The 57,671-nt window shown below is 40.8% G+C and carries 43 protein-coding genes and 3 pseudogenes (2 of these 46 running past the window's edge); 36 read left to right on the forward strand and 10 right to left on the reverse strand.

Translation table 11 applies throughout. The features are described from left to right. From C427_RS09010 to C427_RS09025, 4 genes are all read right to left on the reverse strand, one after another. On the reverse strand, window positions 1-853 hold the 5' portion of the coding sequence (locus C427_RS09010; RefSeq protein ID WP_007639654.1) for a methionine synthase. It extends 182 nt beyond the left edge of the window; the window shows 853 of its 1,035 coding nt (coding positions 1-853); the start codon lies at window positions 851-853; its stop codon lies off the left edge, out of view. 27 nt (window positions 854-880) lie between these two features. Then, entirely contained in the window at window positions 881-1,858 is a 978-nt protein-coding gene (locus C427_RS09015; protein WP_007639655.1) for a DUF1852 domain-containing protein, read from the reverse strand. 711 nt (window positions 1,859-2,569) lie between these two features. Next, complete coding sequence (locus C427_RS09020) at window positions 2,570-2,893, reverse strand: hypothetical protein (protein WP_015430712.1); 324 nt, start codon at window positions 2,891-2,893, stop codon at window positions 2,570-2,572. 147 nt (window positions 2,894-3,040) lie between these two features. Then, window positions 3,041-3,454, reverse strand: a complete 414-nt coding sequence (locus C427_RS09025) for a hypothetical protein (protein WP_007639659.1) — start codon at window positions 3,452-3,454, stop codon at window positions 3,041-3,043. A gap of 614 nt (window positions 3,455-4,068) precedes the next feature. Between C427_RS09025 and rpsP the strand changes: the two genes are divergently transcribed. From rpsP to rplS, 4 genes are read left to right on the forward strand one after another with little or no spacing between them, the layout of a single operon-like run. Further along, on the forward strand, window positions 4,069-4,320 hold the full coding sequence (gene rpsP / locus C427_RS09030) for a 30S ribosomal protein S16 (RefSeq protein WP_007639666.1): 252 nt from the start codon (window positions 4,069-4,071) through the stop codon (window positions 4,318-4,320). 27 nt (window positions 4,321-4,347) lie between these two features. Beyond that, the gene (gene rimM / locus C427_RS09035) at window positions 4,348-4,878 is read left to right on the forward strand and encodes a ribosome maturation factor RimM (RefSeq protein WP_007639667.1); all 531 of its coding nucleotides are present in this window, start codon (window positions 4,348-4,350) and stop codon (window positions 4,876-4,878) included. Then, a complete protein-coding gene (trmD, locus tag C427_RS09040; protein WP_007639668.1) occupies window positions 4,878-5,657 on the forward strand; it encodes a tRNA (guanosine(37)-N1)-methyltransferase TrmD in 780 nt (259 codons plus the stop codon). Before rimM ends, trmD begins: the two co-directional genes overlap by 1 nt. 19 nt (window positions 5,658-5,676) lie before the next feature. Further along, window positions 5,677-6,036 carry a 50S ribosomal protein L19 gene (gene rplS / locus C427_RS09045; RefSeq protein WP_007621759.1) on the forward strand — a complete coding sequence of 120 codons (360 nt, stop codon included), beginning with the start codon at window positions 5,677-5,679 and terminating at the stop codon, window positions 6,034-6,036. A gap of 79 nt (window positions 6,037-6,115) precedes the next feature. Here the strand turns inward: rplS and C427_RS09050 are convergent, their stop codons facing one another. Together C427_RS09050 and fdxA are read right to left on the reverse strand one after the other, a co-directional pair. Continuing rightward, complete coding sequence (locus tag C427_RS09050) at window positions 6,116-6,493, reverse strand: VOC family protein (RefSeq protein ID WP_007639669.1); 378 nt, start codon at window positions 6,491-6,493, stop codon at window positions 6,116-6,118. Window positions 6,494-6,633: 140 nt separating this feature from the next. Further along, window positions 6,634-6,957, reverse strand: a complete 324-nt coding sequence (gene fdxA / locus C427_RS09055) for a ferredoxin FdxA (RefSeq protein ID WP_007639670.1) — start codon at window positions 6,955-6,957, stop codon at window positions 6,634-6,636. Between the two features lie 200 nt (window positions 6,958-7,157). Here fdxA and C427_RS09060 point away from each other — a divergent pair. The 9 genes and pseudogenes from C427_RS09060 (at window position 7,158) to C427_RS09100 (ending at window position 16,602) form a co-directional block, all read left to right on the forward strand. After that, window positions 7,158-8,773 (forward strand): annotated as a pseudogene (locus C427_RS09060) (NAD(P)/FAD-dependent oxidoreductase). A gap of 9 nt (window positions 8,774-8,782) precedes the next feature. Beyond that, window positions 8,783-9,694: a 23S rRNA (adenine(1618)-N(6))-methyltransferase RlmF gene (gene rlmF / locus C427_RS09065; protein WP_007639673.1), complete on the forward strand. Its 912-nt coding sequence runs from the start codon at window positions 8,783-8,785 to the stop codon at window positions 9,692-9,694. A gap of 21 nt (window positions 9,695-9,715) precedes the next feature. After that, window positions 9,716-10,279, forward strand: a complete 564-nt coding sequence (locus tag C427_RS09070) for a sugar O-acetyltransferase (RefSeq protein WP_007639675.1) — start codon at window positions 9,716-9,718, stop codon at window positions 10,277-10,279. A gap of 112 nt (window positions 10,280-10,391) precedes the next feature. Next, the gene (locus C427_RS09075; RefSeq protein ID WP_007639676.1) at window positions 10,392-11,921 is read left to right on the forward strand and encodes an AbgT family transporter; all 1,530 of its coding nucleotides are present in this window, start codon (window positions 10,392-10,394) and stop codon (window positions 11,919-11,921) included. A gap of 335 nt (window positions 11,922-12,256) precedes the next feature. Continuing rightward, window positions 12,257-13,351, forward strand: coding sequence for a 3-deoxy-7-phosphoheptulonate synthase (locus C427_RS09080; protein WP_007639677.1), 1,095 nt, complete (start codon window positions 12,257-12,259; stop codon window positions 13,349-13,351). Between the two features lie 8 nt (window positions 13,352-13,359). Continuing rightward, window positions 13,360-14,502 carry a bifunctional chorismate mutase/prephenate dehydrogenase gene (gene tyrA, locus C427_RS09085; RefSeq protein ID WP_007639679.1) on the forward strand — a complete coding sequence of 381 codons (1,143 nt, stop codon included), beginning with the start codon at window positions 13,360-13,362 and terminating at the stop codon, window positions 14,500-14,502. A 486-nt stretch (window positions 14,503-14,988) separates the two neighbouring features. Next, window positions 14,989-15,213 carry a hypothetical protein gene (locus tag C427_RS09090; protein WP_015430715.1) on the forward strand — a complete coding sequence of 75 codons (225 nt, stop codon included), beginning with the start codon at window positions 14,989-14,991 and terminating at the stop codon, window positions 15,211-15,213. Between the two features lie 52 nt (window positions 15,214-15,265). Continuing rightward, the gene (locus tag C427_RS09095; protein ID WP_148285902.1) at window positions 15,266-15,520 is read left to right on the forward strand and encodes a hypothetical protein; all 255 of its coding nucleotides are present in this window, start codon (window positions 15,266-15,268) and stop codon (window positions 15,518-15,520) included. 196 nt (window positions 15,521-15,716) lie between these two features. Continuing rightward, window positions 15,717-16,602: pseudogene (locus C427_RS09100) on the forward strand (IS1595 family transposase). On the opposite strand, the pseudogene C427_RS09105 reads toward C427_RS09100, so the two are convergent. Both C427_RS09105 and C427_RS09110 read right to left on the reverse strand, forming a co-directional pair. Continuing rightward, window positions 16,578-17,450: pseudogene (locus C427_RS09105) on the reverse strand (IS982 family transposase). The pseudogenes C427_RS09100 and C427_RS09105 overlap by 25 nt on opposite strands. A gap of 828 nt (window positions 17,451-18,278) precedes the next feature. Further along, window positions 18,279-19,559, reverse strand: coding sequence for a citrate synthase (locus C427_RS09110; protein WP_007638291.1), 1,281 nt, complete (start codon window positions 19,557-19,559; stop codon window positions 18,279-18,281). A 468-nt stretch (window positions 19,560-20,027) separates the two neighbouring features. On the opposite strand from C427_RS09110, the gene sdhC reads away from it, so the two are divergent. The 17 genes from sdhC (at window position 20,028) to C427_RS09185 (ending at window position 47,956) form a co-directional block, all read left to right on the forward strand. After that, entirely contained in the window at window positions 20,028-20,402 is a 375-nt protein-coding gene (gene sdhC, locus C427_RS09115) for a succinate dehydrogenase, cytochrome b556 subunit (protein WP_007638301.1), read from the forward strand. Beyond that, on the forward strand, window positions 20,396-20,743 hold the full coding sequence (gene sdhD / locus C427_RS09120; protein WP_007638303.1) for a succinate dehydrogenase, hydrophobic membrane anchor protein: 348 nt from the start codon (window positions 20,396-20,398) through the stop codon (window positions 20,741-20,743). The genes sdhC and sdhD overlap by 7 nt, the downstream gene beginning before the upstream one ends. Beyond that, a complete protein-coding gene (sdhA, locus tag C427_RS09125) occupies window positions 20,744-22,513 on the forward strand; it encodes a succinate dehydrogenase flavoprotein subunit (RefSeq protein ID WP_007638304.1) in 1,770 nt (589 codons plus the stop codon). It abuts the gene before it with no gap. A gap of 11 nt (window positions 22,514-22,524) precedes the next feature. Then, window positions 22,525-23,235, forward strand: a complete 711-nt coding sequence (locus C427_RS09130; RefSeq protein WP_007638305.1) for a succinate dehydrogenase iron-sulfur subunit — start codon at window positions 22,525-22,527, stop codon at window positions 23,233-23,235. 73 nt (window positions 23,236-23,308) lie between these two features. Continuing rightward, on the forward strand, window positions 23,309-26,128 hold the full coding sequence (locus C427_RS09135) for a 2-oxoglutarate dehydrogenase E1 component (RefSeq protein WP_007638306.1): 2,820 nt from the start codon (window positions 23,309-23,311) through the stop codon (window positions 26,126-26,128). Between the two features lie 9 nt (window positions 26,129-26,137). Beyond that, window positions 26,138-27,628, forward strand: coding sequence for a 2-oxoglutarate dehydrogenase complex dihydrolipoyllysine-residue succinyltransferase (gene odhB / locus C427_RS09140; protein ID WP_007638307.1), 1,491 nt, complete (start codon window positions 26,138-26,140; stop codon window positions 27,626-27,628). A 123-nt stretch (window positions 27,629-27,751) separates the two neighbouring features. After that, window positions 27,752-28,918, forward strand: coding sequence for an ADP-forming succinate--CoA ligase subunit beta (gene sucC / locus C427_RS09145; RefSeq protein ID WP_007638308.1), 1,167 nt, complete (start codon window positions 27,752-27,754; stop codon window positions 28,916-28,918). Continuing rightward, window positions 28,918-29,790, forward strand: a complete 873-nt coding sequence (gene sucD / locus C427_RS09150; RefSeq protein ID WP_007638309.1) for a succinate--CoA ligase subunit alpha — start codon at window positions 28,918-28,920, stop codon at window positions 29,788-29,790. The genes sucC and sucD overlap by 1 nt, the downstream gene beginning before the upstream one ends. Before the next feature lie 156 nt (window positions 29,791-29,946). Continuing rightward, on the forward strand, window positions 29,947-30,417 hold the full coding sequence (locus C427_RS28170; RefSeq protein WP_015430722.1) for a cupin-like domain-containing protein: 471 nt from the start codon (window positions 29,947-29,949) through the stop codon (window positions 30,415-30,417). Between the two features lie 8 nt (window positions 30,418-30,425). Next, complete coding sequence (locus C427_RS28175; protein ID WP_015430723.1) at window positions 30,426-30,689, forward strand: cupin-like domain-containing protein; 264 nt, start codon at window positions 30,426-30,428, stop codon at window positions 30,687-30,689. Between the two features lie 66 nt (window positions 30,690-30,755). Then, on the forward strand, window positions 30,756-30,962 hold the full coding sequence (locus C427_RS24035) for a hypothetical protein (protein WP_015430724.1): 207 nt from the start codon (window positions 30,756-30,758) through the stop codon (window positions 30,960-30,962). A gap of 567 nt (window positions 30,963-31,529) precedes the next feature. Continuing rightward, complete coding sequence (locus C427_RS09160; protein WP_007638310.1) at window positions 31,530-34,394, forward strand: TonB-dependent receptor; 2,865 nt, start codon at window positions 31,530-31,532, stop codon at window positions 34,392-34,394. Between the two features lie 122 nt (window positions 34,395-34,516). Then, window positions 34,517-36,007: a tryptophan halogenase family protein gene (locus C427_RS09165; RefSeq protein ID WP_007638311.1), complete on the forward strand. Its 1,491-nt coding sequence runs from the start codon at window positions 34,517-34,519 to the stop codon at window positions 36,005-36,007. A gap of 39 nt (window positions 36,008-36,046) precedes the next feature. Then, window positions 36,047-37,063 carry a tryptophan 7-halogenase gene (locus C427_RS09170; RefSeq protein ID WP_081589014.1) on the forward strand — a complete coding sequence of 339 codons (1,017 nt, stop codon included), beginning with the start codon at window positions 36,047-36,049 and terminating at the stop codon, window positions 37,061-37,063. A 501-nt stretch (window positions 37,064-37,564) separates the two neighbouring features. Continuing rightward, window positions 37,565-40,624, forward strand: a complete 3,060-nt coding sequence (locus tag C427_RS09175; protein WP_007638313.1) for a TonB-dependent receptor — start codon at window positions 37,565-37,567, stop codon at window positions 40,622-40,624. Window positions 40,625-40,734: 110 nt separating this feature from the next. Beyond that, window positions 40,735-45,069 carry an alpha-1,6-glucosidase domain-containing protein gene (locus C427_RS09180; RefSeq protein ID WP_007638314.1) on the forward strand — a complete coding sequence of 1,445 codons (4,335 nt, stop codon included), beginning with the start codon at window positions 40,735-40,737 and terminating at the stop codon, window positions 45,067-45,069. Window positions 45,070-45,274: 205 nt separating this feature from the next. Next, window positions 45,275-47,956 (forward strand): alpha-amylase family glycosyl hydrolase, encoded by a 2,682-nt coding sequence (locus tag C427_RS09185; protein WP_007638315.1) that lies wholly within the window; start codon window positions 45,275-45,277, stop codon window positions 47,954-47,956. A gap of 44 nt (window positions 47,957-48,000) precedes the next feature. Here the strand turns inward: C427_RS09185 and C427_RS09190 are convergent, their stop codons facing one another. Then, window positions 48,001-48,759, reverse strand: a complete 759-nt coding sequence (locus C427_RS09190) for an HAD family hydrolase (protein WP_007638316.1) — start codon at window positions 48,757-48,759, stop codon at window positions 48,001-48,003. A 543-nt stretch (window positions 48,760-49,302) separates the two neighbouring features. Further along, window positions 49,303-50,076, reverse strand: a complete 774-nt coding sequence (locus C427_RS09195) for a sulfite exporter TauE/SafE family protein (RefSeq protein WP_007638317.1) — start codon at window positions 50,074-50,076, stop codon at window positions 49,303-49,305. Between the two features lie 1,014 nt (window positions 50,077-51,090). On the opposite strand from C427_RS09195, the gene C427_RS09205 reads away from it, so the two are divergent. From C427_RS09205 to hflC, 6 genes are all read left to right on the forward strand, one after another. Then, window positions 51,091-53,490 (forward strand): PAS domain S-box protein, encoded by a 2,400-nt coding sequence (locus tag C427_RS09205; protein ID WP_007638318.1) that lies wholly within the window; start codon window positions 51,091-51,093, stop codon window positions 53,488-53,490. Further along, the gene (locus C427_RS09210) at window positions 53,480-54,100 is read left to right on the forward strand and encodes a response regulator transcription factor (RefSeq protein WP_007638319.1); all 621 of its coding nucleotides are present in this window, start codon (window positions 53,480-53,482) and stop codon (window positions 54,098-54,100) included. Before C427_RS09205 ends, C427_RS09210 begins: the two co-directional genes overlap by 11 nt. A gap of 456 nt (window positions 54,101-54,556) precedes the next feature. Further along, the gene (locus tag C427_RS27350; RefSeq protein WP_015430725.1) at window positions 54,557-54,799 is read left to right on the forward strand and encodes a ZIP family metal transporter; all 243 of its coding nucleotides are present in this window, start codon (window positions 54,557-54,559) and stop codon (window positions 54,797-54,799) included. Between the two features lie 71 nt (window positions 54,800-54,870). Then, window positions 54,871-55,293 carry a ZIP family metal transporter gene (locus tag C427_RS27355; RefSeq protein ID WP_015430726.1) on the forward strand — a complete coding sequence of 141 codons (423 nt, stop codon included), beginning with the start codon at window positions 54,871-54,873 and terminating at the stop codon, window positions 55,291-55,293. Window positions 55,294-55,692: 399 nt separating this feature from the next. After that, complete coding sequence (hflK, locus tag C427_RS09220; RefSeq protein ID WP_007638321.1) at window positions 55,693-56,781, forward strand: FtsH protease activity modulator HflK; 1,089 nt, start codon at window positions 55,693-55,695, stop codon at window positions 56,779-56,781. Beyond that, window positions 56,778-57,671, forward strand: the 5' portion of a protein-coding gene (hflC, locus tag C427_RS09225; protein WP_007638323.1) for a protease modulator HflC. 90 nt of this gene lie beyond the right edge of the window; 894 of the gene's 984 nt are visible here — the first part of the coding sequence; it begins with the start codon at window positions 56,778-56,780; its stop codon lies off the right edge, out of view. Before hflK ends, hflC begins: the two co-directional genes overlap by 4 nt.

Raw genomic sequence — 57,671 nt, forward strand, 5'->3', positions numbered from 1 at the left:
CGATGGTATCAGTTGCTACGTCTATGGCTCCTACCATCACTTTTTTACCTCGAATGAGTTCAAGTAAATCCATCGGAACATGGGAGTTGTGACATTCTAGTGAGATAATATCGATGTTAGATTTTTGCAGTTTGGGAAACGCTTTTTCATATTGTCTCCACTGGGATCCCAAAGTCTTTTTCCAATCTGTATTGGCTTTGATGCCATAACCATAACAAATATGTACCGCAGTTTCGCATTTAAGTCCTTTAATTGCTCTTTCTAAAGTAGCAATGCCCCAATCATTCACCTCATCAAAAAACACATTAAATGCAGGCTCATCAAATTGGATAATATCAACACCAGCCGCCTCTAATTCTTTGGCTTCTTGATTGAGTATTTTGGCAAATTCCCAAGCTAGCTTTTCGCGACTTTTGTAATGGTCATCATAAAGCGTATCTATCATGGTCATGGGACCAGGCAGAGCCCATTTAATAGGTTGCTTGGTTTGCTGACGTAAAAATTTAGCATCTTCAACAAAAACTGATTTTTGGCGAGAAACAGCACCAACGACCGTCGGTACACTCGCATCATAACGGTCACGAATTTTAACGGTCTTACGTTTCTCAAAATCTACACCGTTGAGGTGCTCAAGAAACGTAGTGACAAAATGTTGGCGGGTTTGCTCGCCATCACCGACAATATCAATGCCTGCTTGTTGTTGCTCTTGTAATGACAAACGTAAAGCATCTTGTTTGCCCTCAATTAATTCCTCATCTTGCAATTTCCAAGGTGACCAAAGCGTCTCAGGTTTTGCAAGCCAAGAAGGTTTGGGTAAACTGCCTGCGGTTGAAGTAGGTAATAATGTTTTCATAATAGATGATGCCGTATAATTGGTTGATTATTGAACGTAACTAGCAGACCATTGCTTAAGAACAGTTTGGTATGGTTTGATGAAGTGTTCCTCAGCAAATTTTCCCTGCTCATTAGCCATTTGACTTCGTTCTTCTCGATCATAAACAATTTGTGTTAATGAGTGATCTGGGTTTTTTAAATTTGGTTGATAGCATTTACCTGCAACAGCATTAGCATTATAAATCTCAGGCCGGTAGATTTTTTGAAACGTTTCCATTGTGCTGACGGTGCTTAACAGTTCAAGGTTAGTGTAATCATTAAGCAAATCACCAAAGAAATGAAAAGCCAAAGGTGCAACACTATTTGGTGGCATAAAATAGCGAACTTGCAACCCCATTTTTTTGAAATATTGCTCAGTCAAAGAAGATTCATTTGGCTGGTATTCAACACCTAATGCGGGATGCTGATTTTCAGTTCTATGATAGGTTTTGTTATCAGAAACACTGAGACATATTACAGGTGGCTTATTAAAGTGATGCTTGTAAGCGCTCGAATTGACAAAATATTTAAATAGCTTCCCATGTAGATCGCCAAAATCATCTGGAATGCTAAATTCGGGTCGATTCTTATTATGTTCCAACAGTAATACGCTAAAATCATAATCTCGCACATAAGAGGAAAAATTATTTCCTACAACGCCTTCAATGCGTTTGTTCGTTTTATGATCAACAATATTCGTTTTCAATATTTCAATTGATGGGAAGGAACGACCACTGCTATCAATATCTATATCAACGGAAATTATTTCAAGTTCAATAGAATAACGATCTCCTTTGGGGTTATCCCAATGCGCCAAGGAATTAAAACTATTGTCAATCATCTTTACGGTATTGCGCAGGTTCTCTTGACGGTAGTTTCCTCTTGCCAAATTAGCAAAGTTGGTAGTGATACGCGTATTGTCGGATGGATGATAATCTTCATCGAAACAAATGTTTTTAATAGTGAATGTAAAGTCTTTATTCATGGTGAACTAGTATCCAATTCTTTTAGGTTAACCCGTAACTTTTTCTTGCTCTTGCTCTTTCACTTTTTCTTTCTTGTCCTTTCTGGACTTTCCAATTCTCTTTTCTGTTATTCCCAATCACTAGTTTTCACAGATTTTTTGATTTGTACTCACATGGTCAAACCAAGAATCAACTGTAATATTACCCAGAGATAAGAGGACTGAGTGTTTTATACTGGGTTCATTGCATGAATAAAATTGATTTTATTTCATTGAATCATGAGTTATTTTCATGAATCGCTTTAGTGACATGTATTGGAGGATACCACCCTGTTATTTCTGCATTATCTGAGCATACATTTTGGCGTAAACTGCTTACCGATTTCGTTATTCTGCTACCACGTCCAAGCCTCGGTATTACTCAAAGCTGCCATTTAAGTGAATTACGTTAACTTGAAATTGACCTAATAAAATTAATCGGGGTCGTAACAAAGTTTATTCATGACGAAGTCATTGCACGTTCTCAGACGGCAATGCCGATGATTTTGACTTCTCATCGATTCAATGTTTGCCAATTATGGAGTTAATTCAGATTGATTATGTCTAATCTAGAAGTTAACCCCTCTTTAATCCATATTACCTCCCTGAAACAGGGAGGGCGTGAAGATCCTCAGAATATATCAGATACAAGCCTGTGTTGAAGGTTTAGTAAGTCATCAAATCTATTGCTAGTTAAGTACTTACCTTCGTTGTTCTAAGTTTTGTGACTTTATTTTTATCTTCATTGGATTTTGTATTAGCAGCAACCGTCGGCTTTTTTTGCTCCTCTTGTTCCTCTTGTTCGTCACTTACATTTTCGATATCAGGTTCGTAGTTAAGCTCTATAACTACCTCAGGTGGTTCCAATGAATAATCTTGTTCCGCTGAATCAGGTTGCTCAATCGCTTCAGTTGGTTCTATTCTTGAAGCGGGAGAAGCTTTAACGCCCCAGTCACGATCAAAATTTATATGCATAGGTGAAAGAGTTGGATTATCTTCCATTGGTGATCTACTCATGACGGTATCCTCCAAAAAACAAAAAAGTGTACATCGGCTAGCCAAACACTTTTAGGTGATAGATCAAAATCCATTAAGAAAAAGAAGAGGCGAGATACCTCTACTTTATCTGTTCATTAAAAATTTATGAATTAGATCTGAGAGCTATCAACTAAGATTAGCTGATACTTCAGGTGAAAATCGAATGTCCCCTCGAGTTTCTGGAACAACTGTGGCAACGCCTAAATACTCCTCACTGCCAATTTCCTGATTACCAAAATTCCAATTCAGACGTAACGTCAGGGTTCTGCTGGATGAACCGTTAGGCCGTATCCATTGTCTGCCAACGGTTCCAATAAAGTCATCCATATTACCCACTGAAGACCAATGTATGCCGCCACCAGGCAACATGTCGAAGAAATCTCGTCCGTCATCTCGTTCAACTAGAAAGCCGGCAACAAGATAAGACATATTTTCTTGCCGCTCACGAGCAGTCCAATTTACGCGAATAGTTAAATCAGCAAGCTCATTAGCACTACTAATTCGACCCACCCTAAGGCGAACACTTGTAATACTTGCCATGATTAATCTCCTTATTTAATTGTGATTTAATTTTTGGTTAGGTGAAAACAGTTATCTGTTATCAAATGTTACAGGGCAATATATGTACCACGTGTCAGTTGTCCTATATCTATATGATAAATATGAAATAAATTAATCTTTAACATTAAATTAGGGTTTAATAGCACCCAGTTTTATGGGGCTTTTGAAACCCATCCTATTGGTATGAAAAATTCAATTATCTAGAAAAAGTATGATTAGACTCTGACCTTGATGGCGAATATAACTAGGTTGCGCCAGTGTTTAAGCGATTAGACAAATCACTAAGTATTCAACTTGAACGCAATTAGTTGTTAATAATCATCTAGAGGCAATAATAAAAGATATGATTTTGGTTTTACTTCTATGAGTTATTAACACCTTATTTTGGCTTATGAAAAGTCAAACTTAACCCTAAGAACTGATCAGTAAATCAATATCAATAATCCAAATTGAATTATCTTAACTGTTATTCTAATTAAACTTGCATAACGGCTCCTAGATCCGTAAAATGCGGCGGCCTTTATCTGGCTAAAGCTGCTGGATTTAAAGGTAAATTAAGTTAACGTTAACGCTACAACGAGTCTGAGGCATATATGGTTACTATTCGTTTACAGCGTGGTGGCGCTAAAAAGCGTCCATTTTATCAAGTAGTGGTTGCAGACAGTCGTCGTTCACGCGATGGCCGTTTTATTGAAAACATTGGTTTTTTCAATCCAACTGCAATGGGTCAAGAAGAGCGTTTACGCTTGGACTTAGGCCGTGTTGAGCATTGGGTTGGGGTAGGCGCAGGCTTATCTGACCGTGTTGCACGCTTGGTGAAAGATGCACAAAAGGCAGCTGCTTAATTGCAGTTGCAAAGAAGGTATTGAGAAATGAGTTCTGCGTCTGACACATTAGTGATTGGCATAATCGGTGCGCCATATGGTGTCAAAGGTTGGGTCAAAATCACATCTTATACCCATGATTTAGACGGCGTATTTGCCTACACTCCTTGGCTTTTAGGTCAAGTGCAAGAAGGCAATCAGTATGTCGTCGACCAGTGGCGAACCCACAATAAAGGTTTAGTTGCCAAATTGGTTGGGGTGGATAATCGAGATGATGCCGAAGGCATTAAAAATCTTGAGATTTCCATTAAAGCAGAAATGCTACCTGAATTAGATGACAGCGATGTTTATTGGCGTGAGTTAGTCGGCATGCGAGTAGTGACCGATAAAGGTTACAACTTGGGTGTTATTAAAGAGTTATTCGAAACTGGTGCTAATGACGTTTTGCTAGTCAAAGCCAATTTGAATGACGCTTTTGGTCAAAAAGAACGCATGGTTCCTTATTTGTTAAATCAAGTGATTAAGCAAGTGGACCGGCAGGCGAAAATGGTCACAGTGGATTGGGATCCTGCATTTTAATGCAAGAACCTAGTCGGGAACCGAGTCGTTGGTATGGTGTTATTAGTCTGTTTCCAGAAATGTTCGAGACTTTTACCCAGCAGGGAGTAGTAGGGCGAGCCGTGAAAAACGGGTTGTTACAAGTAGAGTGTTTTAATCCAAGAGACTTTACTTTCGACAAACATCGCACTGTTGATGACCGACCATACGGTGGTGGACCTGGCATGCTGATGATGGTTCAGCCATTAAAAGACGCTATTCTGGCAGCTAAACAGGCTGCGGGAAGAAAAACAAAGGTGATTTACCTTTCTCCCCAAGGGAAAAAGCTGGATCAAGCAGGAGTGAAACAACTTTCTGAAAATGAGAGTTTGATTCTAGTAGCTGGTCGATATGAAGGTATCGATGAACGAGTAATACAAACACAGGTTGACGAGGAATGGTCAATTGGTGATTACGTGTTAAGTGGCGGCGAATTACCTGCGATGGTCTTAATGGATGCAGTTTCAAGATTTGTACCCGGTGTGTTAGGGCATGACCAATCTGCCGAGCAAGACTCATTTAGTCATGGCTTGTTAGATTGCCCGCACTATACCCGACCAGAAAACTTGGATGGCGAGCTTGTTCCTAAGGTGTTATTGAGCGGTGACCACAAAAAAATCAAGCAGTGGCGGTTACAACAGTCGTTAGGTAGAACCTGGCAGCGACGCCCTGAATTATTAAACGATCTAGCTCTGACTGAGGAGCAGCAAACATTGTTAGATTTATTTCGACAAAGTTTGCAGCAGCATAATGACAGTTAATCTAGAATGAGAGGATATGATGAGTAAAGTAAATCAAGACATCATCAAGAAAATTGAAGAAGCGCAGCTAAAAACTGACGTTCCGGCATTTAGTGCTGGTGACACAGTCGTTGTGCAAGTACGCGTTAAAGAAGGCGAAAAAGAACGTCTTCAGGCTTACGAAGGCGTTGTAATCGCTAAACGTAACCGTGGCCTACACTCTGCTTTTACAGTTCGTAAGATTTCTAACGGCGAAGGTGTTGAGCGTATATTCCAAACACACAGCCCGGCAATCAGTTCTATTGAAGTGAAACGTCGTGGTGCTGTTCGTCGCGCTAAACTTTATTACTTGCGTGAACGCTCTGGTCGTTCTGCACGTATTAAAGAAAAGCTAGGTTAATTTAAATTTTGCGTTACCGTTAACTTAATAAGAAAACCCGCCTTCTGGCGGGTTTTTGCTATTTACTGTTTATCAAAGACTATTGATAACTTACTACTTCAATCTCTAGACCCTCCTCCAAATTAAAATAAAACCGTTTCCCAGGTTCATAGTCGCCATGATTATAGGGCATTAAGCCAGCTGCTTTGACTTTTGTTTCTATGGCATTTATATCATCCACTTGAATACCAATATGGTTTAGGCTGCTAATGGTTTTGTTAGTCATGTTTTCCAAGTGTTTATCAGCATGCCTGTATAAGGCTAGATAAGTATTATCTGTACCCAAGTGAATAGTTTTATCATCGTCTTTTGCCGCTCCTGCCCAGCGAATTTTCCAGTTAAATATTTTGGCTAGTATGGCGGCAGTTACATCTGTATTAGTAACCGTGATGTTGATATGTTCAAGTGTGGGTTGCATATTTTTCTCCTATTGAAATGATGCTAATAAATATCACTTGAAGCAGACTTTAAAACCTCAGCTTAAGTTGAGGTAAAGTGATTTATTAAAAATAAATATGAACAGGCTGAAGGCTTCACTTTATAGCGGAAGAGAAACGCTTATTTGACAAGTAAAGGAAGTTTGTTAACTACGCCTGTCCATTCTTCTGCATCTTCTGGTGGCGCTTTTAATTCAATGATATTTGGCCATACTTCAGCTAATTCGGCATTGAGTTGCAAATAATGTTGCTGACTTTCAGGTAAATGGCTGTCTTGAAATATTGCTTCGACCGGACATTCAGGGACACATAGACCGCAGTCAATGCAAATGTCAGGATGGATCACTAAGAAGTTTTCACCTTCATAAAAGGCATCGACTGGGCAAACAGGCACACAGTCGGTATATTTACACTTAATGCAACTGTCAGTGACTACAAAGGTCATAGTTGTGGGTATCTTTGTTTAATTCTTTTCATTTTGTCGATCATAAAGTAGCGACAGCAAAAAACAACAACTGTGTCTTTAATTCAATATAGAATTTACCTATCGTAAGCATCTTATCTGTCATAAAATACACTGCCTCGACAAATGAAGGACTTCGCCTAAAAGAGGTGAGTTGTTTATGGTCTATCATTGGAAACCTTATGTTGCGTTTGAACGAAGTTAAATTACCCTTAAATCATAATGAAGAGGCACTGCCCGCTGCTATTTTGCAGAAGTTGGGAATTGCCAAAGAAGATATGCTGTCTTTTGAGGTATTTAAACGTGCTTATGATGCCCGAAACAAAGCAGATATTTTACTGATTTATATTGTGGATATTGAGGTGGCTAATCAAGCCGAGCTGCTAGAGCAGTTTGTCAATGATCCTCATGTACGTGAAACCCCAGACATGACATATAAGTTTGTTGCTAAGGCACCACAAAACCTGACCTCTCGGCCTGTGGTTATTGGGCTTGGTCCTTGTGGCTTGTTTGCTGCCTTAATATTGGCGCAAATGGGTTTTAAACCCATAGTCTTAGAGCGCGGTAAGGCAGTGCGTGAACGGACCAAAGATGTATTTGGTTTTTGGCGTAATAAGCCTCTTGATACTGAGTCAAATGTACAATTTGGGGAGGGCGGGGCAGGCACGTTCTCAGATGGAAAGTTATATAGCCAAATCAAAGACCGCAAGCATTATGGCCGCAAGGTGCTACATGAATTTGTGGCAGCTGGCGCACCAGAAGAAATCTTGTATGTTAGCAAACCTCATATCGGTACCTTTAAGTTGGTTAACATGGTCGAAAAAATGCGCGCTCAGATTACCGAGCTAGGCGGTGAGATCCGATTTGGTACCAGAGTTGATAAAGTAGATATTCAAAACAACCAACTTACAGGCTTACATTTATCAAACGGTGAATATCTGGTGTGTGAACATGCCGTTTTGGCTGTTGGGCATAGTGCACGCGATACTTTCGAAATGCTGTATGAACAAGGTGTTTATGTTGAAGCTAAGCCATTTTCAATTGGCTTTAGAATTGAACACGAACAATCGATGATAGATGAAAGTCGCTTTGGAGATAATGCAGGCAATCCTATTTTAGGTGCTGCGGATTATAAATTGGTGCACCACTGTAAAAATGGTCGCTCGGTTTATAGTTTTTGTATGTGTCCTGGTGGAACTGTGGTGGCCGCTGCGTCTGAAGCCGGTAGAGTGGTGACCAACGGCATGAGTCAATATTCTCGTCATGAACGTAATGCAAATAGCGCCATAGTTGTGGGTATCACACCAGAGCAAGACTACCCAGAGCATCCTCTCGCTGGCATTGCTTTGCAGCGCGGACTTGAAGAGCTTGCTTATAAAGTAGGTGGCGAAAATTATCATGCACCTGCGCAATTGATTGGTGATTTTTTAAAAGGTAAATCGAGTCAGCAATTAGGTGAGGTGAAGTCGTCCTATACGCCAGGTATCACGTTGACAGATTTATCTAAAGTGGTACCAAGCTTTGTTATTGAAGCTATTCAAGAGGCCATTCCTGCCTTTGATAAAAAATTAAAGGGTTTGCAAAGGTTGATGGCTTGTTGACGGGAGTTGAAACCCGCACTTCCTCACCTATTTGTATTAAACGTGGCAAAGACCTGCAAAGTATCAATACCGGTGGCTTATATCCTGCCGGAGAAGGTGCTGGTTATGCTGGAGGTATTTGGTCGGCAGGCATCGATGGAATTAAAGTGGCAGAGGCTTTGGCTTTGGATATGCTATCCAAAAGCCAAGTAGACTAGTGTCAGACATTGAAACATTCTAGAAATTTACATCAAGATAGCTATCCGCTAGCCCAGCTAGTAAATAGTTATCCTGTTTTGCAGCCGTATATTCTAATTAAGCCTGATGGTGGTAAAACCATAGACTTTGCCAACCCCAATGGCGTAAAGGCCCTTAACGCTGCATTATTATGTCATTATTATCAGGTGAAGTTTTGGGATATCCCCGCTGGATACTTATGTCCTCCCGTTCCGGGTAGAGCTGATTATGTTCATTACATTGCAGATTTATTAGCTAAAGATAATCAAGCGGTGGTACCTGAAGGTAGCACGATTAAAGGTTTAGATATTGGCACCGGTGCCAATCTTATTTATCCCATTATTGCGACCAGATCCTATGGTTGGCAAATGGTTGGTACAGACATTGATCCTGTTTCGATTTCATCAGCCGAGACTATTATTGATTCAAATTCTGTTTTAACCAACCTCATTAATGTGAGGCAGCAACATGACCCACAACATATTTTTAAAGGAGTGATAAAACCAGGTGAACATTTTACTTTCTGTATCTGCAATCCGCCTTTTCATGAATCAGCTGAGCACGCTAAAGCAGTTTCGCAGCGAAAAATTCAGAATTTAACTAAAAATAAGTCAAAGCGTGAGAGTCACATAATCACCCAAAAGAAGAGTGCTCCTCTTAATTTTGCTGGGCAATCAAATGAGTTGTGGTGCGAGGGGGGCGAATTATTGTTTATCCAGCGAATCATCACTGAAAGCAGAGAGTATGCCACTCAAATACGCTGGTTTAGCAGTTTGGTTTCGAAGAAAGATAATCTCATTCATATATATAAAAGCCTACACGATTTGGGCATTGCTAACATTAAAACTGTCGATATGGCACAAGGACAAAAAGTCAGTCGTTTTGTGGCATGGCGTTTTTAAGAGAAGCTTTAGGGGATTAGTATGAGCGACTTAACCGAAAAACAAAAAATGTTACAAGGGCTTGAGTACTTTCCCAGTAACAAAATATTACAGCAAGACAGAGCTAACGCTAAAAGGCTTTGTCAGCAGTTTAATCAATGTGATATCGATGATAGAAAAGGCAGTCGAACCATCATTAAAACATTATTCGGTCACTGTGAAGGTGCTTGGATAGAGCCTAATTTTTATTGTGATTACGGCTACAATATTACTGCGGGTAAAAACTTTTACGCCAACCACGGTCTAGTCATTTTAGACGCTGCCCCCGTAACTTTTGGTGATGATGTGATGCTTGCTCCAGGCGTAATGATTTCAACGTCTACTCATCCCTTAGATCCGCTCAAACGTAACAAAGGTATTGAAACAGCTCAACCCGTCAATATTGGAAATAGTGTCTGGATTGGTATGGGTGCCAAGATATTAGAAGGTGTAAATATTGGTGATAACGCTGTGATTGCGGCAGGCGCAGTGGTGAATAAAGATGTTGCCGCTAATACTGTGGTGGCGGGTGTGCCAGCCAAAGTGATTAAAATTTTGAGTATATAAAGACTAAACAAAGAATATATATTGCTGTTCATATATTCCATGTTGTTAGTCGTTGTGGCAAAGTATTTTCTGGTAAATAATATTTCGTATAGTGAAAAGGTGGACTTGTTTTATGTCGAGTCAAGCTAGTTGGACAATGCGCGCATTGGATAAGGTTGAAAGGGTCGGAAATAAGTTACCTGATCCTGCGATTATTTTTTTGTTTTGTTTGGTTGTGGTGTGGGTTTTGTCAGCTATATTGTCAAATTTCACCTTTAGTGCAATAGACCCTAGGACGGCCGAAGCTGTCGTGGTAAATAACTTATTAACGGGCGATTCTTTGACAGACTTTTTGTCTAGAATGGTCACTATTTTTACTGGTTTTGCTCCTTTAGGTGTAGTGTTGGTCGCTATGTTAGGTGTGGGAGTGGCAGAACATTCAGGGTTTATTAGTGCCGGTTTGAAACGGATGCTCGACTCAACACCCAAAACACTGCTAACACCCATGGTGGTCTTAGTGGCCATTGTTAGTCACACCGCCACCGACGCCGGGTATGTGCTAGTTATTCCACTCGCAGGCGTTATCTTTTATGCGATGGGTAGGCATCCGCTAGCGGGTATTGCGGCTGCATTTGCAGGGGTAAGTGGTGGTTTTTGTGCTAATTTTATCCCGTCGGCTATTGACCCTTTACTGCAAAGCTTTACTCAGAGTGCAGCGCAAATCATTGACCCTGATATGCAAATAAACCCGCTTAACAATTGGTTTTTTAATTCTGCATCAACCTTATTGGTAGTCGGCATCGGCTGGTATTTAACCGATAAAGTCATTGAACCTCGCTTAAAAGATGTTGAAGTTGATGGCGATCCTGCTGATATTCCAAAGTTTGATGAATTAAATGCAGAACAAAGTCGAGCGTTAAAATTTGCCTCATTAACAATGGCAGGAGGGCTTATTGCTTTGGTAGCCGTTTTATATCCAGACTCTTCACCCTTCAGAGCACCTACTGGCGAGTTAACATCATTTACTGCACCCATAATGCAATCTATTGTGCCAATTATCTTCTTGTTATTTTTATTACCAGGTGTGGTGTTTGGTTTTATGTCAGGTACTTTTAAGTCAAGCAAGGATATGATTGATACTATGACGAAAGCCATGCAAGGCATGAGTTATTACATAGTGATGGCTTTTTTCTGTTCATTGTTTATTGATGCATTTGGTAAGTCAAACCTAGGAGCATTGTTGGCAATTGAAGGGGCTGAGGTATTAAAAACACTAGCACTACCGAGTATGGTGACAATAGTGGGTATTATCTTTTTGACTGCATTTGTGAATTTGTTTGTGGGTTCATCCTCTGCTAAGTGGGCCTTGTTGGGGCCTATCTTCGTGCCTATGCTGATGCAGCTAAATATTTCGCCAGACTTAACTCAAGCGGCGTATAGAGTGGGTGACTCGTCTTCTAATATAATTACACCCTTGATGCCCTATTTTCCTCTCGTCGTGGTGTATTGCCAACGTTATGTTAAGTCAACAGGCATAGGCACGCTACTATCATTAATGTTGCCTTATTCCATCAGTCTTTTGCTGCTTTGGTCGGTATTTTTACTCGCTTACTGGGGACTGGGTATGCCACTTGGGATCCAATCAAGCTATGTCTACCCCTAAGGATAATCGTTATATTGGCTATTTTGTAAGAAGTTGCCTCTTTCAGTCATTTAGATAATCTCTGCATTGTCGTATCCTTGTTTTAAAATCTATTTATTTGGCTATGTTTATGGATGTTTCGCTTGAAAAACAAGCAGGCAACCTAATAAAGGTAATTAAAACTTGTTGTTGAATTTATTAACTGTTAAAAAGTCAATTCAATTTAGAAAATAATAAAATGCCAGGTGTAATTAAATCGTTACATTGTGTCGGTGTTATAGAAATGTAAGGTGTTACGGGTCTCTTTATGAGTTGAGCCAATGCCAAATTTTAGTTTATTTTAAAAGAGTTAAATCATGTTACGTGACAGCATCAACAACATTAATATTTCATCTGAAAAAGTGTTAGTGACACCTCAAGAGTTAAAGTCTGAATTACCAGTGAGCGATTCAGCTTTACAAGTTGTTCAATCATCAAGGCAAGTTATCAGTGATATTTTGCATCGTAAAGATCATCGTTTTTTAGTGATATGTGGTCCTTGTTCCATACATGATATTGAAGCTGCAAAAGAATATGCGCTTAAGCTCAAAGAGTTACACGAGAGCTGTAAAGACACACTGTACATTGTGATGCGTGTTTATTTTGAAAAACCACGCACTACCGTTGGTTGGAAAGGATTGATCAACGATCCACATATTAATGGTACCTTTGATATCGAGACTGGTTTACGTAAAGCTAGGGAATTATTGATTTGGTTGGCAGAACTTGAATTACCAGTCGCCACCGAAGCTCTTGACCCCATTAGCCCCCAATATTTGGCTGAATTGTTTAGTTGGTCTGCAATAGGTGCGCGTACGTCTGAATCACAAACCCATAGAGAAATGGCCAGTGGCTTGTCTATGCCCGTGGGATTTAAAAATGGTACAGATGGCAGTTTAGGTATTGCCATTAATGCACTGCAATCAGCTGCTTCTGGTCATAGTTTTATGGGTATTAATGGTGAAGGGCAAGTGAGTGTGATTACTACCCAAGGTAATCCAGACGGTCATATCATTTTGCGTGGTGGTAAACAGCCTAACTATGATTCTGTTTGTGTCGCCGACTGTGAAGCTGAATTGGAGAATGTGAAGTTGAGTGCAGGCTTAGTGATCGACTGCAGTCACGCAAATTCTAGCAAAGACTTTCGCAGACAGCCTTTAGTTGCTAAAAATGTGGTTAACCAAATCCTTGAAGGTAATGAATCGGTTATCGGTATTATGTTAGAAAGTCACTTGAATCATGGTAATCAAAGTAGCTCGGGTAAAATGCCTGCTGATTTAGACTATGGTGTTTCGATAACCGACGGTTGCATCAACTGGCAAACTACAGAAGATTTGATTAATCATATGCGAGATAAGTTAATAACAGTCTTACCTATGCGATTAAATAGATTAAATGACGCCGAAGTTTAGGAAGCCTTATGCCAGTATCACCCAATGAACTTAGTGAGCTGAGACAACAAATTGATGAAATTGATAGCCAGTTAGTTAAATTATTGGCACAGCGGGCTAAAATAACAGCTAAAGTAGGTAAATATAAAAGTCAGGTTGGCTTACCTATCTACGTGCCTGAGCGTGAAGCTGAACTGATTGCCAAAAGAAGAGTAGATGCGGAACAACAAAATGTATCTCCAGTTTTAATTGAAGATTTGTTACGCAGGATCATGCGCGAGTCTTACCATACTCAAAACGTTGAGTATTTGTGTACTAATCCCAAGATTCATAAGATTGTTGTTATAGGTGGTGCTGGCGCTTTAGGTAGGATTTTTGTTGATATGTTTAAACGCAGTGGCTATTCAGTCCAGTTGCTTGAACCAAACGACTGGCCGAATGCAGATTCTATTCTCAGCGATGCCGGCTTAGTATTAGTCGCGGTGCCCATCAAGTTAACCGAAAGTATAATATCCAAACTGACAGACTTACCTTTAGATTGTGTATTAGTTGATATTACCAGTACCAAACAAAAACCACTAGCTGCCATGATGGCCGTACACAAGGGGCCAGTGTTAGGTCTACATCCTATGTTTGGGCCTGATGTCGCTAGTTTGGTTAAACAGGTAGTGGTGGTATGCCATGGTCGCGATGCCGAACAATATGAATGGCTATTGCAGCAAATTCGTATCTGGGGAGGTATATTGCAGCAGACTACAGCTAAAGAGCATGACGATGCTATGGTGTTTATTCAGGTCATGAGGCATTTCTGTAGCTTTGTGTTCGGCTCGCACTTAGCCAGTGAAAATCCCGACTTACAGCAATTAATATCCCTAAGTTCGCCTATTTACCGTTTAGAATTGGCGATGGTTGGGCGGTTATTCGCACAGGATCCTGCGTTATATGCAGATATTATTTTTGACAATAAAGACAGCGTTGCATTACTAACTGAATTTAGTGTGAAATTTACTCAGGCTTTGGATTTGGTCTCAGCAGGTAATAAAGTTGAGTTTATAAAACAGTTTTTAAAAATTGGCACTTGGTTTGGTGATTATTCCAAGCAATGTTTGGTCGATAGTAGAAAATTGTTACTTAAGGCAGATGATGATCGCTCTTTAAGTGAGGATTGCTAATTATTTGAATGAATTTTTTTGAATTAATCAGTGACTATTGTCGTGCAGTCACGTTGCCATTTGTATCGCAACATACAAACTGTTGGTCAACACAATAAAGCTAGCTGTATGTCGTTAAGTTCAAGATTACTGATTGCAATCATATCTATTTTATTGTGTTCCATTTCATAGTTTTGATGGGGGGTCTGTAAATGTTGCGGTAAGTGAATCCAATGGGGCTTTTACCGAAGCCATCAAAGACCGATTGATTTCATGAAATTTGCAAACAGGTGAAGCCATTGATGAATATTTCATTTTATTACATCACAAATTCTTACCAAGGCGTTTAATGTTTCGTTGGTAAAAGCTGCAGAAGGTTTTATCCCCTCGTTCAGCCAGTATGTTTCGCAATGAGGTAACCTTAATACCGCACAACAAAGGCAGTTAGAAAACTATTATTCATCAAACTTTACTCAACAATATAACGTCAGCAACCCAGAACCATTATTGAATGGCGGAAACGCTTTAAAAGGATTGCTTCAGAGAGCCTTAGCTTTTCAGTCTGACTTTATTGCGGGGGCATCCTATGACTTGGGTGAAAAAGACGGCTTAGTAGATTTAGGTAACTATTCTCCCTATGCTCAACTGCAAAATAAATATCACCCTGATATGCGTCATTTTATGCAGGAGTTTGGCTACTATGATATTTTTATAGCTGATATACAACGGTAGTATTGTTTGCAGTGTGCTTAAAGAGTTGGATTATGCCACCAGTGTCAATACTATGCCATACTCTAATTCTGGCATAGGCGAAGCATTTTCTGCAGCAAGTAATGCTCAAGAAGGTGAGGTTTTTTTTAGTGAATTTAAGAAATACAGACCCTATTATGACGCAGTCGCCGGTTTTGCTTCTACGCCTATCTATTCTAAAGGCAAATTTATCGCAGTACTGATTTTTCAAATGCCTATGGACAGGATTAATAACGTATTAACCCATCACAAATTATGGTCAGAAAAGGGCTTTGATGAGTCTGGATAACCATATTTAGTTAATAGTAGTAGTGTTTTATTGAAGATAAACCTACTTAACCTGAGATCTGCTTAAGCGATAATCATAGAGTTCAGCTCTACGTCAGTTAAATTGAGGCTTGGCTTATTTTCTTTCATGTCTATGCAGATAACTCAGGACTGAACTGTACTGCATATACAAACACCCTGTATAGGTAACCATTACCATGAACATGCCAGAAGCAAGCTTTTTAGCTTGGCAAAAACAGTTTAGTACAGAAGATGATTGCTTAAAATACTTGCAACAAATGAAATGGCCAAATGGCTTTATTTGCCCTGGTTGTGGCAATAACCATAGCTATGAAATTACAAGTCGTCATTTATACGAGTGTACACAATGTAAAAAGCAGACCTCAGTCATGTCAGGAACACTTTTTCACGGCAGCAAAATCACTTTGAACCAGTGGTTTTGGGCTATCTATTCTCTTGGCTCTGATAAGGGAAGTATCTCAGCACTGAGACTCAGTAAATTAATAGAAGTCAATTGGCGAACCGCGAGGCTGATTTTAAAGAAACTTAGAACGGCTATGGGGCATAGAGATAGTTTATATCAATTAAGTGGCACAATAGAGCTAGACGACGCTCTGGTTGGCGGTAGACAAAAAGGCAAACGAGTGACGCGGAGCAGCAGGAAAAAAGAATGTGCTGATAGCCTGTGAAAGTAAGTGATAAAAAAGCAGGATTTATCGCAATGGCAGTGGTCGATAGCATTTGTCATTTTAGCGTGAATGAATTCGTCAAGAAACACTTGAAACAAGGCCAACAAGTTCATTCTGATGCATTGCCGGCATTGAATATTATAGGTCAAAGAGAAAACTATGAGGCAAGAGTACCCCGGGTTATTTAGTTGATGAATGGTTACCGTGGGTACATATAGCCATCGGCAATTTAAAAACGTTTTTGTTAGGTACGTTTCATGGTGTAACCGAAAAATACCTACAAGAATACTTTGATGAGTTCTGTTATCGGTTCAATCGTCGATTTATCGAAAAACAAATACCTAACCGATTGCTAAACTTAGCAATAATTCACTTACCTGTAAAATCGACCTGAGCCAGGTGCATAGGCATGTTTTCTTTTAAACAATAAGCGACCAATCCCGCGAGTAAATTCAGCATAAAGCCATTCATACTCCGATACCTTGAGTGTTCGATGTAAGAAATATTCTTAAGTTGGTCGTTTATTGCTTCAGTTATATAGCGCCTTGAAAGCATGGCCCTATCCCACAACGATATAGCTTTTGCTTTCATATTTTTGCGAACGGTTGTGATGAGACTTACACCTTTGTCTAATAAATCTGCTTCCAAAGCTTTACTCAAATAGCCTTTGTCTCCATACAATTTATCAGTTAAACCTTCTGCTAATTCACGCACGGGTTGAGTGTCATGCACATTGCCGGTTGTGACTTTCGCAGCAACAATTTCACCGTGATGATTGACGACTAAGTGGAGCTTGAAACCATAAAACCAACCCATAGTACCTTTACCTCGTTGAGCGATACCGTTGAAGGTTTTATGTCTAGGTATTCGGATGTTATGACACACCTTGATGCTTGTAGAGTCAATGAATTCATGTCATGAGGGCTTTCCTTTAAGTGATGTAAAGTAGGCACACATGGGCACAATAACTCTAGGCATGACCTCTATAAATTGTGTGTAACTCAATAAATTTGGAGACTCATTTTTGTAGACAAGAGATACATACCCAAGAGAGTAGTTTTTGAAATCACGGTAATGTGACATATGAAAACTGACGACAATCGTCATGATTTCACTGGTGGTCATTTGCCCTTCTCTTTGACGTTTTCGCGTACCGTCTTCGAGCAGTTGTTTACGCCATTGAGGAAATAATACTTTTGCAAAATCATCGACATCACAAAACAACTCAACTAATTTACTCATGCCTGGTTCTTTTTTAGAATCATCTCTTTCATCGAAAGATCGGATCTTGGAACAGGTATCTAGTTCAATTTCTTAAACAGGATTCAGGTTAAGTATAAAAGCCCGTTCGCCAGACTATGTTCTTCATCCAATTATCTGACAAATTTAGTTATTCCTTCGTTACCTGATTTAAACATTCTAAATTTTTCAATTACACTTTTTCGATGATTGTCACCCAATCTCGACTTCTCGACAATTGCTCCTACATTGTTCTACATTCAGCCGTCTATGGCGGTCGCTTGTCGAGCTGTTCAATTAGGTGAAGCTGTGCTTCTAAGGGATCCAGTTTAACCCTACTAAATATCATAAATAATTAGCGTAAATAAATGCCAAGTAATTCAAAAGACAAAAGCATTGGCTTTGCCGATTTTAATCTTTGGTGGCTCCGCCACTGCAGTTTCCGCACAAAAATGTTATTTTGGTGGGAAGTGACAGGATGTCACTTTAGCGACGGTTGGAAGGACACATTTGTAGCGACCTTATAATAAGTCTTTTCTTCGGTAAAAAATTGAGGGGCTGCTGCATTTTTCTGGGTTCTCTATTGTTGCTGTTGAGCATATTTACGGGATAAATATGGAACAGCATCAGTCGGCCTGAGAGTTAATGTGGACGGACGCACATTATAAAAAAGAGTCACTTGCTTGAAAGGATTCAAGAAAAACTATCATGGATGATGGCGCTAAGCGTGCTTTTAATTCTTTTTTATTGATGTTCCTAAGAGAACTAAATGATTTTAGTGCAAAAAAATAGCGACCTTATAAGGTCGCTATTTTTAAAATTGATAACTAACTATTTATCAATCTTACTATAAGGACGTTGTGCTTCACCAGTATATAACTGACGAGGACGACCTATTTTTTGTCCTGGCTGGCTCAACATTTCGTGCCAATGTGATACCCATCCTACTGTACGTGCCAAGGCAAAAATACAGGTAAACATGTTGGTTGGAATACCAATCGCTTTTAGAATAATACCAGAATAGAAATCTACATTCGGGAAAAGTTTTTTCTCTGCAAAGTAGGGATCACTCAAAGCAATACGTTCAAGTTCCATTGCTACATTAAGCAGTGGATCGTCGATGTTAAGCTCAGCTAAAACTTCATGACAACTTTCACGCATAACTGTGGCACGCGGATCGAAGTTTTTGTAAACTCTATGGCCAAAGCCCATTAAGCGGAACGGGTCATCTTTATCTTTGGCTCTAGCAATAAACTCAGGTATACGGTCAACTGTCCCTATTTCCTCGAGCATATTCAAACAAGCTTCATTGGCACCGCCGTGAGCAGGCCCCCATAAAGACGCAACACCAGCAGCAATACACGCGTATGGGTTAGCACCAGACGATCCCGCCAAACGAACTGTAGAGGTTGATGCATTCTGTTCGTGATCAGCATGCAAAATAAATATTCTATCAACTGCCTTAGCTACTGCTGGACTGATTTTATAATCTTCCGCGGGGACAGAAAACATCATGTTTAAAAAGTTTTCTGCATAACTCAATTCATTTTTAGGGTAAACAAAAGGTTGACCAATGTTGTATTTGTAACACATTGCAACCAATGTCGGCATCTTAGCCACCAAGCGATAAGCGCTGCGTAGACGTTGTTCAGGATCATGAATGTTCAGGTCATCGTGATAAAAGGATGACATAGCACCTACCGAGCCACATAACATTGCCATTGGATGCGCATCGCGTCTGAAACCTCTGAAAAAGTTATTAATTTGGTCGTGAACAAGAGTATGACGAGTGATCGTGTCTTTAAAGTCTCTGTATTCTTCAGTGTTAGGAGTTTTATCATGCAAAAGCATGTAAACCACTTCAATGTAATCTGAATCTCGAGCTAATTCTTCAATGGAATAACCTCTGTGTAGCAGAATGCCTTTGGCGCCATCAATATAAGTGATCGTCGACTCACATGAGCCCGTTGCCATAAACCCAGGGTCATAAGTAAAGTAACCATTGGCACCTAAAGACCTTACATCTATTACATCGTGGCCTGCGGTACCTGACAAAATCGGAAGTTCGATTTCTTTGTCACCCACTTTTAAAATGGCTTTATTTTCTGCCATATACTGTTCTCCTCAGAATCGTTTCATGTTCGATAAACAGCATGCTCTGCTGTTTACTGGGGGGGGAATTGCCGCTATTTGAACTTAAATTGACTCATAATGTCAATTTTAATGCGTTCCGCTTAGTAAATATTCACTTCTTTCGCCCCCTCAATGCAAATATAATTTTGGAATAGCATGGTTAAGATTCGTATTAGGTGAGTATTTCTTATTTACACGCAACACCCTGACTTAACTTATTACTTATAAACCTTTAATAAAGAACAATAATTGTATTTGTTTGAATGGCTGGATATACTTATTGGGCTTAAAGCACTTGGTATTGAAAAGATTATTTATACTTAACCTTTCTTTAACAAAGTGGCAACAATCTTAGGGAACAGAAATTGAATTTTAGCAAAAATTTAACATGCGAGATGTTATAAGCCGAAATGTTTTAACTACCTACGGGTATAAAGAGTAATAAACGTGAAAAAACAAAGACCAGTTAACTTACAACTCAATACTATTAGTTTTCCTCCTGCAGCAATCACTTCAATTCTCCATCGTATTACAGGCGTCGCATTGTTTTTTGCAATGATGTTTGTGATCTGGGCGTGGGCGATGTCTGTATCATCATCTGAGAGTTTCGCTCTCGTTCAAGAACAAATGGCGGGTCCTCTTGGTAAGTTTGTTGCCATAGGCACCATTTCTGCCTTGACGTATCATGTGTTAGGCGGTCTCAGGCACATGGTAATGGATATGGGGTATTGGGAAGAACTTCAGTCCGGTGATATAAGTGCTAAAGCAATTATTGCGGCATGGATTATCTTAACAATCTTAGTAGGAGTTGTATTATGGTAACGGGTCAAGCAAGTTTAAAACGTAATGGCGTACAAGATTACGTCACTACACGTGCTACCGCTTTGATTATGACTGCGTTTTCTTTGTTTATGGGGTGGTATTTTATCTCTACCCCAGCCATTACTTATGTAATGTGGAACGATTTGTTTTCTGGTCTTGCGATGAAAGTATTCACATTTGTTACTTTGGTTTCGATCATGTTCCACATTCGTATTGGTATGTGGCAGGTTTTAACCGACTATGTTAAAGCACCAGGTTTGCGTGCGTTTATTCAATTTGTTATTAACCTAACTGCATTTGTTTATGTGGTTGTTGGTTTATTTGTTTTGTGGGGTGTGTAAATGAGTCTTCCTGTACATGAATTTGATGCAGTCGTAATTGGTGCTGGCGGCGCAGGTATGCGCGCGGCGTTACAGATTACAGAATCGGGTAAATCGTGTGCCCTATTATCTAAAGTTTTCCCTACACGTTCTCATACAGTATCGGCACAGGGTGGTATTACTGTTGCTCTTGGTAATGCTCATGAAGATAACTGGGAATGGCACATGTACGATACGGTCAAAGGTTCCGATTATATTGGTGATCAAGACGCAATCGAATATATGTGTAAAACAGGTCCTGAAGCCATTATTGAAATGGAAAATATGGGGTTGCCTTTTTCTCGCTTCGAAAATGGAAAAATTTATCAACGTCCGTTCGGCGGCCAATCTCAAAACTTTGGTGGAGAGCAAGGCGCACGTACTGCAGCAGCAGCTGATAGAACGGGTCACGCATTATTACATTTGCTTTATCAACAAAATGTTAAAAATAAAACTAAAATATTCAGTGAGTGGTATGCACTCGATTTGGTAAAAAATCAAGACGGTGATGTAGTGGGTTGTACTGCCATTGATATCGAGTCTGGTGAAGTTGTATATTTCAAATCTAAAGCAGTAGTATTAGCAACCGGTGGGGCTGGGCGTATTTACGCTTCAACTACTAATGCTCATATTAATACTGGCGACGGCTTAGGTATGGCACTACGTGCTGGTGTTCCCATGCAAGATATGGAAATGTGGCAGTTCCACCCAACAGGGATTGCAGGTGCTGGTACCCTAGTAACCGAAGGTTGTCGTGGTGAAGGCGGTTACCTTCTAAATAAAAACGGCGAACGTTTTATGGAACGATATGCGCCTAATGCCAAAGATTTAGCCGGACGAGACGTTGTTGCTCGTTCGATGATGACAGAAATTCGTGAAGGTCGTGGCTTCGACGGTCCACAAGGTCCACATTGTAAGCTGAAGCTTGATCACTTAGGTAAAGATGTTCTTGAATCTCGTCTGCCAGGTATCTTAGAATTATCTCGTACATTCGCTCACGTCGACCCCATTAAAGAGCCAATTCCTGTCATTCCAACTTGTCATTATATGATGGGCGGTATACCGACCAATGTTGACGGACAAGCGCTTACCATGGACGTAAATGGAAAAACTTCACCTATTAAAGGGTTGTTTGCTTGTGGTGAAATTGCATGTGTATCAGTACATGGTGCCAACAGACTAGGTGGTAATTCATTATTAGACTTAGTCGTTTTTGGCCGTGCTACAGGATTACATCTTGGTAAAGCGATTGATGGTATCGATGCTCGTGAAGCGTCAGAAGATGATGTTGATCAAGCGATGGTGCGCTTTAATCGCTGGGAAAATTCACCAGTGGGTAAAGGCGAAGATCCTGTTCAAATTAAGAAAGACTTGCAGCAATGTATGCAATTAAACTTCTCGGTATTTCGTGAAGGTGAGTCAATGGCTACAGGTTTGAAAGAGTTAAATGATATCCGAGAAAGATTAGATAACGCTAGCCTTAATGATAAGAGTAATGACTTTAATACTATGCGTATCGAATGTCTTGAACTCGATAATTTAATGGAAACTGCCTACACCACAGCTGTAGCGTCTAATTTCAGAACAGAGAGTCGCGGTGCTCACAGTCGTTTTGATTTTCCTGATAGAGATGATAAGGATTGGTTATGCCATTCTGTTTATTTACCGGATTCAAAATCAATGATAAAACGTGAAGTGAATATGTCACCCAAGTTGCGTGAAGCCTTTCCACCTAAAGCAAGAACATACTAGGAGCAACAATTATGCAATTAAATCTTTCAGTCTACCGTTACAATCCTGATATTGATAACGCTCCTCGTATGCAAGATTATCAGTTGGAGGTCGCAGAAGGCCAAGACATGATGGTATTGGATGCATTGATAGCATTAAAAGAAAAGGATCCTACTCTGTCATTTCGTCGTTCATGCCGTGAAGGTGTATGTGGCTCTGATGGCGTAAACATGAATGGTAAAAATGGCTTAGCGTGCATCACACCAATATCAGCACTTAAAGGTTCTAAGATAGTGGTTCGTCCATTACCTGGATTACCTGTGGTGCGTGATTTGGTAACTGATATGACGCAATTTTATACTCAGTATGAAAAAATAAAGCCGTACCTTATTAACGACGATAAGCAACCGCCAGCCCGTGAGTTTTTGCAGTCCCCTGAAGAAAGAGAAAAGCTAGATGGTTTGTACGAGTGCATATTGTGTGCATGTTGTTCAAGCTCTTGCCCATCTTTCTGGTGGAACCCAGATAAGTTTATTGGCCCTGCCGGTTTGTTACATGCCTATCGCTTCCTAGCTGATAGCAGAGATACAGCAACTGATGAACGTTTAAATGGCTTAGATGATGCATTTAGTGTATTTAGATGCCATGGCATCATGAACTGCGTCAGTGTTTGTCCAAAGGGATTAAACCCAACAAAAGCGATTGGTCATATCAAATCTATGCTGCTCAAACGAGCAGTGTAGGTTTTACTAATAATAAAATACCGTGTGCTTCGGCACACTTATTCGCAGGTCTGATTAAAACCAAGGGACGACAATGCAGCAAAGCGTGATGAAAGCATGGTGGGATTCTTCTCACATGGCTGGTGGCAACGCAACTTATATAGAAGAAATGTACGAAGCGTTTTTAGATGATTCACAAAGTGTGTCTGATGAATGGCGAGACATTTTCGAAAAGTTACCTAAACTTGATGGAGTAGAAGTTGAAACCAAGCACAGTCTTGTTCGCGACCAATTTCGACATCTAGCCGCACTGGGTCCAGCCTCTCGAGTTAGTTCAGCTCAGTCAACTGCAAGTGGCAGTGATGAAAAGCAGGTTAAAGTATTACAATTGATTAATGCCTTTCGATTCAGAGGCCATCAACATGCTAATCTTGACCCTCTCGGGCTGTGGAAACAACCAAGGGTCAGAGACTTGGAACTTTCACACCATAATCTTTCTGAAAAAGACTTTGATACCACGTTCAATTTAGGTTCTTATGCCATCGGCAAAGAGTCTATGCCTTTGGGTGAATTATTTGACTCGCTTAATCGCACCTATTGTGGCTCCATCGGTACTGAATACATGCACATTACCGATACGGATCAGAAACGTTGGTTGCAACATCGTATCGAATCCGTTCAAGCTAAGCCTGAAGTTGCTCGCGAAGATAAAATCAATCTTCTTAAAGGTTTAGTGGCCGCGGACGGAATGGAAAAGTATCTTGGCGCTAAATTTCCCGGTGCGAAACGTTTTTCTCTTGAAGGCGGTGACTCATTAGTACCTATGCTCAAAGCTCTGATCAGTCATGCCGGTAGTAATGGCACTAAAGAAGTTGTTGTGGGTATGGCACACCGAGGTAGGATCAATACATTAGTGAATGTACTGGGGAAAAATCCGTCGGTACTTTTTGATGAGTTTTCCGGTAAACATGATGATTCGCTAGGTGCTGGTGATGTGAAGTATCACGCAGGTTACTCTTCCGATTTTGCCACACCAGGCGGTAACTTACACTTAGCATTGGCATTTAATCCATCGCATCTTGAAATTGTTAACCCAGTTGTTATTGGTTCTGTTCGTGCTCGATTAGACCGACGTGGGTGTTCTGATGGTTCGTTAGTTTTACCTATTACCATTCACGGTGATGCCGCTATTGCGGGACAAGGTGTGGTGCAAGAAACTTTTAACATGTCGCAAACTCGTGGTTTCCAAGTGGGTGGCACAGTACGTATTGTAATTAATAATCAAGTAGGTTTTACCACTTCTAAAACTGAAGATGCACGCTCAACGCAATATTGCACTGACATTGCGAAAATGGTTCAGGCTCCTATATTTCATGTGAATTCTGACGACCCTGAAGCGGTATTGTTTGTAACAAGACTTGCCTTAGATTATCGAAACCAATTTAAACGTGATGTGGTAATTGATTTAGTTTGTTATCGACGTCATGGACACAACGAAGCTGACGAACCAAATGCAACTCAGCCAATAATGTATCAAAAAATTAAAATCCATCCTGTGCCACGTAAAATCTACGCAGACCAACTTATCGCTGAAGGTGTTATAGAAGCACACGAAGTAAAAAAATTGGTGAGTGATTATCGTGCTGCACTCGATCACGGTGCTTGTGTGGTCGAAGAATGGCGCCCAATGACTGAGCATTCAGTGGATTGGTCCCCATTTCTTGGACATGATTGGGATGTTAATTACGACAGTTCAATCAGCGTAGATCAAATTAAAGAATTAGGCGAAAAGCTGTGTACTTTTCCCGCTGATTATACACTTCAATCACGTGTTGCTAAGTTATATAAAGACCGAGTCTCAATGATAAATGGCGAAAAAGCACTAGATTGGGGGATGGCAGAAAACTTAGCTTACGCCGATATAGTTACCAGAGGCAGTAATATACGTATGACAGGGCAAGACTCTGGTCGTGGTACTTTTTTCCATCGCCATGCAGTCTTGCATAATCAAACTGATGGTTCTGATTATATACCTTTGGCTAATATGAACGACGATCAAGGTAAAATGGAAATATACGATTCTGTCTTATCTGAAGCAGCGGTTGTTGCTTTTGAGTATGGTTACGCAACAGCAGAGCCCGGTACACTGACTATTTGGGAAGCTCAATTTGGTGACTTTGCTAACGGTGCTCAGGTTGTGATCGATCAGTTTCTAAGTTCTGGTGAAGCCAAGTGGGGACGTTTGTGTGGATTGACTTTGTTGTTACCTCACGGTTATGAAGGTCAAGGACCAGAGCATAGTTCTGCCAGGTTAGAGCGTTTCTTGCAAATGTGTGCCGATCATAATTGGCAGGTATGTGTACCTTCAACGCCAGCTCAAGTATTTAACATGTTAAGGCGTCAGGCATGTCGCCCGTTACGTAAACCGCTCATCGTCATGTCACCTAAGTCTTTATTGCGTCATCCTTTAGCTGTATCAAGCATTGAAGAACTAGCTGAGGGTGTGTTTCATAATGTTATTGACGAAATAGATGACATTGTGTCAAATAAAGTTAAACGTGTTGTGATGTGCTCAGGCAAAGTCTATTACGACTTGTTAGAGCAGCGCCGCAAGAACGAACAAACCGACGTAGCTATTATTCGAGTCGAACAACTATATCCTTTTCCTCAAGCAGAATTTGGTCAAATCATGAGTAAATTCAAACACGTTAAGGACTGGGTATGGTGTCAAGAAGAACCTCAAAACCAAGGTGCTTGGTATTGTAGTCAACATCATTTTCGGACTGCGTTACCCAGAGCTGCCACGTTAACATATGCCGGTCGAAACGCCTCTGCTTCTCCAGCGGTAGGTTATATTTCAGTTCACAACCAACAGCAAAAAGATTTGGTTGATGATGCATTAACAATTAAATAAGGAACCAGTATGACAATAGAAATAAAAGTACCGGTGTTGCCCGAATCAGTGGCAGATGCATCCATCGCTACCTGGCATGTAAAGGTAGGTGACAAAGTGAGTCGCGACCAAAATCTTGTAGATATTGAAACAGATAAAGTAGTGTTAGAAGTTGTTGCACCTGCAGACGGCGTTGTCAGTGAAATTTTTAATGCTGAGGGCGACACGGTGTTAGGTGAACAAACTATTGCTAATTTTGAGGAAGGTGCGGGTGCGGTCGCAACTGAAGCCGAAGCTCCTGCTCAAACTAGTGAAAAATCAAGTCAACCATCAGCTAATAAGGGTGAGTCAGTGGAAATTAAGGTACCTGTTCTGCCAGAGTCAGTGGCAGATGCAACAATTGCAACTTGGCATGTTAAGCCCGGTGAAGCTATTTCTCGTGATCAGAACTTAGTTGATATCGAGACTGATAAAGTAGTGTTAGAAGTTGTGGCACCTGCTGATGGCACATTAAGTGAAATTTTAGCGCCCGAAGGCGAAACAGTAAACGGTGAGCAGGTGATTGCGCACTTTATCGCCGGTGCTGTTGCCGCTGCACCAGCTACCAGCGAAGCCTCTGGTTCAACTGACGAAAATGATGCCCTTAGCCCTTCTGTTCGCAGACTATTAGCTGAGAAAGGCTTAGATGCTTCTAATATTAAAGGCACAGGAAAAGGCGGTCGAGTTACTAAAGAAGACGTTGAAAAATCTTTACAAGCCCCGGCAGCTAAATCATCTGCATCTGCAGAAGCAGCACCAGCACCAGTTGTTGCATTAGATAACCGAACCGACAAACGAGTACCAATGACACGTTTGCGCAAGACTATCGCTACGCGTTTGTTAGAAGCAAAAAATAGCACCGCTATGTTGACTACGTTTAACGAAGTGAACATGAAGCCAATTATGGATTTGCGTAAGCAATACCAAGAAAGTTTTGAAAAACGTCACGGTATTCGTCTTGGCTTTATGTCTTTCTATGTAAAAGCCGTAACTGAAGCGCTTAAACGTTTCCCTGAAGTAAACGCCTCTATCGATGGTGATGATATTTGTTATCACAATTATTTCGATATCTCTATTGCTGTATCAACCCCTCGTGGATTGGTAACACCAGTACTTAAAGATACTGATTCGTTAGGAATGGCTGGTATTGAAGGTGGTATCAGATCACTGGCACTTAAAGGTCGTGATGGTAAGTTAACTTTAGCTGAGATGCAGGGTGGTAACTTCACTATTACAAATGGTGGAGTGTTTGGTTCGTTGTTGTCGACACCTATTCTGAACCTTCCACAAAGTGCTATTTTAGGTATGCATAAAATTCAAGATAGACCTATGGCAGTGAACGGTAAAGTTGAAATTTTGCCAATGATGTATTTAGCATTGTCTTATGATCACCGCATTATTGATGGTAAAGAGTCTGTTGGCTTTTTGGTGACCATCAAAGAAATGTTAGAAGATCCAACACGTCTTTTATTAGATGTGTAACTAATCGAGGCAGCTGAGGACTAACCCTAGCTGCGTCTTCGTTGTTATTGTGTTACATAACGACATAAAAAATAAAGCGGCTTACTAGCGGCTTTTTTCTTACATTAAACGGGTAGAAAAACCATGAATTTGCATGAATATCAAGGCAAGCAGTTATTCAAAGAGTACGGTTTGCCAGTCTCTGACGGAATAGCAGCTTCGACTCCAGAAGAAGCTGTAGCGGCAGCTGATAAAATTGGCGGCAGTGAGTGGGTAGTTAAATGCCAAGTTCACGCAGGTGGCCGAGGTAAGGCTGGCGGCGTAAAATTGGTCAAAACTAAAGAAGAAATCAAAGCCTTCGCTGAAAAGTGGTTAGGCAAAAATTTAGTGACTTTTCAAACTGATGAACATGGTCAGCCAGTCACCAAAATTTTGGTTGAAACCTGCACTGATATCGCAGATGAGTTGTATTTAGGTGCGGTTGTTGACCGTACTTCTCGTCGCATTGTTTTCATGGCGTCTACTGAAGGCGGTGTTGAAATTGAAACTGTTGCTCATGAAACACCTGAAAAGATTTTAAAAGCTGAAATCGATCCTATTGTCGGTGCACAGCCTTACCAAGCCCGTGAAATGGCGTTTAAATTGGGCCTTAAAGGCGTACAGATTAAACAGTTCACTAAGATATTTCTTGGTTTAGCAAAAATGTTTGTGGACCTAGATATCGCCCTTATCGAAATCAACCCTCTAGTGATTAAAGCTGACGGTGATATTCACTGTCTAGATGCTAAATTAGCTATCGATGGTAACGCTGTTTATCGTCAACCTAAAGTAGCAGCTATGCACGATCCATCACAAGATGATGCTCGTGAAGCAGAGGCGGCTAAATGGGAACTTAACTATGTAGCACTAGACGGAAACGTTGGCTGTATGGTGAATGGTGCCGGTCTTGCTATGGGAACTATGGATATTGTTAACTTACACGGTGGCAAGCCAGCTAACTTCCTTGATGTGGGCGGCGGTGCAACCAAAGAACGTGTTGCTGAAGCATTCAAAATCATTCTTTCTGATAGCAACGTGAGTGCTGTACTAGTGAACATATTTGGTGGCATTGTTCGTTGTGACATGATTGCTGAAGGTATTATTGGCGCAGTTAAAGAAGTAGGCGTTAATGTTCCCGTTGTTGTTCGTTTAGAAGGTACTAACGCTGAACTAGGCCGTGAAGTATTAGCTGCTTCAGACCTAGATATCATAGCTGCAAGCAGTCTGACTGATGCCGCTAAATTAGTTGTTAAAGCCGCGGAGGGCAAATAATGTCTGTATTAATCAATAAAGACACCAAAGTTATCTGCCAGGGTTTTACTGGCGGTCAAGGTACTTTCCATTCAGAGCAAGCTATCGCTTATGGTACAAAGATGGTTGGTGGTGTAACTCCTGGTAAAGGCGGCACTACGCATCTTGGTTTACCTGTATTTAACACAGTACGAGAAGCGGTTGAAAAAACTGGTGCTACGGCCTCTGTTATTTATGTACCAGCTGCATTCTGTAAAGATTCAATTGTTGAAGCGGCTGATTCTGGTATCGAGTTGATCATTTGTATCACTGAAGGTATCCCCACTATCGACATGTTGTTTGTGAAAGAATATTTGACCGTAAAAGGCGTTCGAATGATAGGTCCAAACTGCCCAGGTGTTATCACTCCTGGTGAATGTAAGATTGGTATCATGCCTGGTCATATTCATAAGCCTGGTAAAGTAGGTATTGTTTCTCGCTCTGGTACTTTGACGTACGAAGCAGTTAAACAAACTACTGACGAAGGTTTCGGCCAATCTACTTGTGTAGGTATTGGTGGCGACCCTATCCCTGGTTCAAACTTTATCGATATTTTGAAATTGTTCCAAGAAGATCCTAAAACTGAAGCAATCGTTATGATTGGTGAAATTGGTGGTTCTGCTGAAGAAGAAGCAGCTGAGTATATTAAAGCGCATGTGACTAAACCTGTTGTTTCATACATTGCTGGTGTTACAGCACCTGAAGGCAAGCGTATGGGTCACGCTGGCGCAATTATCGCCGGTGGTAAAGGCACCGCTGATGAGAAATTCAAAGCGCTAGAAGCGGCAGGTGTTAAAACTGTTCGTTCTTTGGCTGATATTGGTAAAGGTTTGCGCGAAATTACTGGTTGGTAAACTTCGTACTTAACCATGTTAAATACTACAACCCGCCATAAGGCGGGTTTTTTGTATCTAGGGTTTTGCTTTCCTTAAGTGGTAAGAAAACATAAGACGAAAAATTTTGTTAATGTGATAATAACTTCAACATGATGCTTATGTACCTAAAATCTTATGCCTATTAATACTCAAAAATCTATTTGTCAGTTAGAAAACTTGCCCAAACCTCGAGAAGTTAGCGGTGTAAACAATGAAACGTTTAATGAGCAGGTGCTTGAATATTATGAGCCAGTGGTGCTGAGAGGATTTGCCAGCGATTGGGAAATAGTACACTTAGCAAATAATTCACTGGACGCTGTAGCCAATTATCTTTGCAAACACGATAGTGGTAAAACTCAACGACTAGTTACAACGCCGACTGCAGCTAACGGTCGCATGTTTTATAATGAAAACTTAGATGGCATGAATTTTAGCGTGCAACAAACATCATTATCATCGAGTATCAAGCAAATGTTACGGCGCCCCGAAGGTCATGGGTCTGAAAACTATTGTATACAAAGTGTCAGCGTTCGCGATAACTTGCCACTGTTAGAGGAAAAAATTTCCTATCCATATAAAATAGCACCCGCTCTTTTATATGGATAGGTAACCAAATGACCGTAGCGCCTCATTTTGATGAGGCCAGTAATATTGCAGTAGTCGCAGCAGGAAAACGACGCTTCACTTTTTTCCCTCCCGAACAGATTAAAAATTTGTATATTGGACCGCTAGATTTTACCCCCTCAGGTCAACCTATCAGTCTGGTGAATTTAAGAGATCCCGATTTAAAGCGCTTTCCTAGATATGAGGAAGCCTATAAAAATGCCATGTCAGTCGAGTTAAATCCTGGTGACGCGATCTATATTCCATCACCTTGATGGCATCATGTTGAGTCACTGTCTAAATTCAATGTGTTGGTCAATTATTGGTGGAGTAACGCCTATGTGTCCAGTGCACTTCCGTTTCCAATGTTAATACATGCAATACAAGCTTTAAAGAACCTGCCTCAGGGCCAAGTTAATGCTTGGGAAAGTATTTTAGAGCATTATCTTTTTGATCGGTCTGTTGACCCTGCAGCTCATTTGCCAGCTGGTACCGCAGGTATTTTAGGAGACTTAACACCGCAAAAGGCTACTCACCTGCACAAGTAGCTAGTTAACCAACTTGGTTAATATTGTTTATAAAGGTAGCTACGGTGTTTTTAAAAAGTTGTCATTTATTAAGGTTTAGTAACGTAACTTGGTTATTTTTTTAGTGAAATTATATTTAAATTTGTTATAAAAACTGCTGCTAAGTGGTTTTTTATTCCTTACTGGTTGCCTTCGTATTATTAAAACGGTGAATAAAACACCATAATAGTTAGTTGTTATCGTGTTTTCGACGGATAACTTATTATTAACATGTTATTTCTGTTATCTATTTTCGAATTGATATAATTAACAATTACATCCTCATTTTGGTGTTTCCTCTTGAAGTAAATTATTATAAAACAATAAGTTACATTTATTAATCCTGAGTGAGAATTCATTTTGTTTGTTGTCTTTCTGTTAACCGTTTGTTGAATGACTTTATTGAATACGTATGTATAGCGTTGAGCTGTAAGGCGGCTTGAAGGTAATATCCTGCTTAGAATAAACGCAAGTGTAAGAATGTATTGTCGGTCTTTGCCGTTTGATTCATTTTAATCATTTGATAACTACCAAGAACGGGACACACACATGAAACAATTTAAACCCAGCTTAATCCAAGCGGCACTTATTACCAGTGGATTTGCTTTCAGCATTTCATCTGCACTTGCTCAAGAAACTGCGGCAGACGATAATTTAGAGGTCATTCAAGTATCTGGTATTAGAGGTAGCTTAATGCGAGCTCAAGCACTCAAAATGGACAACACGTCTATCGTTGAGGTTTTGTCTGCTGAAGATATTGGTAAGTTACCTGATACCAGTATAGCCGAATCATTGGCGCGTTTACCCGGTTTAGCAGGTGAACGTCGAAATGGCCGAACCAGTGGTTTATCTATTCGTGGTTTCAATGAAAACTATGTGGGTACTTCACTCAATGGTCGAGAATTGTTGGGAATGGGAGACAACCGCGGGGTTGAATTTGATTTATATCCTACTGAAATTATTTCTAATATCGTCGTTTATAAAACACCTGAAGCAGGCCTGACCGTTCAGGGACTAGGTGGTACAGTTGATTTGCAAACTGTTAATCCAATTGGTCAAGAGCGCTCGATTACTTTTAACGGTAACTACGAGAAAAACCAAAAAGATTCGGCTAACCCAGATTACGATAATAACGGACACCGTTTGTCCTTTAACTATATTGATTCATTTGCAGACGACACTATTGGTCTTGCATTAACATTAGCAACAATGGAAACGCCGCGTCAGGAAGAGCAATTTCGTGGCTGGGGTTATGCAACGGTTAATCAAGATAGCCCTAGAAGAGATTTAGATATTACCCCTTCTTCTGCCGGAGACGTCGTAACAGGTGGTCATGATTCATTTGTTCGTTCGGCAATGCTTGAACGTGATTCAATTGCAGCCGTTATTCAATACGCACCGAATGATAAACTCAATATTCAAGTTGATGCGCTGTATATCGATTTTGAAGAAAATGATGTTAGACGCGGCCTCGAAGAAGGCGGAGCTGAGTGGGGTGTGGGTGACAATTACCAAATCACAGGTGTTGAAAATGGTTTAGTTACTTCGGGTAATTATGATGGGTTTTATTCTGTTGTTCGAAATGACGCTAGAAGTCAAGAATCCAAACTAACCACTATAGGCTTGAATCTTGAGTATGAGATAAATGATAGCTGGACTGCTGAGGTTGATTATTCAACAGGTGATGTTGATAAAACTATATCCGATATTGAAAGCTATTCTGGTGTTGGACGTCCTGGAGTAAACCCTGATCGCCCATTAACAGCCCGTTCATGGCAGCAAACTGATACAGGTGTGACGTTTAGTGATCACCCAACTATCGCACCGCTAGACTTAACTGACCCGAGCATTATTCGTTTAGCTGGGCCACAGGCATGGGGTGGAAGTTTAGCTCCAGTTGAAGCTTTCCAGGGCATTGATGGCTTTGATCCTAATACTGCACAAGACGGATTTGTTAACCAACCTACATTTGATGAATCATTAGATTCGTTGCGTTTCCAAGTGAATGGTATCGTTAATTGGGGAATATTTACTGCGCTTGAGGCTGGGGTTGTTTATTCGGATCGTTCAAAAACCAAGACCAATAATGGTGCTTACCTAACTGCTCCTACTTGGCCTGATGATGGTCCGATTCCTGATGTGGTTGGTGTGGCCGATTTAAGCTTTATTGGCATTAATGGTGTGTTGGCTTATGACAGCTTAGCCTTGTTCAACAGTGGCTACTACACAGTCACAGATGCAGCTGATCTCGAGACAGCTCGACAGGGCGACAGCTATACTGTTGCAGAAGAAACAACCACGTTATTTGCAAAACTGGATATAGATACCGAAGTCGCAGATATGCTCCTTAGAGGTAACATAGGCGTGCAAGTCGTTAAAGCAGATCAGTCATCTAGCGGTTTTGATACCGTTATCGGGCCTAATTTGTACGTACAAAAAACCCCTGTAGAAGGTGGTGATTCTTACACTGATGTATTACCCACTTTAAACCTGAGTTTAGAAATCGCTGACAATCAATTTATCAGAACTGGTTTGGCCAAGGTTTTAACTCGCCCCAGAATGGACGACATGAGACCGAATAACCAAGTGTCATTTTCATTTAATGACAGTAATATCCTGAACTCTACCCTAGGGAATGGTGCATTTTCTGGCAGTGCAGGTAATCCATTGTTAAAACCAATAGAAGCGAATCAGTTTGATTTGTCTTACGAAAATTATTTTGCTGATGATGGATTCTATGCTGTTAGTTTCTTTTATAAAGACCTAAAAAATTGGCATGAAAGTGGTAATACGGTAGCTGATTTCTCAGAGTCTTATATTCCTGGTTACCATGACTCATCAGGTGCTCACGATATAGATAATGATGGTGTAGAGGACGGTCCTTTACCACCACAAACATTCTTAGGTGGAGTATCATTCAGACAAGACGGTCTTCAGGGCTTTGTTAGAGGTTGGGAACTACAAGGTAGCGTACCAATGAGTATTATTCACGAAGCTTTAGAAGGGTTCGGTGTGGTTGCCAGTGCGACTTTCCTAACCGGTGAATTCGATGATGGTTCACGTATTCCTGGTTTATCAGAAGAAGCCTACAGCTTCACTGCCTACTATGAAAATAGTGGTTTTGAAATTAGGGTGTCAGGTACCAAGCGAGATGAATTCTTTTCGGAAACTCGTGGCCTCAGCCTCAGCCTAGTGGGTGCTACTGACAACGGTGGCGAACAATGGGATGCGCAAGTGGGTTATGATTTTGCTGAATCTGGCATCGAAAGTCTGGAAGGTTTACGTATTACGTTACAAGGGCAAAACTTGACGGATGAGCCCACCATTCAATCAAATGGATCGGATTCACGTCAAATTACTCAATACCAAAGCTACGGACGTAACTTCTTATTAGGTGCAAATTACTCCTTCTAAAAGGTAAATAAAGCTTATCGATAAGCTTTATTTTATCAGACGGGCAGCGGTGTTAAGCGGTTGCTAGAATAAATAACCCCAGTTAGCATAAGCAACTGGGGTTTTTTTAAGAAAAGATTAAAATGAAAAATGTCATCAAAAAAGTTGTGATAGTAGGTGGTGGAACAGCCGGCTGGATATCTGCAGCGCTACTTAAAAGAGTTATAGGTAACTCCCTAGAAATTGAATTGATTGAATCTGAAGCTATTGGCACGGTAGGAGTGGGTGAAGCCACTATCCCGCCTATCAGGTTATTGAATAATGTACTGGGCATTAATGAGGCAGAGTTTCTACGAGAAACTAAAGCCACCATTAAGCTGGGTATTCAATTCGAGAACTGGCGCGTGAAAGATGAAAGTTACTTTCATTCCTTTGGGGCCCCAGGTAAAAGTATGGCATTTTGCCAATTTCATCATTTTTGGAAACGTTCACAGTTATTGGGCGATACCAGTAGTTTATGGGATTATGACTTAAATTATTTGTGTGCCATGCAGGGTAAATTTGCACAGATAAACAGTAAAGATTCCATTTTAGAATTACCTTATGCTTATCATTTTGATGCTTCATTATATGCTAATTTTTTACGCAAATTTTCTGAAAAAATGGGCGTCAAGCGAACAGAAGGTATAGTCCAGCAAGTTGCTTTAAACAATGAATCTGGGTTTGTTGAAAGCTTAACCTTAAAGGATGGACAGGTCATTGCGGGTGATCTTTTTATCGATTGTTCGGGGTTTAAGGGCTTGTTAATACAGCAACAATTAGGAACCGGATATGATGACTGGAGTCATTGGTTACCCTGTGATCGTGCTGTAGCCATTCCTTCAGAACGCTTTGAAACTACACTGCCTTATACGCGCTCTATTGCGCATTCAGCCGGATGGCAGTGGCGAATTCCATTGCAGCACCGCAATGGCAATGGTTTGGTGTATAGCAGTGCTCATTATACTGATGCTGAAGCGACAGACTTATTATTGTCTAATCTGGAGAGTAAACCGTTAGGCGATCCAAACCTTATACAATTTAAAACTGGTAGACGCCGCAAACAGTGGAACCGAAATGTGCTGGCAGTGGGGCTTTCGAGCGGTTTTTTAGAGCCACTTGAGTCGACCAGCATTCACTTGATTCAATCTGCAATTGTCAGACTCATTCATCTGTTCCCCCATCAGGGAATAGACAACTCAGTGGTTAACGAATATAACCAACAATCAAAAGTTGAGTTTGAACAAATACGTGACTTCTTGATTTTGCATTACCACCTGAATGAACGCAATGATAGTCAGTTTTGGCGTGATTTGCGGAATATGGAAGTGCCTCAAAGCTTACTGCATAAAATTCAGCTTTTTGCTGATTCTGGCAAGATTTTCCGAGAACAGAATGACTTGTTTTTGGAAAGTTCCTGGATACAAGTCATGCTTGGGCAAGGCATTATTCCAAAGGATTACCACCCCATCGCTAATAATATTAGTGACGAAAAGTTATTTGAAATGTTAAAAAGCATCAAAAACATTAAGCATGAACCCCTATCCAAATTGCCTTCTCATGATGACTTTTTAAAAAAATACTGCGAACTGTAAAATGAAAGCCCACTTACACCCGCGAATTTTCCGTTTAGAATGGAGTATGGCTATCATTTTGATTCTCATCTCCTTGGACATTTTTTGGCTGAACGTGCCGTTTCAAAAGTTGTTGTTCATAGGCAAGAAAAAATCACTGATGTAAGTATCAATGATAACGGCAATATTGCGGCACTCGTCACTGAAAGTGGAGAGCATATAAGCGCCGATTTTTTTGTTGATTGCAGCGGCTTTTCTGCTTTTTTGATGCAAAAAACACTAGGTGTTAAGTTTAATAGTTATAAAGAAAACCTGTTTAATGATTCGGCAGTGGTTCTACCCACAGCCATTACAGATAACATCCCTGTTGAAACCCAAGCTACGGCCTTGTCTAACGGCTGGTGTTGGAAAATCCCGTTAACTAACCGTTATGGTAATGGTTATGTGTACAGTGCCGATTTTATATCCAGTGATGCGGCTGAAATTGAACTTCGCTCCCATCTTGATTGTTTGCATGGCAGTCAAAGTGCCCGCCATTTGAAAATGAAGGTGGGTCAATTAGATAAACATTGGGAGCGAAACTGTCTGGCATTAGGCTTATCACAAGGATTTATTGAGCCTTTGGAAGCCACCGCGCTTCATTTGGTACAAATTTCTATTGAGCTGTTTATCACGGAATTTGAGAACGGTGGTTTTGGAAATACCCATCAAGCCGCATATAACAGCAAGATGAGTCAACGATTTGAACGAGTCAGGGATTACATCGTGGCTCACTATAAATTAAATACCAGAAATGACAGTGAATACTGGCGTGCTAATAGAAACAATCCCAAAATATCAGACTCCCTTGGGCAACTTCTAGATGTATGGTTTAACCGAGGCGACATGGAAGTCGAAATAGAGCGTCAGAATCTGTCGTCCCATTTTAACTCTACATCTTGGCACTGTTTATTAGCCGGTTATGGTGCATTTCCTCCATTGGCGGCGAAGCAACCTAATCAGGGTGACTTATATAAAGACCAAAAAATTCAGACTTTCTTGCATAGTTGTAGTTTAAATTTCGATCCTAATAAATAATATCGACTGGTTGTAGATAGAGGGCCAACAGGTTGCAAATAGAGTATAAATACCGCGCACTTTCATGTTTGGAATGTGACGTGCTTTATTTGTGGTTACTCGAATATGTCAGTGTATCAATGTCACTTCATTGCCTGAACCTCAAAGGCTGGGGTGCCAAATGCTAAAATATTAGTTAGCTACAGCGGACTGCTTCTCGATAATAAACATGTTCATGACATATCCTAACCACTATTTGCAAATTTTCTTGTCACTCATAAAACTTACTTCCCGCAATTAGAATTTCTTGTAGCCTAAAAATATTTTCCCTTACAGACCGGTAATGTCTGCTTTTCCACCCCTGAAGTTAATGAATTGTATCTAAGTAATGCTGAATACGTATGCAGTGCATTGTAGCGGATGTTAACTAAGCGTTAACATTTGCTGTGGACAAAAAGTGAGCTCTATTTTGAGAAAACGACAGTGTTAGCTCACTAAAAATAACAAAAACGGGACGCATAAATGAGAAAATTCAAACCCAGTTTTATAACCGCGGCATTGGTAGCTAGCGGCATGGCCTTTAGTAGCTCACCAATATATGCACAAGCAACTCCGGTAGAAGCTGATGAAACTAAACCAGTTGAATCATTGGAAGCGGTTGAAAGAATTGAGATTACAGGTTTTGCTACTAGTCTTATTCAATCACTTAATCAAAAGCGCTTTAGCGATACTGTGTCGGAGCAGATTTCTGCAGATGATTTAGGAGGCTTGCCTGATGTTTCAATGGCTGATGCTTTAACCAGACTCCCAGGTATTTCTGCAGTGAGAACAGGTGGTCAAGCTGCTGAAATCAATATCCGTGGTTTATCTGGCGACTTTGTCTTTTCAACCTTAAATGGCCGTGAACAAGTATCCACTAGTGGCGACCGTTCTATTGAGTTTGATCAATACCCTTCAGAATTAATCTCTTCTGCAGCCGTATATAAATCTCCCAAAGCATCCTTAATAGAAGGAGGAGTGGCAGGAACCGTGGAATTGAGAACTGCCAATCCATTGAGTCTTGATGCAGATTCTAAGCTGAGTGTTAACGCCCGTGGCATGTTCAACGACCGTGCTAATGAAGTGGCTGATGCAGAGGAATTTGGGCATCGATTCAGTTTTTCTTATCAAACTAAATTTCTTGATGAGACCCTAGGTTTGGCCATAGGTTACGCGCGTTTATTTCAACCCAGCGTATCAACCCAATTTATTGGTCTTGCTTACAATGCTCAAGCTGATGTTGATGGTTTAGTCAATGATACCGATGGCCCAGCAGACTGCCCTGAATGTGAAAACATCAGTGAAGGTTTTGAAATGCAACACCAAGGTGGTGAAGAAACACGTGACGGCTACATGGTGGCAATTGAATGGGCGCCGGTAGACAATTTTACGCTTAAAACGGATATGTTTTTATCGCAGTTTGAGTCAGAAGAGTTTGCTCGCGGTTATAGGGTGAAGTTGGGGGGATCGCAAACTTCGGTTACTAATCCTATTTTATCTGGCAATGACGTAATCGGTGGTACTTTTAATCGTACCTCTGGCAGTTTTACCCGAATAGAATTAGTTAACGATGATAATCAAGATTCAGATGAAGTATTAAGCCTAGGCATTAACGCTGACTGGCAGGCCACAGACAATCTTAGTCTGGCCTTTGACGTGAGTTATTCGAAGGCAACCAGCGATTTTAGAAATGGTTTGTTGTGGTCACTGGTGGCTGAAGACGCCACAGTAGCTAATCCGCAATTTGATGAAAACGTCTCTATTTCTTATCTGTTGAATGGTTTGGATTTGCCTGATTTAGCATTTAATCAGGCTGAGGCATTTTCTGATTTGGACCGAGTGATGGTCAGTAAATATGGCATTTATCCCTTTGTAAATGAAGATGAATCCACTGCGTATCGCTTTGATTTTAAATATGAATTAGATAGTAATTTTGTTTCGTCAGTGGAGTTTGGCGTACGTCATTCTGATCGTGATTATTCTAATGACCGTTCTGTATTTGAATACGGTAACGATTCTGCATTTTCTATAAGTGAGCCTCCTTTACGGTTAACGTCAGATATGGTTGAAATCAATGATTGGAGTAGCGAATTTGGTTATTTCCCTTCTTATCCTTCCATTGACTTGGATTCAGCCCTTAATGCTTGGTTTCCATCTGGCATTCCTCAACCTGTGCAAACTTGGGGCACGGGACATCCAGGGGTCATAAACAGCCCTGCAGCCGGTGAAGGTCCCAATACAGCTTGGTCTGTTCAGGAAAGTGGGGATGTCTCAGAAACGGTCACTGCCGCTTATATTATGGCGAACCTAGATATGGAAATAGGTGATTTACCGATAACCGGTAATATTGGTATACGCCGTGTTGAAACTGAACAAAGTTCAACGGTATTACAATTAGCGACCCAAAATATTCTAGACCCAGATACCGGTGAAGTACTGGAAGTTCGAGGTGATCCTACTCTTGGTGCTCAATATATTGTTGACGATGTGGGCCTTATCAATGACTACTTTAAACCTGATATTTTAACGGATAAATACACCGATTATTTACCCTCCTTAAATCTAAATTTTAAACTGACAGATAATCAGCAGTTGCGTTTTGCTGCGGCCAAAGTGATGGGGCGAGCACCTATTAACCGATTCGCTGCCAATTCGACGACTTCAGTGCAAACTGTCACTGCCAGTCAAAATCCGGATACCGGAGCCGTCACTTTATCCTCTCCTACGGCAAGGATCAGTGGACAGAGTAAAAACAGTCCTTACTTGAGGCCTTTCTATGCCAATCAATATGACTTGTCATACGAGTATTATTTTACAGAAACTGACGGCGCATTTGTTGCTGCACTTTTCTACAAAGACATTCAGTCATTTATTGAAGATATTGCATTAGATCCCTATGACTTTAGCGGCAATGGATTTGTTGTGCCTGATGACGTTAATGTGGCTGTATTTGTGGAACCGGATTCGCCAGGTGATACGCCGCAAGCTGCAGTGGATGTAAACGGTGTCCCGTTGTTTGTCACAGTTCCAACTGAAAATGGTAGATACGAAACAGCGGTTAACAATGCGTCAGGTGGTTATATTCGTGGTTTAGAATTAACGTACACGCAGATCTATGACTTTTTACCCGGCGCTTGGTCAGGTTTGGGTGTTAGCGGCAGCTATTCTTTCACTGAAAGTGAAATTACTCGTACCTTGAGCGGATCTGTATTTTCCACTGATTTACCCGGATTGTCAGAGAATGTGGCGCAATTTACCGTATTTTGGGATTACCGAGGTTTTGAAACTCGTTTAAGTACCAGATATCGCGATGCTTTTGTTTCTCAGCAGGTAGCTGTGAACGAACAGGTCGTTAACTTTGATTCTGAAATCGTGATGGATTACCAAGCCTCTTACAAGATTAATGAGAATCTCAGTGCGGTGTTCCAAATTAATAACCTCACCGATGAGCCCACTCGTAGTTACTTTGGTAAAGAAGACTTAACCGGCACCATTCAATTCTTTGGAACCCAGTACTTCCTCGGGGTCACATATTCATTATGAAATATTTAAAGCTGCAAAATCTTCAATACATAAAAAAGTTACGTTTCGCTAAGTTGGCACTACCAGCAACGAAGTCCTCTAGAATAGATAAAACATCGGAGTATTTACCTATGTTTAAACCCAGTAAAGCAGTTGGCTTGTTATTGCTAATGTTCAGTGCACTTTTTTTAGTCGCTTGTGGGGGGACAGATATTGAGTCCGGATCAAGTGAATTATTAACCTGTGATGTACCTAATGTTCCCAATTCAGCAAGCACTACGTGTGTTGCACCTCCGCCTTTTCTTTGTGATGCACCAACGGTACCAAATGAAACAAATGATGGTTGTGTCGTAGGCGCTGATCCCAGTGCACCTGATCCAGTAGCTAAGCCACAAGAAAATCAAGCCGTACTGTATTTTAATCGAGCAGCAGTGGGCGCCGATAACTCTAGCAATGACCCATCGTATGAAGGTTACAGGTTACATACTTGGAGTAATGACACTTGTAATGCTTATGCCGATTCTGATACTGATTGGGCAAATAGTCGGGTTCACAACGGTGTTGATCCAAATTATGGTGCTTATTGGATCCTTGATTTAAAACCGAACTATGCAAGCACTGAAGGTGCTTGTGGTAATTTTATTATTCACATTGGCACCGAAGCCGCGGGTAAAGAAATGGGGGGCGGCGACTTTATGATGCCCTTGTCTCAAGATGATATTGACTTCACTCGTATGAACTTTACGTTTTCTGGAGTGGCATCAGTTTTTGAATTTCCCATTACTTCACTAGGTGAACAGCCAGTTAAAATTGAAGGACAGGCTGCGCATTGGTTAGACGCGAATACATTGGTTTGGGATATCGACCCTGCGATTTTAGGCAGCGTTAAATTACATTATTCTGCGGCAGCTGATTTAAAAGTAGACTTAGAGACAGGTTTGAGTGGCACAGTTGTGCCCTTAGAACAAATCGAACTGACAGCTGAACAACAAGCGATTGCTCCGCATTTAGCTTCATTGCCAGCGTTTCAAGGTACTTGGACCCCAGAAGATGCAAAACAAGTAGTCAAAACACAAGCCGTTTTAGCCGCTTATAATGCTGAAGATAAACTCAGTAGCGCTACGGGTATCCAATTGGCCAATGGTCTAGATCAATTGTATACCACTGGTGAAAGTGACGCCGATGAGGCGCAACTTGGTCCTATATACAATGAAGACGGTACTATCACGGCTGCTCTATGGGCACCCACGGCTCAAGATATTAAGCTGAAGTTGTTTAACACCGACAAAACCTTAGCCACTACTTATGACATGATATTTGATGATGTCACCGGCATTTGGTCTTATACAGGGGGCAGTGAGTTAGATCGTACTTTGTATCGATTTGAAGTAACGGTTTATCATGCAAAAGCACAAGGGTTACAAGTGTTAAACGTGACGGATCCCTATTCGGTAAGTTTATCTACTAATAGCCGTTTCTCACAATTCGTTAATCTAAATGATGATGACTTAAAACCTGAAGGTTGGGATTCGCATACTATTCCCACCATTAACAACTTTGAAGATGCTGTCATTTATGAAGGTCATATTCGTGACTTCAGTGTACGTGATGCAAGTACCACAGTAGCGAATCGTGGTAAATATATGGCTTTCACAGAAGCAGACAGCGCCCCTGTAAGACATCTTAAAACCTTGGCTGATAAGGGATTAACTCACTTCCATATGCTGCCGGCCAATGATATTGCTAGCATTGAAGAAGACTCGAGCAAAATTGTCGATATGAGCAGTACCTTAGATGACTTATGTAAGTTAAATAAGGATGCTGAAATTTGTGATGACACTTCCATCTCATCTTCAACAGTATTAGGTGAGTTGTTTGCCAGTTATGACCCAATTTCTGAAGCGGGTAAAGCTCAAGCTCTTGCCCAAGCTATGCGCGGTATTGACCAATTTAATTGGGGTTATGACCCTTACCATTTCAATGTGCCAGAGGGGAGTTATTCTTCTGATCCAGAAGGTGTGACGCGTATCAAAGAAATGCGCGCTATGAACCAAGCTTTACATACAATGGGCTTACGTGTGGCACTAGATGTTGTCTATAACCATACTAATGCCTCTGAGTTAAATGGTAAGTCTGTGTTGGATAAAGTGGTTCCTGGTTATTACCACCGATATGCAACTGACACTGGCGCTATCGTTCGTGAAACCTGCTGTGACGATACCGAACCTCGCAATGCCATGATGCAGAAACTCATGCAAGACTCATTAGTGTTGTGGACCACACAGTATAAGTTTGATTCATTCCGTTTTGACATTATGAGCCAAGCTACAAAAACGACCATGGTCGACTTGTTTGACACGATTAAAATGTACGATGCAGATAATTACTTCTACGGTGAAGGTTGGATCAAGGAAGATCGTGGCTATGAACAAGCCACTCAGGCTAATATGTCTGGCACTGAAATTGGTACTTTTAACGACCGCATTCGTGAAGCCGTGCGCCAAGGATACATATTTAGCAAAGAGCCAAGCGATGCTGCTTTGTCTGCTCAAGACCGAGTGAAAATGAGTTTAGCGGGTACCTTAGCTGACTTTGTATTGGAAGATTTTAATGGTGTGGCATCAACTACAAGTAGCATTGGCGGTTATGCAACTGACCCAGCTGACATTATCAACTACGTGTCTAAGCACGATAACGAAACATTATGGGATAAATTCAATTATGTGTTGCCCACAGATTTAACTTTAGCCCAGCGTGTTCGTGCCCAAAATGTGGCGGCAACCATTCCTTTAATGGCACAGGGTATTCCCTTCTTCCAGCTTGGCGGGGACCTACTTCGTTCAAAATCGATGGACAGAAATACCTATGACTCCGGCGATTGGTTCAGCTATGTGGATTTCACCAAAGAAAGCAACAACTGGAATGTGGGTTTACCTTTAGCTGAAGACAATCAGAGTAAATGGGCAGAAATTGGCTTGTTTATGAATAGCCCTGAGCGCGCTGCAACTATGACAGAAATTGAATTTGCCTCAGAAGTGTTTAATGAAATGTTGAGCATTCGTAGCAGTTCTTCTTTATTCCGTTTAACGACGGGTGCAGACATTATTGAGCGTATAGGTTTTCATAATATTGGCAAACGCCAAATCCAAGGTCTAATTGTCATGAGTATCGATGACGGCTTGTCAGGGGACGCAGATATGCCTCGCGCTGATATCGACCCTATGCTTGATGCAGTCGTCGTCATAGTTAACTCCAGTTACGAAGAACAATCTCATACTGTTCCAACCGCAGCTGGTTTTGAGTTACATATGACTCAGGCATCGTCTATTGACCCCACTGTGCGAGGTGCTTATTTTACAGCCGGTTCAGAAGAGGGCACATTTACAGTGCCAGCTTTAACGACAGCTGTATTTGTTAAACCGCAAATGGGTGCTCAGGGTGTGGGCTTATCTGCCTATGCTACATCAGGCGCACCAGACGTAGTGCCTTTCGGTAGCACAACCGTGTTTGTTCGTGGTGGCATAAACGATTGGGGTGAGTCAAACCCAATGACTTATGCAGGTAACGGCGTATACGAGTCTGTTATTACTGTTGCCCCTGGTGAGTATGAGTTTAAAGTTGCCTCGTCTGATTGGTCAACGGTGGATTTTGGTGCTGGCAATCAAATAGTTGAACTAGGCACTGACAAAGAGCTGAATCGTGGTGGTGCAAACTTAATGCTTAATCTTACACAAGAAGCGACACTTAAATTCAGCCTAGACGCCAGTGATACTCAAGCACCTATTATCAACGTAGACTTCGAAGAGCCATTTTTTGGCACAACAGTATTTGTGCGTGGTGGCATCAATGGTTGGGGCGAAGATGATCCTATGGAGTATGCAGTAGGTGGTCGATACACTGCCACTATAGATGTGACAGCTGGCTCCTATGAGTTCAAAGTTGCGTCATCGGATTGGTCTACAGTGGATTATGGCTCTGCTGACTCCGATACAATGACGGTAGTAGGTGTAACTAAAGACGTAGCAGTGAGCGGCAATAACCTCGCCATCACCTTTGATGTCGATGGTAGTTATACTTTCTTATTTGATGCCTCTGATTTAAGCGCACCCACGGTTTCAGTGTTTAATGCCCAGATGTTCGGTGATACCACGGTGTTTATCCGTGGTGGCATGAATGCTTGGGGAGAAACCGATGCTTTAATCTACGATGGTAATGGTGCGTACTCTGCAGAATTAGCCATTGATGCTGGTAGTTATGAGTTTAAGGTCGCGTCTTCTGATTGGTCAACGGTTAATCTTGGTGGCAGTGGTGAAAATACGGCAATCAGTGTTGATGTACCAAAGTCCATAGTAGCCCAAGGCAATAACTTGGCGATTGATATCCCCGCTAGCAGTATTTATAAGTTTACTGTTGTCGGTCCTGACCCCTCTGCTCCCATAGTAACAGTGAGTGAAGTGACACCTTAGTTAACTCGTATCTAATCGTGTCTAATCGTAATGTTGCTTAAAATCCTAGCCGCTTCCAAGGGGAGCGGCTTTTTAATAAAAAGAGTGAGTTAGGCTATGGAAGATTATTATGCGTTGCAACCGCTCGCCTAACACTCTACATCAAACACATGCCAACGTTTAAACGTTTGGCTCAAACTAATTTAGTATTTTAGGAACGTTATCGATGCCTTCTTTTGTTCGAGTAACTATTTTCAGTGGTTTATTACTCGGTATTACGATTATTTTGTACGCCTGTCAGCCTCAGACGTCTATGCAAACAAATACAAACAACTGTGAGCTAGACTTCAGCTGTGCTAAAGAATTATTGCTCCATGTCGCTTCACCTAAATGGCAAGATCAAATTATCTATTTTTTAATGATTGATAGGTTTGCTGATGGTGACTCGTCTAATAATGACCAAGGGGTAGGGGTATTTGATCCTTCTAAAGAGAGTCATTATAGCGGCGGTGATTTGAGGGGGATTATTGAACGCATCGAGTACATAAAAAACCTAGGAGCCACAACTGTTTGGACCACACCACAGGTGGCCAATCAATGGTGGGATCCGCTAGTAAACTACAGCGGTTACCATGGTTATTGGGCTCGTGATTTTAAGTCGGTGGATGAACACTACGGTAGTTTGCTGGACTATCAACAATTATCCAGTGCGTTACACAAAAAAGGCATGTATTTGATCCAGGATGTTGTGGTCAATCACACCGGTAACTTTTTCAGCTACCAAGGAGGCTATGACCCTGATGATCCTACTAAAAATATTGTTTTAAATTCCGAATCACAACCTAGCAGCAGCCCCACTCAATTTCCTTTTAATCAAAATGATGTGACTAATCCTGAACATAGAGCTGCCAATATTTTTAATTGGACTCCGAGTATTCAAGACTTTTCTATTCCTGTGCAGGAAACCACTTATCAAACTGCGGATTTAGATGACCTAAACACCCTGAATCCCTTGGTACGTAAAGCGCTAAAAGAATCGTTCGGATTTTGGATAAAAAAGGCCGGCGTTGATGGCATAAGGATTGATACCGCCAAGTATGTAGAAAAAGAGTTTTATGAGGACTTTTTACATGCAGCAGATGGGCTTGAAGCCATTGCTAAACAAACAGGTAAAGATCAGTTTTTGAGTTTTGGCGAAATCTATCAGACGTCAGAACCTTTTAGTGACAATGGTGAGCGTAAACTCAGTGAATACGTAAGTGATGACCAGATTAAAAGGATGTCTGCCGCTATAGGTTTTCCGCTTTACAAAGAAATCAGTCGAGTCTTTGCTGGTGGTGCGCCTACAGCCTACATGAGTTATCGGTTACAAGCGCAGATGGAAAATTTCGACAATCCCTTTTTGATTGCTAATTTTATTGATAATCACGATGTTGAACGCTTTTTAGCGGCGGGTAACATCAATGGTTTTAAACAAGCTTACGCGTTAATGATGACGGTGCCGGGTATTCCTATTATCTATCAGGGGGATGAACAAAGTTTTAGACATAGTCGTCAGGCCATGTTTGCTGGAGGTTATTTAAGTTCTCAAGACCAGTTCAACCAGCAATCCTCTATGTACCAGTTTATTCAAAAGCTGGCAGACATACGTAAAACCCATAAAGTATTCAGCCGCGGTAACCTGCAAGTCTTAAAAGATAATGCGGCAGGTCCCGGGGTACTGGTTTATAAACGCAATTATAAGACCCCGGACGGGGAACAGGTCGCATATGTGATTTTTAATACCGCCAAACAAGACATCTTACTAAATAACCTACAAACAGATTTCACTTCTACAAATCCCGGCCAAATATTAGCCAGTCAGTTTTTGACTGAAGAGTTGGTTTTCGATCAACAGGGCCTCCTGACCAGCGTTTTACCTGCCCAGTCGTTTGTTATTGTGATAGGCGAAGTGAAAGGTACAAGCATAGGGATACCTAACCACACCGTGAGTGTTGCAGCTATAGAAATTACAGATATCAAACAACAATATATTAATCTTAGTCAGGCTAAAATATCAGGTGTCAGTGCATTGATTAATACTGAGCTGCTAAGAGTGATTGACGGGAAGTTAGGCGACGCTAAGGTGTTTAAAACCGATACTCAAGGTAATTGGAACATTGATTTACCTGTCACTGATTATGGTCAACATCAACACTCTGTTGAGATATTTTCACCGGCAAATAACCGTGTATCAAAAGCCTATTATTATAAAACCAGCTCTAGCCAGATTGACTACAGTGCAACTCAAAAAGATCCTCTGGGAGATGACACCGGTCCAACAGGAAAATATATCAAACCCCTAGATAGCAGCGTGGGTTGTCAAATGGATATAAGACAAGTTAATGCACGTGCTGGTGGTGCGGTTTTGAAACTAGATATTCAAATGTGTGACGTATCGACCTTATGGGCACCACCCAATGGTTTTGATCATGTATCTTTCAATATATTTTTTGACTTAAAGGGGAAACAGGGGCAGCGAGGTAATCGAGCATTGCCCTTTTTAAATGCAGAATTTCCTAGTCAGCAACGTTGGGATTTAGCGCATATGGCTTTTGGTTGGGGCAATTATTTGTATTGGTCTGATGCAGCAAGCGTAAATAGTGAAGGTACTAAACCGGGTATCTCTCCAAAAATTGAAGTCAACACGTTAACCAATAGCATCAGTTTTACCTATGACGGTAACCAATTGGGCATAAACGATTGGCAAGAAACTACTTTATATATCACTACTTGGGATAAAAGTGGTGAGGGCAATTACCGCGATTTACAATTGACCTCGGACAATTGGCGATTTTCAGGAGCCGCTAGTTCTGCTCCGAAAATTCTTGATGATCTAATCATTAATTTAGCAGCACATCCCCAATAGTAAGATAATCTAGAAGAGTATGTTAGATAGCTATAATTGATTTTTTAGGCCATTGAGCTCAGGTTATTTAAGTAATGGTTCAAAAAATCAGGAAGCTCGCCAGGGTGCTCGATAATATAGTCAGGTGTTATGCCCAGTGTTTTATCAAAGGATTGATTGTGGCGCACCCAAACTGATTTGATACTGCTGGCATTAGCACCGCCAATATCTGGGGTAAGTCCATCGCCAACATGTATCACCTCATGATTTTCACAGGCGGCTAATCTTAGGGCTTTTGTAAAAATAGAGCGTGCGGGTTTTTGCTGTTTTTCCTGGCCTCCAATAATTATATGGTCAACATGTTGGGCAAGATTTACCCGCTGCACCTTGGGCACCTGAGAAAAAACGGGGCCATTAGTAATCACTACTAGTGTCATGCGTTTTCTCATATCTCTAAGAAACAGCTCAATACCTGGGAAAAAATCAAAGGCAGCCAGTCGTTCATTATCAAAGCAGTTTTGAAGTAAAAGCGCATTTTTCACCGTGATTGCTGGCTGCTGCATATCGGCCAGTAAATCTTGAATCAACTGCACCCGAAATTCATCTTCACTGTGTTGCTCAATAATTGGCATATACCTTTGTTGTTGCACAGGGGTCCATTGCCGATAAATACCTTGTACATAACGTTCTACGAATTGCTCGCTATGCAAAGAATTGCCGCACATGGATTGAGCTCTCTGGGAAAGCTCCCGTTTGGCAATATCGTTAGCCTTGCTGGTATCGCATAATGTTTCGTCCATATCCAAAAACAGCGCTTTTAGCACAAGTACTCCAATTAATAGTGGTTGATTTGGGGGGTCTTCAGCTCGGAACAAAGACGTTACACAATTTATACATCAATAATCGAGTCAATAAATACTAAACGTTACTGCTGTTCTGTACAACATTTCTGGATTATCAATCTATTAGGACAGCCAACCTCGCAAACAGGTAAAATGTTTGGCGATAAGCTTCAATGAACAATCACCAGTTTGATGGACGAATATTAATTTACTAGTTAACTAATTTTGAAAACAGTTTTTATCAAACTTGGATCTGATTAATGTCTAGAGGTAATGTTTAGGTTCTCATGAAAATAGATGATTGTTGTCTTGTGATTTCGCGCAAATGTCCTAAATCAACCTATCTCTTTTACACATTCTTTAAGGTGTTAGCGGAAAACCAATCATCTAATATTCGATGGGCCGTAAATCAGGTACTTAATAAGTTGTTAAGCTTGGCAATCATTCATGTGCCTCTGAAATTGACCTGAGGCAAGAGCAAAGGCATGTACATTTATGACTTAGAGTTGTTCGAAATATAATAAACTAGCCTGCGTAAACATCAAAAAAGAAATACACAGTGGAAGCAATACTCACCAGAATTACAAAATACCTGATGTGTTTTTGAGGTAGTTGGCGTGATACATTTGCCGCTACATATCCCCCTGCTAAGGTGCCAAATAATACAAAAATCCCTTCATACCAAGCAATCACATCATTATAAATAAACAGCAAGATAGCAACCAATGAGACTGCAGACGATACTAATAATTTTAGACCATTCATGGCGTTGATATTGGTATGGCCAGCTAACGCTAAATAGCTAAGTGTAATGATGCCCAGACCCGCGTTGAAAAACCCACCATAGGTCGACACCCCCAATAGTATGATGACTAATAAAACTTTGCCGATGGTTGAAGCGTGTCTGCGATCAGAGGCTATTTTTTTAAACCCCGAATTAATATTACCGCCAAAAATAAACAACACGGTAGCAAATAACAGCAACCAAGGGATCGCCTCTTGAAACACTTTTTCAGGTGTTTGCAACAATAACCAGGCACCGGCAATACCGCCAATCAAGCTAATGAAGATGATTAGGGGGAGTTCATCTTTATGCTTAGCAAGCTCTTTTCGAAAGGCATAAGTACCGCTCATATAACCGGCGCATGACGCAAATGTGTTGGTCGCATTTGCCACAATGGGAGGAAGTCCGAAAAAAATTAGTGCAGGGAATGTAATGAAACTACCTCCGCCTGCAACTGAATTAAGCACACCGCCAAAAAAGCCCGCAAGAAAGAGCAATACCAGTTCAAATGACATATTTAACAACAAGCCTGCAAGTATGAAAAGACGCAGACCATAACACATCCGCATTAAAGGCTATTTTGATAATGTCTAAACAAAGCCTTAGCGTTCGGTGCTAAAGCTGTCGTTATGGACCTACTCATTACTGGTACACTGCGAGATATCTTAAATCTAACAAACTTTGTGAGTATCGATTTACGTGACACAGATAGTATTTTTGAGACGTTTTCTGCGTTGAACACTTTGCAGGTTAAATTCGATAGTGTAGAGAACAGTTCAATATAAGTCTGCGATATTGCAAGCACTGATACGTAAACTGATATTGATACGTTATAAAAAGATGGGGGTAGTTCTAATAAAAGGGTGGTTAAAATCACACGTGTATGGTTTCCGCGCAGGGATTGAACGTAATATGGCTGAATTTGGGCCCGTATGCTTCCGAAAACTGAAGGAGGGCGAGGGTGGCTGTTTTTGTAATGACTACTGCAACTGGATTGATGTGGCTTTCCATAATTTGAAAACGTAATTCCCCCGTATCTGAAGTTGCCGCAGACCTTATGAGCTAAAAAGAGTAAGCTATTCCACAATCACGTTATTGTAAAAGAACCTGTGACATCCAAGACAATACCTTGACCTCACCGCCATTCACTGGTCATGGAATGACTCCGTGGCAGGTGTTACGCGAACACTGGTTTCCTACAAATTTTTCAACGGCAATAGTGTTTGAGTTAATGAGGGATGAACTCTTAGTTCTGGGTTAGAACTTAGCGACTTTGCAAGCACCGTCAAATAGCTTAATAATACTGCTTGGATTTAACCTCGAAACCCTTGACGAAGTGATTATATTGTTCAATTTTATGCTATTGGTTTACCTAAAACTCAGATGTTTTTTGGCATAGATATTAACTTTTCCTACTAAACTGGCTGATGAAAAACATCCCCCTGATTTACCCACATCTAGTTGACATCAAAATACAGACAATCCATATTAGCCGGTCAATAAATGATTAGTCTAAAGGGAACATATTATTGGAAAGTGACAAATGGCGAATCTCTTTTTCACCGCAAGTTGCCATCTTGTGGTACTCCGTTATAGCAGGTATATTTTCTGCGTCTTTAATCGCATTTATTGTTTTGTATATTGAGACACAAGAGCGAGCACATATTGATCGAGTAACACAAAGTGTTGCAGATGGGATTAAGACATTACTTGAAGAAGATATTCACAGGCGGATGGTGTCCCTTACCGAATTTTCTGGGGTGTCTGCAATTTCAAATAATATGTCAGATGACGAATGGGAACTGCTTAGCAAGTCTTTGTATTATTCTAAGCAGGGATACCATTCAATTGGTTGGTTGGATAGTTCATTCAACGTGCGCAGGATATTGCCGATTGAAGGGAATGAAACATCAGTAGACTTTGATTTAGCATTTCAGCCCCTAGCGCTATTATCCGAATTGAAATCTCAACAACAAAAAAGTGCAGTGATAACGGTTCCACTTAATTCCCTTGAAGGGAAGCTAGGATTAGGGATTTATGTTCCCGTCTTAAAAACAACGCCAAGCAGTAGAAAAATAGAAGGTTTCATCGTCAGTGTCATTCTTTTTGATCCCTATATTAAATCCGTTTTACCTACCTATTTAATAGCAGAGCATAAACTCACCTTATTTATTGACGAACAAAAAGTCTATTCGGACCAAATTAACCAGTCATATATTTCAAACGCATCCAACAGGCAAACATCCTTCGAAATTATGGGGCAGAGATGGCAGGTAAATCTGATGCCCAACAGCGAATTTCGCCCCTTTACACTTTTCAGAATGTTCAGTCTTTTAATTGTGCTTGGCATTTTATTGAGCTTTTTTATTACCTTAGCAGTCTATACGTTAATGTCTGCACGCAATAAAACAAAATTAACTAAAGATGACCTTAAAAAAACAGCACAACTACTTAAAAACCTACCAGGTATGGCCTACCAAGCTTTTAATAGGACTAACCGGCCCATGATCTTTGTTAGTGAGGGATGTAAGCTTTTGACGGGGCACTCAAAAAAACAATTTGAGAAACACAACATATTATGGGGCAAACTCATTCACCCTCGAGACTATCAACGGGTATGCCAAACTATCAACCACGCCCTAAAAACTAATCGCCTTTTTGAACTTGAATACCGCATTATAACCAAAAATAATGATGTCCGCTTAATATGGGAAAGGGGAGAGCCAGTTAGTTCTATTGTAAATGACGATTTCATAATTGAAGGTTTTATTACGGATATCACCTCTATTAAACAGGCTGAAGTTGATCTGCTTCAAAGTTACGCCTTTTCTGAAGCAATAGTTGACTCCGTGGTCGACGCTGTTATCACTATTAATAACAATGGGCAGATCCAAAGTTTTAATAATACGGCACAAAACATGTTTGGCTATTCCTTTGATGAAGTAAAAGACATAAACGTAAAAATTCTAATGCCACAACCATATAGCGATCATCACGACCAGTATTTAGCCCAATACATAGTCACCAACGAAACGCATATTATTGGAAACGGTCGAGAACTTGTGGCCAAGCGTAAAGATGGCACAACGTTTCCCATTCACTTGTCTGTCAGTGAAATTCACAATAATGAGAAGAAAATGTTTGTAGGGGTGATTAAAGATATCACCCAACAACGTACATTAGAAAACGAAGCCATTTCACATATCGAACAAATGGCTCATGCAGACAGGCTTAATGCATTGGGTGAAATGGCTGCAGGTATTGCACATGAAATCAATCAGCCTTTAACTGCTATTTCACTATTTTCTCAAACGGGTAAAAACTTTTCCGAAAAAGGTAAGTTTGAAAGACTCCCTGAAATATTTGAAAAAATAAGTTTACATGCTCGCCGTGCAGGCTCTGTGCTCGAACGTGTACAGCTCATGACAAGACAGGGTGACCGTTCTAAAGAAGTGATTGCTAGCACTATATTGATTGATGAAGTGAAAAAACTGGCAGAGTCAGAAGCACGTTTGTGCGACATCAGCATACAGCTCCTTACTTGCAAGGAGAATACAAATGTATTTGTTGATCGCGTTCAAATACAACAAGTTATCCTCAACCTATTACGTAATGGGATGGAGGCAATGCAGTCTATAGCTTGTAAGAATGGCGCATTAATAAAACTTCAAATAAGAATTAATGCTGAAAATAATGTTGAAATATCGGTAGTAGATACAGGGGGGGGAATTCCTAAAACGATGATTGATACGTTGTTTACACCATTCTCTACCACTAAAAAAAATGGTACAGGTATTGGACTTTCGATTTCTAAAAGCATAGTAGAAGAGCATGGCGGCCACATCCACTTTTCTGATAATAAACCGGCGGGCGCCATTTTTTACTTTACCTTGCCAATACATGAAGAAGGGATCCCCAATGACAAATAAACAGACGGTTTTTATAATTGACGATGATGAAGGTATCCGAGATGGGTTGGAAATGCTACTTGAATCAATTGGGCAAGAGTCTCGAAGTTTTGCCTCAGGGCATGACTTTTTGGTCGCATATGAAGCTAATATGACAGGCTGTTTGATTTTAGACATACGCATGCCCAAAATGAGTGGCTTAGAAGTTCAGCGTAAACTTAAAAAGCTTAATTGTTTAATTCCTATCATTTTTATAACTGGTCATGGTGATATACCCATGGCCGTTGAAGCTATGAGGTTAGGGGCAATCGACTTTATTCGTAAACCCTTTAATGAACACCATTTGCTTGAACGCATCAATGAAGCGCTTGAAATTAACGACAAGCAACATAAACAAATAATCAACAAACACAGAGATAAATATAAGCATAAAATAGATTTGTTGTCAGCTCGTGAACGAGAAGTGTTTGATCGAGTAACTGATGGTTCTATGAACAAAGTAATTGCTGCGGATTTTGGTATTAGCGAGCGAACAGTTGAGGTCCATCGTTCTCATGTCATGGAGAAGCTAGAAGTGAGAACACTTGCAGAATTAGTTCGGATTAAGATTATGTCTGAGCAATTAGATTAGTTTTTCAACGCTATTTTAATTGCACAAAAAGGCCTAATCTAAAAATCATACAATAATACTGTCGCATCTTTAGGAATATCAATATTCATTGAATTCACATCTTAACTTATCATACCTCTCTTTTTACGATTTTAATCGCTCCAAGTCAAAAACAATCCCATCAACGGTTGGGGTTGATGGACTCCAAAAGTTAAGTTCTTTTATTTTGTGAAACGCCGTAAATTCAATTATTTAAGACACTTTCATATTAACTAGAAAAGCAAGTCGCAAATGTTAGGGGGTTTCCTCATATTAATGTCCTTTGGTTAGTGGGTATCCACAATAGAAGCAACCATACAAAAATGAGAATCTAGCAGCAGAATCTAATGGCAACTAGATTTGTGTGCGGTTGACTTATTAAACCTTAATCATCGCTTTTTATACCACCTCGCAACAACTGAGATTAGGAGTCGCTTGATGACGACACTGAACTGGATAATTGTCAGTGGTGTATCGATGAGTTCAATAGCACTGGTAGGCAGTTTTACGCTGCTATTGAAACAGTCGACCCTTGAAAAAGTGCTAGAACCTTTAGTAGCGATTGCTGCAGGTTCGCTTCTTGGTGGAGCGTTTTTTCATATGATCCCAACCGCCCTTAAAGCCAACCTCAGCCTTGTGACTATTGGCATATTAATCGTCTGTGGATTTACCGTTTTTTAGTCCTTGAGCAATCTTTGCATTGGCACCATAACCATCAGCTGCCAATTAAGCGCAAGGAGCCTTTGACGTACATGATTCTAATCGGTGATGGGCTCCACAATTTTTTGGGCGGTATGGTGATAGCCGGCGTGTTTATAATAGATATTCGTTTAGGCATCGTCTGTTGGCTAGCAGCAGCCACTCATGAGGTACCTCAAGAGTTGGGAGATTTTGCTGTGTTAATAAATGGTGGCTGGTCAAAAGGCTCAGCACTGCTTTTTAATTTTCTATCTGGTTTGACTTTTTTATTCGGGGGGGTAATTACCTATATATTATCGTTTCAACTCGATGTTTCTTGGCTCATTCCCTTTGCCGCGGGCAATTTTATTTATATTGGTGCGTCAGATTTAATCCCGAAAATGAGCAAAGATACAGATATCAATCTAAAAAGTAGGGCGATGACCGTGGTAGCATTTACATCAGGAATTTACTTGATGATATTGGTAATGCCCTGATTATGAGCATGTTTGAACCTGATAAAATAAGATTTTACAGTGATCACGTCAGAGCCTAGAAAAGGTGCATCAGTTAAATTATTTCAATGGACGTAATAGTTAACCTGAGCTCGTGATAAGCCATACCGTCCAGCACCACTATTACCGCTCCTATCTTCGTTTTCGATTATTTAGAATACGCAAACTAAATCAATTTAATTGTTTATACCCGTTAGTTGAGAATAAACCCTAAGTGTTATCCCTTACATACCTATTCAATTAATTCCCCTAAGCTGTATGTCACAGTCTTTTGCATTAACGTGATTGGCGAGAAATAAGAGGTCATGATGATGAAAATCCCAAATGATGATAAGAACACACTCATAAAACGATTTCTAGTTTCTAAAAAAAGAGAACTTCATGTCCCCACAAAATGAAAGTAAAAATGGCCCCCCCGATTTAGATAAAGTAGCGAGTGAAATGTTACATAAATATAAGATTTTGTCGGGTGGTAAGTTTAAAACTGGTGTATCAGTTTTAATCTTAGTGCTGTTGAGTATAACTGCCTACACTTCTTTATACACAGTGCCTAGTGATTCTGTTGCTGTGGTCTTAAGATTTGGTAAGTTTCAAGAAGTTTTGCGACCAGGCTTACACTTGAAAGTGCCATTAGGCATTGATCGCGTCAATATAGTGCCGACCAAACGCCAGTTAAAACAGGAGTTTGGCTTTTCTACCCCTGGGGCTACTGATCCTGATCAGAACATTAATCCTAATAATAATATCCGTTCAACTCGGTCAAGTATTTCACCTGCAAATGATCAAGTGGCGGAAACCCAAATGGTGACAGGTGATTTAAACACTGCTTTGGTTGAATGGGTGATTCAATATCGCATAGCTGATCCTAAAAATTATTTGTTTGAGGTCCGTGATCCTGCTGGCACTTTACGCTATGTATCGGAATCAGTTATGCGCGAAGTGGTGGGTGATAGAACGGTGGATGAAGTTATTACTATCGGCCGACAAGAGATTGAGGTTGAAGCCTTGAGAAAGATGCAAGCATTAGCAAGTCAATATGTGATGGGAATCAGTATTGATCAGGTACAGCTAAAAAATATTAACCCTCCTGTCCCAGTGCAGGCTTCATTCAATGAAGTCAATCAAGCTCAGCAAGAAAAAGAGAAGCTGATCAATGAAGCTCGACGCGAATATAATCGTATTATTCCGCTGGCCGAGGGGGAACGTGACCAACGTATAAGGGAAGCCGACGGTTATCGGCTTAAACGAATTAATGAGGCCGAGGGCGACGCACTGCGTTTCAATGCGCTGTTTGCTGAGTACCAGCAGGCACCAGAGGTAACTCGCAGGCGAATCTATCTAGAAACAATGCAAGAAGTGATGCCAACGATTAAAGATAAAATTATTATTGATAACGCAGCGCTCGGTGTATTGCCCTTGCTCAACTTAACGCCTTCAAGTATTCAAAAAATAAAAGGACAACAACCATGAAACCTTATTTGATAGTCGGCAGCAGTATCATAGCCGCGGTTGTAGCAGTGACCTTGTATAGCGCTTTGTATACAGTTAACGAAGTCGAACAGGCTATTATTACCCAGTTTGGTAAACCGGTGGGAGAGCCCATTATTGACGCTGGTATTCAATTTAAGCTGCCATTTGTTCAGAAAGTTAATACTATTGATAAGCGAGTATTGGAATGGGAAGGTACACCGTCTGATATGCCGACCAAAGACAAACTCTATATCTCTGTCAGTCTCTATGCACGTTGGCAGGTGACCGACCCTCTGCAATACTTCTTGCGTTTGGGCAATGAGCGCAGCGCGCAATCTAGACTGGATGATATTTTTGGTAGTGAAACCCGTAACGCAGTAGCCACACACGAACTAATTGAAATTATTCGAACCACTAAAGGTCGCCAGCCTTTACGTGACGCATCACTCACCCAAGCTGAAAAAGAGCAGAATATCGGCAGTCTGGTACCTATTACCGAGGGGCGCTTAGTCGTAGAGCAAGATATATTCAATGCAGCCGCAGAAAAAGTGCGAGTGTTCGGTATTGAGCTCATGGACATTCGCTTTAAACGTATTAATTACAACGAAAGCGTACGGCCTAAAATTTACGAGCGCATGATAAGTGAACGTCGTCAAATAGCGGAACGCTTTTTGTCAGAAGGTAAAGGTGAAGCTGCACGTATACGAGGTAATCGAGAGCGAGACCTAGATAAGATTCAATCGGAAGCCTATCGTGAGGTAGTGGAAATTAGAGGTAAAGCCGACGCAAAAGCCGCATCTATCTACGCTTCCGCTTATAATCAAAATGAACAAGCCGTCGCATTTTATGCTTTTACTCGTTCTTTGCAGGCTTTAGAGCCGACCCTTGGT

The organism is Paraglaciecola psychrophila 170 (genome assembly GCF_000347635.1).
Taxonomy (GTDB): Bacteria; Pseudomonadota; Gammaproteobacteria; order Enterobacterales; family Alteromonadaceae; genus Paraglaciecola; species Paraglaciecola psychrophila.

Coding starts and splice junctions, on each gene's coding strand:
- C427_RS27350 (WP_015430725.1), top strand. CDS start 54,557: ATGACGACACTGAACTGGATAATTGTCAGTGGTGTATCGATGAGTTCA.
- trmD (WP_007639668.1), top strand. CDS start 4,878: ATGCAAGAACCTAGTCGGGAACCGAGTCGTTGGTATGGTGTTATTAGT.
- hflK (WP_007638321.1), top strand. CDS start 55,693: ATGTCCCCACAAAATGAAAGTAAAAATGGCCCCCCCGATTTAGATAAA.
- sdhA (WP_007638304.1), top strand. CDS start 20,744: ATGAGTCTTCCTGTACATGAATTTGATGCAGTCGTAATTGGTGCTGGC.
- sucC (WP_007638308.1), top strand. CDS start 27,752: ATGAATTTGCATGAATATCAAGGCAAGCAGTTATTCAAAGAGTACGGT.
- C427_RS09110 (WP_007638291.1), bottom strand. CDS start 19,559: ATGGCAGAAAATAAAGCCATTTTAAAAGTGGGTGACAAAGAAATCGAA.
- C427_RS28170 (WP_015430722.1), top strand. CDS start 29,947: ATGCCTATTAATACTCAAAAATCTATTTGTCAGTTAGAAAACTTGCCC.
- tyrA (WP_007639679.1), top strand. CDS start 13,360: ATGCCAGTATCACCCAATGAACTTAGTGAGCTGAGACAACAAATTGAT.
- sucD (WP_007638309.1), top strand. CDS start 28,918: ATGTCTGTATTAATCAATAAAGACACCAAAGTTATCTGCCAGGGTTTT.
- C427_RS28175 (WP_015430723.1), top strand. CDS start 30,426: ATGACCGTAGCGCCTCATTTTGATGAGGCCAGTAATATTGCAGTAGTC.
- C427_RS09075 (WP_007639676.1), top strand. CDS start 10,392: ATGTCGAGTCAAGCTAGTTGGACAATGCGCGCATTGGATAAGGTTGAA.
- odhB (WP_007638307.1), top strand. CDS start 26,138: ATGACAATAGAAATAAAAGTACCGGTGTTGCCCGAATCAGTGGCAGAT.
- C427_RS09185 (WP_007638315.1), top strand. CDS start 45,275: ATGCCTTCTTTTGTTCGAGTAACTATTTTCAGTGGTTTATTACTCGGT.
- C427_RS09020 (WP_015430712.1), bottom strand. CDS start 2,893: ATGAGTAGATCACCAATGGAAGATAATCCAACTCTTTCACCTATGCAT.
- C427_RS09210 (WP_007638319.1), top strand. CDS start 53,480: ATGACAAATAAACAGACGGTTTTTATAATTGACGATGATGAAGGTATC.
- C427_RS09050 (WP_007639669.1), bottom strand. CDS start 6,493: ATGCAACCCACACTTGAACATATCAACATCACGGTTACTAATACAGAT.
- C427_RS09080 (WP_007639677.1), top strand. CDS start 12,257: ATGTTACGTGACAGCATCAACAACATTAATATTTCATCTGAAAAAGTG.
- rimM (WP_007639667.1), top strand. CDS start 4,348: ATGAGTTCTGCGTCTGACACATTAGTGATTGGCATAATCGGTGCGCCA.
- C427_RS09180 (WP_007638314.1), top strand. CDS start 40,735: ATGTTTAAACCCAGTAAAGCAGTTGGCTTGTTATTGCTAATGTTCAGT.
- C427_RS09015 (WP_007639655.1), bottom strand. CDS start 1,858: ATGAATAAAGACTTTACATTCACTATTAAAAACATTTGTTTCGATGAA.
- fdxA (WP_007639670.1), bottom strand. CDS start 6,957: ATGACCTTTGTAGTCACTGACAGTTGCATTAAGTGTAAATATACCGAC.
- sdhD (WP_007638303.1), top strand. CDS start 20,396: ATGGTAACGGGTCAAGCAAGTTTAAAACGTAATGGCGTACAAGATTAC.
- C427_RS09165 (WP_007638311.1), top strand. CDS start 34,517: ATGAAAAATGTCATCAAAAAAGTTGTGATAGTAGGTGGTGGAACAGCC.
- C427_RS27355 (WP_015430726.1), top strand. CDS start 54,871: ATGATTCTAATCGGTGATGGGCTCCACAATTTTTTGGGCGGTATGGTG.
- C427_RS09175 (WP_007638313.1), top strand. CDS start 37,565: ATGAGAAAATTCAAACCCAGTTTTATAACCGCGGCATTGGTAGCTAGC.
- C427_RS09160 (WP_007638310.1), top strand. CDS start 31,530: ATGAAACAATTTAAACCCAGCTTAATCCAAGCGGCACTTATTACCAGT.
- C427_RS09095 (WP_148285902.1), top strand. CDS start 15,266: ATGCCATACTCTAATTCTGGCATAGGCGAAGCATTTTCTGCAGCAAGT.
- C427_RS09135 (WP_007638306.1), top strand. CDS start 23,309: ATGCAGCAAAGCGTGATGAAAGCATGGTGGGATTCTTCTCACATGGCT.
- C427_RS09170 (WP_081589014.1), top strand. CDS start 36,047: ATGGAGTATGGCTATCATTTTGATTCTCATCTCCTTGGACATTTTTTG.
- rplS (WP_007621759.1), top strand. CDS start 5,677: ATGAGTAAAGTAAATCAAGACATCATCAAGAAAATTGAAGAAGCGCAG.
- C427_RS09070 (WP_007639675.1), top strand. CDS start 9,716: ATGAGCGACTTAACCGAAAAACAAAAAATGTTACAAGGGCTTGAGTAC.
- C427_RS09195 (WP_007638317.1), bottom strand. CDS start 50,076: ATGTCATTTGAACTGGTATTGCTCTTTCTTGCGGGCTTTTTTGGCGGT.
- C427_RS09025 (WP_007639659.1), bottom strand. CDS start 3,454: ATGGCAAGTATTACAAGTGTTCGCCTTAGGGTGGGTCGAATTAGTAGT.
- rpsP (WP_007639666.1), top strand. CDS start 4,069: ATGGTTACTATTCGTTTACAGCGTGGTGGCGCTAAAAAGCGTCCATTT.
- C427_RS09130 (WP_007638305.1), top strand. CDS start 22,525: ATGCAATTAAATCTTTCAGTCTACCGTTACAATCCTGATATTGATAAC.